The 57091-nt window shown below is 73.5% G+C and carries 53 protein-coding genes and 1 tRNA gene (1 of these 54 running past the window's edge); 25 read left to right on the top strand and 29 right to left on the bottom strand.

Annotated features, from left to right (window positions below):
* Both BIU97_RS04875 and BIU97_RS04870 read right to left on the bottom strand, forming a co-directional pair.
* On the bottom strand, positions 1 to 163 hold the 5' portion of the coding sequence (locus BIU97_RS04875) for an Ltp family lipoprotein (protein ID WP_071256122.1). It extends 449 nt beyond the left edge of the window; the window shows 163 of its 612 coding nt (coding positions 1-163); the start codon lies at positions 161 to 163; its stop codon lies beyond the left edge, outside the window.
* A 486-nt stretch (positions 164 to 649) separates the two neighbouring features.
* Positions 650 to 1360, bottom strand: a complete 711-nt coding sequence (locus BIU97_RS04870) for a YceI family protein (RefSeq protein WP_071256111.1) — start codon at positions 1358 to 1360, stop codon at positions 650 to 652.
* Positions 1361 to 1423: 63 nt separating this feature from the next.
* Here BIU97_RS04870 and BIU97_RS04865 point away from each other — a divergent pair, with 63 nt between their 5' ends.
* On the top strand, positions 1424 to 2755 hold the full coding sequence (locus BIU97_RS04865; RefSeq protein WP_071256109.1) for a glycosyltransferase 87 family protein: 1332 nt from the start codon (positions 1424 to 1426) through the stop codon (positions 2753 to 2755).
* A 56-nt stretch (positions 2756 to 2811) separates the two neighbouring features.
* Positions 2812 to 3120 carry a thiamine-binding protein gene (locus BIU97_RS04860; protein ID WP_071297167.1) on the top strand — a complete coding sequence of 103 codons (309 nt, stop codon included), beginning with the start codon at positions 2812 to 2814 and terminating at the stop codon, positions 3118 to 3120.
* A 31-nt stretch (positions 3121 to 3151) separates the two neighbouring features.
* On the opposite strand, the gene BIU97_RS04855 is transcribed toward BIU97_RS04860, so the two are convergent.
* On the bottom strand, positions 3152 to 3349 hold the full coding sequence (locus BIU97_RS04855) for a hypothetical protein (protein WP_071256073.1): 198 nt from the start codon (positions 3347 to 3349) through the stop codon (positions 3152 to 3154).
* A 128-nt stretch (positions 3350 to 3477) separates the two neighbouring features.
* On the opposite strand from BIU97_RS04855, the gene BIU97_RS04850 reads away from it, so the two are divergent.
* Together BIU97_RS04850 and BIU97_RS04845 are read left to right on the top strand one after the other, a co-directional pair.
* On the top strand, positions 3478 to 3663 hold the full coding sequence (locus tag BIU97_RS04850) for a hypothetical protein (RefSeq protein WP_071256072.1): 186 nt from the start codon (positions 3478 to 3480) through the stop codon (positions 3661 to 3663).
* A gap of 219 nt (positions 3664 to 3882) precedes the next feature.
* The gene (locus tag BIU97_RS04845) at positions 3883 to 5142 is read left to right on the top strand and encodes an MFS transporter (RefSeq protein WP_071256066.1); all 1260 of its coding nucleotides are present in this window, start codon (positions 3883 to 3885) and stop codon (positions 5140 to 5142) included.
* Positions 5143 to 5554: 412 nt separating this feature from the next.
* Here the strand turns inward: BIU97_RS04845 and BIU97_RS04840 are convergent, their stop codons facing one another.
* From BIU97_RS04840 to BIU97_RS04815, 6 genes are all read right to left on the bottom strand, one after another.
* The gene (locus BIU97_RS04840) at positions 5555 to 6226 is read right to left on the bottom strand and encodes a response regulator transcription factor (RefSeq protein WP_058726372.1); all 672 of its coding nucleotides are present in this window, start codon (positions 6224 to 6226) and stop codon (positions 5555 to 5557) included.
* A gap of 82 nt (positions 6227 to 6308) precedes the next feature.
* Positions 6309 to 7631, bottom strand: a complete 1323-nt coding sequence (locus BIU97_RS04835; RefSeq protein WP_083404633.1) for a hypothetical protein — start codon at positions 7629 to 7631, stop codon at positions 6309 to 6311.
* A complete protein-coding gene (locus BIU97_RS04830; protein WP_071256065.1) occupies positions 7628 to 8782 on the bottom strand; it encodes a sensor histidine kinase in 1155 nt (384 codons plus the stop codon). The genes BIU97_RS04835 and BIU97_RS04830 overlap by 4 nt, the downstream gene beginning before the upstream one ends.
* A gap of 179 nt (positions 8783 to 8961) precedes the next feature.
* Positions 8962 to 10164, bottom strand: coding sequence for a homoserine O-acetyltransferase MetX (metX, locus tag BIU97_RS04825; protein ID WP_071256045.1), 1203 nt, complete (start codon positions 10162 to 10164; stop codon positions 8962 to 8964).
* 269 nt (positions 10165 to 10433) lie between these two features.
* A complete protein-coding gene (locus BIU97_RS04820; protein ID WP_071256039.1) occupies positions 10434 to 11765 on the bottom strand; it encodes a bifunctional o-acetylhomoserine/o-acetylserine sulfhydrylase in 1332 nt (443 codons plus the stop codon).
* Positions 11766 to 12022: 257 nt separating this feature from the next.
* The gene (locus BIU97_RS04815) at positions 12023 to 13111 is read right to left on the bottom strand and encodes an acyltransferase family protein (protein WP_071256037.1); all 1089 of its coding nucleotides are present in this window, start codon (positions 13109 to 13111) and stop codon (positions 12023 to 12025) included.
* 139 nt (positions 13112 to 13250) lie between these two features.
* On the opposite strand from BIU97_RS04815, the gene BIU97_RS04810 reads away from it, so the two are divergent.
* The 5 genes from BIU97_RS04810 to BIU97_RS04790 all read left to right on the top strand — a co-directional run bounded on the left by BIU97_RS04810 (position 13251) and on the right by BIU97_RS04790 (position 16769).
* Positions 13251 to 14027 carry an SDR family oxidoreductase gene (locus tag BIU97_RS04810; protein ID WP_071256034.1) on the top strand — a complete coding sequence of 259 codons (777 nt, stop codon included), beginning with the start codon at positions 13251 to 13253 and terminating at the stop codon, positions 14025 to 14027.
* A gap of 190 nt (positions 14028 to 14217) precedes the next feature.
* Positions 14218 to 14751 carry a phosphoribosyltransferase gene (locus BIU97_RS04805; protein ID WP_175472127.1) on the top strand — a complete coding sequence of 178 codons (534 nt, stop codon included), beginning with the start codon at positions 14218 to 14220 and terminating at the stop codon, positions 14749 to 14751.
* Positions 14748 to 15467 carry a Type 1 glutamine amidotransferase-like domain-containing protein gene (locus BIU97_RS04800; protein WP_071256032.1) on the top strand — a complete coding sequence of 240 codons (720 nt, stop codon included), beginning with the start codon at positions 14748 to 14750 and terminating at the stop codon, positions 15465 to 15467. Before BIU97_RS04805 ends, BIU97_RS04800 begins: the two co-directional genes overlap by 4 nt.
* Positions 15468 to 15472: 5 nt before the next feature.
* Positions 15473 to 16156: a uracil-DNA glycosylase gene (locus BIU97_RS04795; RefSeq protein ID WP_071297166.1), complete on the top strand. Its 684-nt coding sequence runs from the start codon at positions 15473 to 15475 to the stop codon at positions 16154 to 16156.
* Between the two features lie 10 nt (positions 16157 to 16166).
* Positions 16167 to 16769 (top strand): GNAT family N-acetyltransferase, encoded by a 603-nt coding sequence (locus BIU97_RS04790; protein WP_071256026.1) that lies wholly within the window; start codon positions 16167 to 16169, stop codon positions 16767 to 16769.
* A 391-nt stretch (positions 16770 to 17160) separates the two neighbouring features.
* On the opposite strand, the gene BIU97_RS04785 is transcribed toward BIU97_RS04790, so the two are convergent.
* Positions 17161 to 17859: a FadR/GntR family transcriptional regulator gene (locus tag BIU97_RS04785; RefSeq protein WP_071256494.1), complete on the bottom strand. Its 699-nt coding sequence runs from the start codon at positions 17857 to 17859 to the stop codon at positions 17161 to 17163.
* A 218-nt stretch (positions 17860 to 18077) separates the two neighbouring features.
* On the opposite strand from BIU97_RS04785, the gene BIU97_RS04780 reads away from it, so the two are divergent.
* Positions 18078 to 19601 (top strand): GntP family permease, encoded by a 1524-nt coding sequence (locus BIU97_RS04780; RefSeq protein WP_083404631.1) that lies wholly within the window; start codon positions 18078 to 18080, stop codon positions 19599 to 19601.
* Positions 19598 to 20137, top strand: coding sequence for a gluconokinase (locus BIU97_RS04775; RefSeq protein ID WP_071297165.1), 540 nt, complete (start codon positions 19598 to 19600; stop codon positions 20135 to 20137). The genes BIU97_RS04780 and BIU97_RS04775 overlap by 4 nt, the downstream gene beginning before the upstream one ends.
* On the opposite strand, the gene BIU97_RS04770 is transcribed toward BIU97_RS04775, so the two are convergent.
* From BIU97_RS04770 to BIU97_RS04760, 3 genes are read right to left on the bottom strand one after another with little or no spacing between them, the layout of a single operon-like run.
* A complete protein-coding gene (locus BIU97_RS04770; RefSeq protein WP_071256018.1) occupies positions 20130 to 21041 on the bottom strand; it encodes a L,D-transpeptidase in 912 nt (303 codons plus the stop codon). The genes BIU97_RS04775 and BIU97_RS04770 overlap by 8 nt on opposite strands.
* 16 nt (positions 21042 to 21057) lie before the next feature.
* Positions 21058 to 22722 (bottom strand): ABC-F family ATP-binding cassette domain-containing protein, encoded by a 1665-nt coding sequence (locus BIU97_RS04765; protein ID WP_071256005.1) that lies wholly within the window; start codon positions 22720 to 22722, stop codon positions 21058 to 21060.
* 35 nt (positions 22723 to 22757) lie between these two features.
* On the bottom strand, positions 22758 to 23060 hold the full coding sequence (locus BIU97_RS04760; protein ID WP_071256003.1) for a hypothetical protein: 303 nt from the start codon (positions 23058 to 23060) through the stop codon (positions 22758 to 22760).
* 63 nt (positions 23061 to 23123) lie between these two features.
* Here BIU97_RS04760 and BIU97_RS04755 point away from each other — a divergent pair, with 63 nt between their 5' ends.
* Together BIU97_RS04755 and BIU97_RS04750 are read left to right on the top strand one after the other, a co-directional pair.
* Complete coding sequence (locus BIU97_RS04755) at positions 23124 to 24023, top strand: NmrA family NAD(P)-binding protein (protein ID WP_071256492.1); 900 nt, start codon at positions 23124 to 23126, stop codon at positions 24021 to 24023.
* Positions 24024 to 24089: 66 nt separating this feature from the next.
* Entirely contained in the window at positions 24090 to 25535 is a 1446-nt protein-coding gene (locus tag BIU97_RS04750; RefSeq protein WP_071256001.1) for an amidase, read from the top strand.
* A gap of 849 nt (positions 25536 to 26384) precedes the next feature.
* Here the strand turns inward: BIU97_RS04750 and BIU97_RS04745 are convergent.
* The 6 genes from BIU97_RS04745 to BIU97_RS04720 are packed head-to-tail and all read right to left on the bottom strand — an operon-like array spanning position 26385 to position 32422.
* Positions 26385 to 27167: an ABC transporter ATP-binding protein gene (locus BIU97_RS04745; protein ID WP_175472128.1), complete on the bottom strand. Its 783-nt coding sequence runs from the start codon at positions 27165 to 27167 to the stop codon at positions 26385 to 26387.
* Positions 27164 to 27985 carry an ABC transporter ATP-binding protein gene (locus BIU97_RS04740; protein WP_071255997.1) on the bottom strand — a complete coding sequence of 274 codons (822 nt, stop codon included), beginning with the start codon at positions 27983 to 27985 and terminating at the stop codon, positions 27164 to 27166. The genes BIU97_RS04745 and BIU97_RS04740 overlap by 4 nt, the downstream gene beginning before the upstream one ends.
* The gene (locus BIU97_RS04735; protein WP_071255995.1) at positions 27982 to 28896 is read right to left on the bottom strand and encodes an ABC transporter permease; all 915 of its coding nucleotides are present in this window, start codon (positions 28894 to 28896) and stop codon (positions 27982 to 27984) included. Before BIU97_RS04735 ends, BIU97_RS04740 begins: the two co-directional genes overlap by 4 nt.
* Complete coding sequence (locus tag BIU97_RS04730) at positions 28893 to 29846, bottom strand: ABC transporter permease (protein ID WP_071255993.1); 954 nt, start codon at positions 29844 to 29846, stop codon at positions 28893 to 28895. The genes BIU97_RS04735 and BIU97_RS04730 overlap by 4 nt, the downstream gene beginning before the upstream one ends.
* Before the next feature lie 34 nt (positions 29847 to 29880).
* Positions 29881 to 31413, bottom strand: coding sequence for an ABC transporter substrate-binding protein (locus BIU97_RS04725; RefSeq protein ID WP_071255989.1), 1533 nt, complete (start codon positions 31411 to 31413; stop codon positions 29881 to 29883).
* A gap of 58 nt (positions 31414 to 31471) precedes the next feature.
* Complete coding sequence (locus tag BIU97_RS04720) at positions 31472 to 32422, bottom strand: alpha/beta fold hydrolase (RefSeq protein WP_071297164.1); 951 nt, start codon at positions 32420 to 32422, stop codon at positions 31472 to 31474.
* A 65-nt stretch (positions 32423 to 32487) separates the two neighbouring features.
* Here BIU97_RS04720 and BIU97_RS04715 point away from each other — a divergent pair, with 65 nt between their 5' ends.
* Positions 32488 to 33384 (top strand): siderophore-interacting protein, encoded by an 897-nt coding sequence (locus tag BIU97_RS04715; RefSeq protein WP_139195897.1) that lies wholly within the window; start codon positions 32488 to 32490, stop codon positions 33382 to 33384.
* Entirely contained in the window at positions 33381 to 34187 is an 807-nt protein-coding gene (locus tag BIU97_RS04710; RefSeq protein WP_071255981.1) for an ABC transporter ATP-binding protein, read from the top strand. Before BIU97_RS04715 ends, BIU97_RS04710 begins: the two co-directional genes overlap by 4 nt.
* A gap of 350 nt (positions 34188 to 34537) precedes the next feature.
* Here the strand turns inward: BIU97_RS04710 and BIU97_RS04705 are convergent, their stop codons facing one another.
* The 5 genes from BIU97_RS04705 to BIU97_RS17960 all read right to left on the bottom strand — a co-directional run bounded on the left by BIU97_RS04705 (position 34538) and on the right by BIU97_RS17960 (position 40054).
* Positions 34538 to 34912, bottom strand: a complete 375-nt coding sequence (locus tag BIU97_RS04705; RefSeq protein ID WP_071255979.1) for a Fe-S oxidoreductase — start codon at positions 34910 to 34912, stop codon at positions 34538 to 34540.
* Positions 34909 to 36312, bottom strand: coding sequence for a dihydrolipoyl dehydrogenase family protein (locus BIU97_RS04700; RefSeq protein ID WP_071255975.1), 1404 nt, complete (start codon positions 36310 to 36312; stop codon positions 34909 to 34911). Before BIU97_RS04700 ends, BIU97_RS04705 begins: the two co-directional genes overlap by 4 nt.
* A 43-nt stretch (positions 36313 to 36355) precedes the next feature.
* Entirely contained in the window at positions 36356 to 37177 is an 822-nt protein-coding gene (locus tag BIU97_RS04695) for an arginase family protein (protein ID WP_071255973.1), read from the bottom strand.
* Positions 37178 to 37221: 44 nt separating this feature from the next.
* Positions 37222 to 37947, bottom strand: coding sequence for a PspA/IM30 family protein (locus tag BIU97_RS04690; protein ID WP_071255971.1), 726 nt, complete (start codon positions 37945 to 37947; stop codon positions 37222 to 37224).
* Positions 37948 to 38035: 88 nt separating this feature from the next.
* Positions 38036 to 40054 carry a TPM domain-containing protein gene (locus BIU97_RS17960; protein WP_071255969.1) on the bottom strand — a complete coding sequence of 673 codons (2019 nt, stop codon included), beginning with the start codon at positions 40052 to 40054 and terminating at the stop codon, positions 38036 to 38038.
* 208 nt (positions 40055 to 40262) lie between these two features.
* Here BIU97_RS17960 and BIU97_RS04680 point away from each other — a divergent pair, with 208 nt between their 5' ends.
* On the top strand, positions 40263 to 40466 hold the full coding sequence (locus tag BIU97_RS04680; RefSeq protein WP_071255966.1) for a hypothetical protein: 204 nt from the start codon (positions 40263 to 40265) through the stop codon (positions 40464 to 40466).
* Positions 40467 to 40504: 38 nt separating this feature from the next.
* Complete coding sequence (locus tag BIU97_RS04675) at positions 40505 to 41071, top strand: 4'-phosphopantetheinyl transferase family protein (protein WP_071255963.1); 567 nt, start codon at positions 40505 to 40507, stop codon at positions 41069 to 41071.
* Here the strand turns inward: BIU97_RS04675 and map are convergent.
* On the bottom strand, positions 41055 to 41822 hold the full coding sequence (gene map, locus BIU97_RS04670) for a type I methionyl aminopeptidase (protein WP_071256474.1): 768 nt from the start codon (positions 41820 to 41822) through the stop codon (positions 41055 to 41057). The genes BIU97_RS04675 and map overlap by 17 nt on opposite strands.
* A gap of 32 nt (positions 41823 to 41854) precedes the next feature.
* On the opposite strand from map, the gene BIU97_RS04665 reads away from it, so the two are divergent.
* Complete coding sequence (locus BIU97_RS04665; RefSeq protein WP_071255959.1) at positions 41855 to 42127, top strand: helix-turn-helix domain-containing protein; 273 nt, start codon at positions 41855 to 41857, stop codon at positions 42125 to 42127.
* On the opposite strand, the gene BIU97_RS04660 is transcribed toward BIU97_RS04665, so the two are convergent.
* From BIU97_RS04660 to BIU97_RS04645, 4 genes are all read right to left on the bottom strand, one after another.
* Entirely contained in the window at positions 42124 to 43446 is a 1323-nt protein-coding gene (locus BIU97_RS04660) for a M1 family metallopeptidase (protein ID WP_254782899.1), read from the bottom strand. The two genes, BIU97_RS04665 and BIU97_RS04660, sit on opposite strands and share 4 nt — an antisense overlap.
* Before the next feature lie 17 nt (positions 43447 to 43463).
* Positions 43464 to 47345 (bottom strand): Pls/PosA family non-ribosomal peptide synthetase, encoded by a 3882-nt coding sequence (locus BIU97_RS04655; RefSeq protein ID WP_071255954.1) that lies wholly within the window; start codon positions 47343 to 47345, stop codon positions 43464 to 43466.
* 151 nt (positions 47346 to 47496) lie between these two features.
* Positions 47497 to 47568: transfer RNA gene (locus BIU97_RS04650), tRNA-Arg, on the bottom strand.
* Positions 47569 to 47795: 227 nt separating this feature from the next.
* Entirely contained in the window at positions 47796 to 48365 is a 570-nt protein-coding gene (locus BIU97_RS04645; protein WP_071255953.1) for a hypothetical protein, read from the bottom strand.
* Positions 48366 to 48424: 59 nt separating this feature from the next.
* On the opposite strand from BIU97_RS04645, the gene argS reads away from it, so the two are divergent.
* The 7 genes from argS to BIU97_RS04610 form a co-directional block, all read left to right on the top strand.
* Positions 48425 to 50095 carry an arginine--tRNA ligase gene (argS, locus tag BIU97_RS04640; RefSeq protein WP_071255948.1) on the top strand — a complete coding sequence of 557 codons (1671 nt, stop codon included), beginning with the start codon at positions 48425 to 48427 and terminating at the stop codon, positions 50093 to 50095.
* 159 nt (positions 50096 to 50254) lie between these two features.
* On the top strand, positions 50255 to 51010 hold the full coding sequence (locus BIU97_RS04635) for an LmeA family phospholipid-binding protein (protein WP_071297163.1): 756 nt from the start codon (positions 50255 to 50257) through the stop codon (positions 51008 to 51010).
* Positions 51011 to 51068: 58 nt separating this feature from the next.
* Complete coding sequence (locus BIU97_RS04630; protein WP_071297162.1) at positions 51069 to 52559, top strand: diaminopimelate decarboxylase family protein; 1491 nt, start codon at positions 51069 to 51071, stop codon at positions 52557 to 52559.
* Between the two features lie 43 nt (positions 52560 to 52602).
* Positions 52603 to 53910 (top strand): homoserine dehydrogenase, encoded by a 1308-nt coding sequence (locus tag BIU97_RS04625; RefSeq protein WP_071297161.1) that lies wholly within the window; start codon positions 52603 to 52605, stop codon positions 53908 to 53910.
* A gap of 69 nt (positions 53911 to 53979) precedes the next feature.
* Entirely contained in the window at positions 53980 to 55059 is a 1080-nt protein-coding gene (thrC, locus tag BIU97_RS04620; RefSeq protein WP_071255939.1) for a threonine synthase, read from the top strand.
* A 125-nt stretch (positions 55060 to 55184) separates the two neighbouring features.
* Positions 55185 to 56093, top strand: coding sequence for a homoserine kinase (gene thrB / locus BIU97_RS04615; protein ID WP_254782897.1), 909 nt, complete (start codon positions 55185 to 55187; stop codon positions 56091 to 56093).
* Between the two features lie 183 nt (positions 56094 to 56276).
* Positions 56277 to 57091: Rho termination factor N-terminal domain-containing protein (locus tag BIU97_RS04610; RefSeq protein WP_175472408.1), on the top strand; the 815-nt coding region annotated here is incomplete at its 3' end.

Here is a 57091-nt window from a genome sequence, read left to right as displayed (position 1 = left end):
CCGCGGCCGCGTAGATCGAAGCGGTCGCGATGCCGACGATGAGCGCGAGACCGCCGATGATCGTCCCGGCGATGGCGAGGCCGCGCGTGCGGTTCTTCTGCACGAGTCCGACGATGCCGAGAACGACCGCGACGAGGCCGAGGAAGATCGACACGAAGTTCACGAACGGGATGGCACATCCGACGATCGCGACGATGCCGACGATCAGGGCGGTGAGACCCAGGCGCGTAGGGCGCTTGCTGGAAGTCGGTCATCGGGTTCCCCTGTTCAGACTGCGGACCGGCTGAGCATGTGAGCAGCGTTCACATCGTCGCGACCCGCAACCGGGGGCATTCCGGCTGTCGCCCCTGCTTCGACGTCGTCATGACGCCACTCCGACCGGCGGCTCGCCTCCCGACTGCCGGCTGACCAAGTGACCAGGGGCGTCTCGCACTGCTCGGGTCGGGCGGGGACGCGGACCGCCTCCGGCAGGGGCCACCGGCGAACCGGGCGTCCGCGGATCCGGGGGAGCGGGACCGCTGACCGGCGCCGGAGACGGGTCACGTGCCGTCGACGCGACCACCCGGCGGACGGCAGGCCCGGTGCCAGCTGGCGCCGGGCCTCCCGTCCGCCGGTGCGCACGGCACGGACGTGCGGTGCGTCGCGGACGTCAGTTCGCGGGGGTGGCGTGCACCAGGAACTCGACCGCGCCCGAGTCGTCGACCGTGACGAAGCCGAGGCTCGGGGCCTGCACGTCGAAGTCGGAGAAGGTGACCGGGATCGATCCGGAGATGTCGACGCCGTCGCCGTTCAGACCGATCTGGAGCTCCGCGGTGACGTCCTTCGTGACGCCGTGCATCGTCAGCTCGCCGGAAGCGCGGACCGTCTTGGTGTCCGAACCGCTCGGCACCGCGTCGGCGACGGGCTCGGTGAGCGTGAAGGTCGCCTCCGGGAAGGCGGAGGTGTCCAGGGCCGAGTCGCGGAAGTACGAGTCGCGCTGGTCGGAGTCCGTGGCGATGTCGGCGACCTGCACCGTGATCGTCGCCTTCGTGATGGACGTGCCGTCGACGGTGGCGCTGCCCGAGACGCTGTCGGTGCGGCCGGTGACCGTCACGTCCGAGCCGTTGAGGACCTCGTGGACGCGGTAGCCGGCCTCGGAGTCGCCGCCGACGGTCCACGCCCCGGACAGGTCCGCTGTGTCGAGGGTGGAGGCCTGACGGCTGGCCGCGACGGACGGGGCGGCCGAGGCCTTCGCGTTCTCGCTGTTCGTGTACACCTTCGTGCCGACGACCACGCCGACGACGGCGAGGACGACGACGGCGGCGACGACGGAGATCCAGATGACGGCCTTGCGGCGCTTGCGCGGGGTGTCGGTGGTCACGGGCAGAACGGTGACACGTCATGGTTGGGGGAACCTGTGGATCCCGGCCGCTACGCTCGTCCGGTGCAGAGGACGCGGTGGATCGAGCTCGGGGGCTTCGTGGCCGCGTTCGCCCTCGTGCACGCCGTGCTGTGGTGGCTCACCTGGACGTCGGCGAACCTGCCCCTCGGGGACGTCACCATCACCTACCGACGGTGGATCGAGACCGGCCACTCGGCCCACTTCTGGGTCGGGATCGACGGCGAGTGGGTCTACCCGATCCTGGCGATCGTGCCGATGGCCGCCGCCGCGCTCGGTGGCACCCCCTCGATCGCCACGGGCTGGATGCTGCTCATGGTGCTGCTCGACGCGGTGGCGTGCGCGTTCCTGTGGCGCTTCCGGGTGGGCGTGCCGATGCGCTCCCGGCCGGTCGGTCGCGCGGCGCCCGGTGTCCGCGTCGTCTGGTGGTGGCTCGTCTTCCTGCTCGCGCTCGGGCCGATCGCGCTCGGCCGCATCGACACGGTCGCGACCGTGCTCGCGCTGATCGGCGTCGCGTTCGTCGTCACACGGCCGGCCGTCGCCTCCGCGCTCTTCACCGCCGGGGCCTGGACGAAGGTCTGGCCCGCCGCCCTGGTCGTCGTCCTGCTCCTGCTGCGCCGCGGACACCGCGGGCCGGTGCTCAGCGGCGCCCTCGTGGTCACCGGGCTCATCGTGCTCGTGGACGTGCTGTGGGGTGGCGCGCCGTACCTGCTGTCCTTCGTGACCGAGCAGACCGGCCGCGGGTTGCAGATCGAGGCTCCGCTCGCGACCCCCTTCCTGTGGGCGGCCGCCGCCGGGGAGCCCGGCGCCGCCGTGTTCTACGACCAGGACATCCTGACCTTCGGCGTCTCCGGAGCCGGTACCCACCTGGCCGCGGCGGTGTCGACACCGCTGATGGCCGTCGTCGTCCTCGCCGGCGTCGCGCTCGCGCTCTGGGCAGCGCACCGCGGCGCGCGACGGGTCGAGCTCGCGCCGGTGCTCGCGCTGCTGTTCGTCGCCGCGCTCATCGCGACGAACAAGGTCGGTTCGCCGCAGTACATCGGCTGGTTCGCCGTGCCGGTCGTCTGGGGGCTGGTGGCCGGATCGCCGAGCGCGCGGCGGTTCGTGCCGGTGGCGATCGCCGCGCTGCCGACCGCCGTGCTGACGCAGCTCGTCTACCCGGGCTTCTACGACCAGGTGCTCACGCTGCAGCCCTGGATCCTCGTGGTGCTCACGGTGCGGAACGCCCTCGAGGTCGCGGCGCTCGTCTGGGCCGTGGTCGTGCTCGTGCGGATGGGACTGCGCGGCCCCGACGTGGCTATGGTGCCGGGGCGCCGCGTCGGAGCGCGTGGGTCGGGCGCGGTCGACGCGCGGGGGGACGGCTCGCTCGCGGGATGACGGCGCCCACGCGGCGACGGCGCGCGTGCCGACGGTCGGCGGGGCAGGATGGGCGCATGATCGTCGCCTTCTCCGTCGCTCCCTCCGGTGGGCCCGCTGCACAGTCGGACGGCTCCGTGCACGACGCCGTCGCTGCCGCCGTCCGCATCGTCCGCGAGAGTGGCCTGCCGAACCGGACCTCGTCGATGTTCACCGAGCTCGAGGGGGAGTGGGACGCGGTCATGGACGTCGTCAAGCGTGCCACCGAGGCCGTCGGGCAGTACGGCACACGGGTGTCCCTCGTGCTGAAGGCCGACATCCGGCCGGGTCACACCGGCGAGATCGACGGCAAGCTCGACCGGCTCGAGGCAGCACTCGGCGAGTAGCCCCGCACGCGCGGCGTCCGGTGGTCGTCGGTCAGCGCCGGCCGCGGCGACGTTCCGGGATCGCGCGGCGGCGGCCCTGCCGCCCGGCCACCAGGAGCACCACGAGCGTCACGACGACCACGACGGCGACGACGCCGACCACGAGCATGCCGATCGGGTCCGTCCGGTCCTCGCAGTTCGCCGGCGCGCCTGTCGTGCACGAAGCGAGCACGGTCATGGTCGTGTGCATGCCGTCATCCAACCGCAGGCCGGACCGCGACACGCCGACGGAGGCCCGCCGGATGTCAGGGGTCGGGTGTCTCATGGGCGCATCGGGTCACGACGGGTGGCCCGCCCCGAGACGACGAGGAGCGCGTGATGATGCACGACGGCTGGTGCCCCGACTGCGACCTTCGGACGGTCGTCATCGACACGGACGAGACCGGCGAGAACGCCTGGGCGACGTGCGCCGAGTGCGGCACCGGGTGGGTGCACCGCGACGAGCTACCCGAGCTGCGGTCCGCGTCGAGCGCCCCCGCCGAGCAGGACCGTCGCGCGGCCTGACCGCGTCGGTGGTGATGATCGGCCACCGGACTTCCGATCGGTGGTTGGAGCGGTCTACACTGCTCGGACCGGTCGGTCCCTGACCGGGCCACCCCGTTCGCTGCTGAACCCGGACCGGATCCACGTCCCGCACGTGACCGCGCAGCCCGATCGGCGGCGCGGAGCACCCGGACAGCGGACCCCGGACCGTCCAGCTCCGCCCGCTCGAGAACAGGCTCCATGACCACCCTCACGCCGGCGCGCCGCACCCTCGCCCTCGTCTCGCTCGCCCTCGGTGGCTTCGCCATCGGTTCGACCGAGTTCGTCGCCATGGGCCTGCTGCCGAACATCGCGCAGGCGCTCCTGCCCCAGCAGTACGGTGCGGACCCCGACGCCGGCATCGCGCAGGCCGGCTGGCTCGTCAGCGCCTACGCGCTCGGGGTCGTCGTCGGTGCCCCGACCATCGCCGCGGTGTCCGCTCGGTTCCCGCGCAAGGGCCTGATCCTCGTGCTCCTCGTCGGCTTCGTGCTGGCGACGGTTGCCAGCGCCCTGCTGCCGTCGTTCGGCCTGGTGCTCGTCGCCCGCTTCGTCGCCGGGCTGCCGCACGGGGCCTACTTCGGCATCGCGTCCATCGTCGCGGGCGACATGATGGGGCCGGGCAAGCGCGGCAAGGGCATCGCGATGGTGCTGCTCGGCCTCAGCGTCGCGAACGTCGTCGGCGTCCCGGCCATCACGTGGGTCGGGCAGGTCGCCGGGTGGCGCGTCGCCTACGCGGTGGTCGCGGCCCTGTTCGCGCTCACCTTCCTCGCGGTGGCGGCGTTCGTGCCGACGAGCCCCCGCGACGAGCACGCGACGATCGGCCGCGAGCTCAGCGCCTTCCGCGTGCCCCAGGTGTGGATCGTGATGGGCCTCGGAGCGGTCGGCTTCGGCGGGTTCTTCGCCGTCTACTCGTACATCTCGCCGCTGGTGCAGAACGTCACCGGCATGCCGGAGTCCTTCGTGCCGGTCGTCCTCGTGCTCGTCGGCCTCGGCATGGTCGTCGGAGGGGTCCTCGGCGGCCACCTCGCCGACCACAGCGTCAAGCGCACGATCTACGTCGGCATGTTCGCCCTCATCGGCGCGCTGCTCTTCACAGTCCTGACCGCGCAGTGGGTCTGGGGTGTCCTCGCCGGGGCCTTCCTGCTCGGTGCGACCTCGTCGGCGATCCCGCCCGCGGTGCAGTCCCGCCTGATGGACGTCGCCGGGGACGCCCGCACGATCGCCGCGGCACTCAACCACTCGGCGTTCAACATCGGCAACTCGATCGGCGCCGCCCTCGGTGGAGCGGTCATCGCCGCCGGCTTCGGCTTCCTCGCGCCGGGCTGGCTCGGCATCGGCCTCGCGCTGCTCGGTGTCGTCGTCACGATGATCAGCTACGCCGTCGAGCGGCGGACCACCCGTCGCGCCTCGCTGCGGAAGGCGTCGACCGGCCCGATCACGGCGCCGGTCCCGACCGTCTGAGGCGCCTCGCCGGGTGCGGTCGGCTGCGTCGAGTGAGCAGAAGACGTCGGGTGTGGGGGCGGGACCCGACGTCTTGTGCTCACTCGGCGCGGGGACGGTGCGTCTGACGGGCGGGAGGCACGGGGCGGGGCCGACCCCTGCCTCCCGTCCGTCGTGTGGCGCCGCAGGTCGCGCATGGTGAGCAGAAGAGGTCGGGTTCGAACGCCGGACCTGACCTTTCCTGCTCACGAAGCGTGCATGCGTCGCGTCTGACGGGCGGGAGGCTCGTGGCGGGGCCGCCTCGTGCCTCCCGTGGGTCGTGTGGTGCGGCAGGCTGCGCATGGTGAGCAGAAAAGGTCGAATCCGGATGCCGGACCCGACCTCTTCTGCTCACGAAGCGAACGCCGCGCCGAGCGCGCCGCGCCTCGCGCCCCTACAGCCCCAGCGGGCTGCCGTCCTGCACGATGATGCCGTCGGTGATGGCGCGCTTCCGCAGCGCGACCTTCGTGCCGACGTCGAAGCCGGCGACACGGTACTTCTCGCGGATGCGCTTGAGGTAGCTCTTGGCGGTCTCCTCCGAGATGCCGAGCTGGTACGCGACGCTCTTCACCGGTTCGCCGCCGCCGTAGAGGGCCATGACGCGACGCTCCTGTGCGCTGAGCTTCGGTACGCCGCCGACGTCGCCGCTGTTGATCGCCAGGTCGAGCTCGGCGGAGACGTACTGCTCGCCGCGCTGGGCCGAGCGGATCGCCTCGACGATCATGTCGGCGTCCTCGCTCTTCACCAGGTAGCCGAGTGCGCCGGAGGCCAGGGCCTCGCGCACGACGTTCGGCTCGGAGTAGGTGCTCATCACGACGGTCTTCACGCCGGCGGTCTTGAGCGTCGAGATCTTCAGCGACACCGGGATGGAGTCCTTGAGGTCCAGGTCGAGCAGCACCACGTCCACCGGGAACGCCGGGCTGGTGAGCAGCTCCGGCCAGGTGGTGACCGCGGCGACCAGGGTGATGTCGTCGGCTGCGCTGCGGATCCACTCGGTGAGGGCCCCGAGGAGCATCCTGTGGTCGTCGACGAGTGCGAGTCGGATGGGTTCCTCTGGAGTCGCCATGCTGGCGTCCTTTCTCGGGGGCTGTACGAGTCGATCCTAGGAGGAGCGCGTACCGGGCACGGGCAGGTCGGACGGGTGTCCGCTACATGGACGGATGTCGGCTGACGACGCAGTGCACGACGATGTGCAGCACGCTCTCGCGGACCGTCGCGGTGTACGGGCCGATGCGTTCCAGGGCGCTCCAGGCGGTCGGGCCGAGGCGACGGCGCTGCACGCCGCGCGAGTCGATCACGACGGGCACGTCCATCGTCTCGTCGCTGACCGGGTGGCCGTCGGAGCCGACGGGGCCGAGCGTGACCGAGACGACGGGCATGCCGGGCTGCGCGGTCCGGCCGTCGCCCACCATCTGCCAGATCGCCTGCAGCAGACCGTCGCGCTGCGCGGGGGACAGGTGCCCGGCGAGGGCTGCCGGGTCGGCGACGCTCACCGAGCGGCCGAGGTGGTCGGACTCGGTGATGGCGTGGTAGAGCCAGGTCTCGCGGCGGCCCTCGATGAGGTGCAGGCGGAGCTCGGTGGCGAGCGAGGCGGCGACGGAGCTCGAGGCGTCGGACAGCGGCAGCGGGTCGGTGCCGTTCGCGACGGCGTCGAGGAGCTTCTCGGCGGCCAGGTCGAGGCGGGCGAGCTCGTCCGAGGCGAGCATGCCGACGGCGAACTGCGGCGCCTGCACGTTGCTCTGCACGAGCACGCGGTCGAGTTCGCGCTGCACGAACTGGCGGAAGCGGTGCACCACGTGCAGGGAGATCGCCGGCGGCGCGACCACGAGCGCCAGGAGCGTCACGATCCCGGGCAGGGTCTCGGGCGTGATGGGCGTCGACAGCGCCGCCATGACGACGAACGCGACGCCGAGGACGGCGATGGCCGCAGCGACCTCGCGGGCGGGCCGCAGTGTCGTGATGGGCAGCAGCGCGAACCCCGCGGCGACCGAGGCCGAAGCGGTGGCCGCGATGTCGTGTTCGGCCCACACGGCGGCGAAGTCGAGGGTCACCACACCGGCCAGGACCACGCAGATGAGCGCGAAGGCCGGTCCGGTGAGCCGTTCGCCGTAGGTCAGGACGCTGAGCCCCACCCCGACGGCCGCCAGGACGTAGAGCCCCCACGCGGCGGTCGTCAGCCACGGGTTGGCCGCGTCCGGCCAGCGCGCCAGGAAGAACGCGATGCCGGCGACCGCCTCGATGGCGGTGAGGATCGCGGCGCCGAGGCCGAGGTAGCCAGCACCGAGCGAGGCGCCGGGCTTCGCAGCCTGGCGGAGCGACCGTGCGCCGGTGGACGTCGACGGGAGGCCACGGGCCTGCCGGCGCTCGCTCGAACGGGTGCGTTCGCGGGCCTCACGGCGGGTGCGCGGCGCGGACGACGTGATCTCGCCGGGCAGGCCGCGGCCGATGGTGTCCTCGGGGACCCGGGTCATCGCGGTGCCTCCAGGACGACGGTGGTGCCGGAACCCGGCGCCGAGAAGAGCTTGGCGTCCCCGCCGACCTCGCGCAAGCGGCTCACGACGCTCTCCTTGAAGCCGAGGCGTTCCGCGCTGACGTGGGTGAGGTCGAACCCGACGCCGGAGTCGGTCACCATGGCGCGCACCATCTCGTTGTCGTGCACGATCGTGACGTGCGCCTCGCCGACGCCGGCGTGCCGACGGACGTTCTCGAGGCACTCGCCGAGGGCCAGCAGGAAGGCGTCGAGGACGTTCGACGGCAGGAGCACCTGGCCGGTGCCGTGCCAGCTCACCTCGAGGCCCATCCGGCCGAAGCGCTGCTTGACCGACTCGAGGGTCTGCCCGAGGGGCGACTCTTCCTCGCGTGTGAGCGAGTAGTCGCCGGACTGCGACGGCTGCGGGGTCGCGCCGAGTCGCAGGTGGCGCAGGAGCCGGGCGTCCTCGGCGGCCTGCTCGCGCATGGCCTGCTCCGAGACGCCGACGCCGGAGTGCGCGAGGAGGGTCAGGGTCGCCAGCACGGTGTCGTGCAGCAGGCGGGCACCCTGGCGACGCTGCGCCTCGGTCTCGCTCGCCTGTCGCTCGGCGCGGTGAGCGTTGCCGATGCTGTAGATGCGGCGGGCCACCCGGGGGATGCTCCGGGCGATCCAGACGGCGACCACCGCGATGAGGATCCAGACCAGGACGGCGACGCCGACCGGCGTCGACAGCGGGTCGCCCGTCGCCCAGACCATGAGGGCGACGACACCGGCCCCGGCGGCGACGGTGATGCCGAGCCCGACGGGCTTGCCGCGCTGCGCCATGAGCGGTGCGGCCATCCCGCCGGCGAGCGGCACGAGGGCGCTGGCGATGATCGGTCGGGTGTCCGCGTCGACGCCGGTGAACAGCACCGTCATCGCGGCGAGCCCCGCGAGCAGTGCGGCGGCGGTCCACCACTCGCTGCCGCTGCGACCGAAGACGACGAGGGCGGCGACCATCGCGGCGATGCACAGGAGCGCGACGACGAACGGCAGCGGGGGGACCGCGAGTGCCGAGGCGACGCCGACGATGCTCACGAGCGCGCAGACGATGCCCACGACACGGGTCGTCGACCGTAGCAAACGGTCGCGTTCCTGTGCGATGAGTTCCATCGGTGTCCTGGTTGGTGACGTTCTGGTGTGGCAGGGAAAGCGAGCGTCGGTCAGCCGAGCTCTCCGCCATCATTCCACGGGAGGCACCCGTTGGGGGGTGTTCGGCGCGCCCGGTCGTGTCGGATGGCTGCCGGATCGTTACGGCGCGTCACTTGACCGCCCCACGCGAGCCCCGGACGTCAGCTGTCGAACAGCCGACGCAGGTGGTCCCCGACCTGCTCGTGCTCGATGAGGAACCCGTCGTGCCCGTACTCGCTCTCGATGACCGCGGCGTCGTCCCCGTCGAGCGTGTCGGGCACCCCGGCGGCGATCCGGTGCTGGTCCTCGAGGGGGAACAGCCGGTCGCTCGAGACCCCGAGCACGAGCGTCCGAGCGGTGATCCGCCCGAGCGCCGCCGACACGCCACCGCGGCCGGCCCCGACGTCGTGCGAGTCCATCGCCTGCGTCAGGGTCACGTAGCTCGACGCGTCGAAGCGGCGGGTGAACTTGTTGCCGTGGAAGTCGAGGTAGCTCTCCACCGAGAACCGGCCGTCGTCGCCGAGCGGGGAGACGTCGCTCTGCCAGGACCGCGCGAACCGGCCGTTCAGCTCGTCCGGTGCCCGGTAGGTCATGAGCGCCATCCGACGGGCCAGCGCCAGCCCGCGGTGCGGGCCTTCGCCGGCGTGCGCCTCGTAGTAGTCCCCGCCGGCGAAGCCCGGGTCCATCTGGATGGCCGCACGCTGCAGCGAGTTCGCCGCGATCTGGTCCGCGGTGGTCTGCGCCGTGGTGGCGAGGACCGCCAGCCGCTCGACGCGCTCCGGGTGGGTCGCCGCGAGCTCGAGGGCGTGCATGCCGCCCATCGACCCGCCGACGACCGCCGCGAACACGTCGATGCCGAGCCGGTCGGCGAGCTGCACCTGCACGGCGACCTGGTCGCGGATCGTGACGAAGGGGAAGCGCGAGCCCCACTCCGCCCCGGACGGCGACACCGAGGACGGCCCCGTCGTGCCCTGGCAGCCCCCGAGCATGTTCGGCACGAGCACGAACCACCGGTCGGTGTCGATCGCGCGCCCCGGCCCGACGACGTCGCCCCACCAGCCGGCGGTGCGGTGCCCGGGGCCGGCCTCGCCGGTGACGTGCGAGTCGCCCGTCATCGCGTGGAACAGGAGCACGGCGTTGTCGCGCGCAGCGTTGAGGGTGCCCCACGACTCGTAGGCCACGCGGACGGACGGCAACCGTCCGCCACGAACCCACTGCTCGCCGAGCGGTTCGAACGCCCGCTCGCCGGGGTGGTCGCCCGGCCGCCAGGCCCCGGTCACGGGCGGCCCGCCGAGGGTGCCGAGTTCGGAGCCGGGCACCAGGGTGGACGGCACGGAGTCCTCGGGGGTCGTCTGCCAGTCCATGGTGCGTCCAGTCTGCCGGGAGGCACGGCTCGCCGCCGCCGTGTTACGTCGCGCCCGTCCTGTGGTCGGGTCCGCGGCCGCGCTCGCGTTGTGCTGCTCGGGTGTCTGTGGGTCGGTGTGTGGGTGGGTGCGACATCGTCGACGTCGTACGACATCCAGGAAGTCGCACCGCCCCGTCGGCAACCGTCGCACGGGCGGGTAGACGACAAGGTCGACGTCGTGCGACGTCGACCTTGTCGTTCCGAGTCGATGCCCGGGGGGGGCGAGCGCTACGCCCGCTGCCCCTGCTGCGCGACCGCGCGTGCCGCGGCGAGCCCCGCCTCGAGGTCCGCCTTCAGGTCCTCGACGTTCTCGATGCCGACCGACAGGCGCACCAGGCCCGGCGTCACACCCGTCGTCAGCTGCTGCTCGGGCGTGAGCTGCGAGTGCGTGGTCGACGCCGGGTGGATGACGAGCGAGCGCACGTCACCGATGTTCGCCAGGTGCGAGAACAGGCGCAGGTTGTCCACGAACGCCTTTCCGGCGGGCACGCCGCCCTTCAGCTCGAACGACAGCACCGCACCGACGCCCTTCGGCGCGTAGCGGTTCGCGGCGGCGTACCAGGGCGACGTCGGCAGCCCGGCGTAGGCGACCGTGGCGACGTCGGGGTGCTGGTCGAGCCACTCGGCGACCTCCTGCGCGTTCGACACGTGCCGCTCGATGCGGAGGGACAGCGTCTCGATGCCCTGCAGCAGCGCGAACGCGGTGTCCGCCGAGTTCGAGGCGCCGAGGTCGCGGAGCAGCTGCACGCGGGCCTTCACGATGTAGGCGAGCTCGTTGCCGACCGCCTCGGCGAAGACCGCGCCGTGGTACGACGGGTCGGGCGTGTTGAACTCCGGGAACCGGTCCGCGTGCTGCGACCAGGGGAACCGGCCGCTGTCGACGATGATCCCGCCGATGACGGTGCCGTGGCCGCCCAGGAACTTCGTCGCGGAGTGCACGACGACGTCGGCCCCGTGCTCGAACGGGCGGATGAGGTACGGCGTCGCGATCGTGTTGTCGACGATGAGCGGCACGCCGGACTCGTGGGCGACGTCGCTGACGCCCGTGATGTCGAGCACGTTGATGCGCGGGTTGCCGATGGTCTCGGCGAAGAACAGCTTCGTGTTCGGGCGGACGGCGCGCCGCCACTCCTCGAGGTCGTCCTGGTCCTCGACGAAGGTCGTCTCGATGCCGAGCTTCGCGAGCGTGTACTTGAACAGGTTGTACGTGCCGCCGTAGATCGACGACGACGACACGATGTGGTCACCGGCGCCCGCGATGTTGAGCACCGCGTACGTCTCGGCCGCCTGGCCGCTCGACACGAGCAGGGCGCCGGACCCGCCCTCGAGCGCGGCGATGCGCTGCTCGACGACGTCGTTCGTCGGGTTCATGATCCGGGAGTAGATGTTGCCCGGCTTCGCCAACGCGAACAGGTCGCGGGCCTCGTCCGAGTTCGCGAACACGTACGACGTCGTCTTGTAGATCGGCGTCGCCCGGGCCCCCGTGGTCGGGTCGGGCTGCGCACCCGCGTGCACCTGCGTGGTCTCGAACCGCCACTGCTCGGCGTCGTGCTCGGTCATCTCGGTGCTCCTGTCCGGTGCGGGTGGTGGGGTTCGGGTCGCGGTGCGTCCGGCCGGGAGGCACGGTGCGGCGCTGCGACGGAGGCCACGGTACGCAGGTGGTCGCGCCGGTACCAGCGCGACCGCCTCGCGACGTAACGCGCGCACCGGGGGTGACCCGTGCCTCCAGGCCGGGCCAGGACGGTGCCTGCGGCTGACGGCGGCGACCACGGGGACCGGTCCGGGAGCGCGGCGGGACGGCTGCTCGCGCGGGGACGTCACGCGTCGCGGCGGAACAACCAGTCGACCCGGGGCTCGAGCAGCCAGCGCATGCCGCGCCGCACGAACGGCTGCGCGAGGAACAGGGTCACCGCGCAGGCGATGACGACCATCAGGAGCACGTAGGGCCAGGCCGAGTGCTCCCCGGCGAGCACGCCGGACTCGCGGATCGGGTAGAGCACGAACGTGTGCAGCAGGTACACGTACATCGTGGCGGCGCCGAAACGCGTGATCCACACCGTCCGCCTGGGGATGAGCAGCAGGAACGACGCGGTGAGCAGCGTCGCGAGCAGCATCAGGCCGAAGCGCACGCCGCCCGCCCACCAGGCGTCCTCGCCGAGACCCGAGTACGAGTCGTCGTAGAAGAACCAGTGGTGCAGGTCGAACTGCTTGAACTGCGGGATCCAGATCGCACACGACACCGCCCACGCCGCGAAGACCGCCGCGGCGGCGATCCGCACCCGCACGACGGTGCGGCGCGGTGCCTCGTACCAGCGGTCGAACACGCCCCACTGCTTGACCTGCCAGCCGAGCAGGAAGAACGGCAGCAGGCTGATCGCGCGGGACAGCGACAGCGTGGAGTCGACGTTGTCGAAGTAGCCGACACCGATGCTGAACACGACCGCCCAGAACAGCGGCCACCGCAGCTGCGCCAGGTACGGCAGGATCAGCTTGAAGATCCCCAGGGCCAACAGGAACCACAGGGTCCAGGTCGGCTTCGTCGGGTTGAAGTCCTTCCCGCCCTCGACGATGCCCTGCACCACGGTCCAGATCGTCTGCATGATGATGTACGGCACGACGATGTCGGTGATCGTCCGGCGCATCCGCTTGGCGGTCGGGGTGTCCGCCGACGAGAAGTACCCGCTGATCACGCCGAACGCGGGCATGTGGAACGCGTAGATGAACGTGTACAGCGCCAGGGCGTGTTCGCTCGCCGGCGTCTGCCGCTGGATCGCGTGGCCGATGACCACGAGCGTGACCGCGACGAACCGCGCGGTGTCCCACATCGGGATACGGCGCGGTGCCCGGCCGGGTTCGAGCTTCGTCGCCGGGGCCGAGGGAGCGGGGGGAGCGGCGTCCGTCGTCATCCCGGGTCACGTTACCGGACCGTGACCTTCCCGGTCCGGGTGCGGACGCGGGTCGTGTCGCTCGGGTGGGCCGGGTCGGTGTGGTGCCCGTGGTGCTGCTCGGTACGGTGGACGTCCACCCACCCAGGAGGCAGATCACATGGCAGCACGACGCGCAGTCGTCACCGGAGCGAGCTCGGGCATCGGGGCGGCCACCGTCCGGCTGTTCCGGTCGCGGGGGTGGGACGTCCTCGCGGTCGCCCGCCGCGCCGAGAAGCTCGAGGCGCTCGCCGCGTCCACCGGTGCCGACGTCCTGGTCGCCGACATCACGAGCGCGTCCGACGTCGAGGCGCTCGCCGCCCGCGTCGGGGAGCTCGGGGGAGCGGACGTGCTCGTCAACAACGCCGGCGGTGCGTTCGGGTCCGCGTCGGTCGAGGAGTCCGACGTCGAGGACTGGCGCGCCATGTTCGAGGTCAACGTGATCGGCACGAAGCGCGTCGTCGCAGCGCTGCTGCCGCACCTGCGGGAGCGGGCGCGCGCCGGCGGGGGTGCGGACATCGTCACCGTGACGAGCACCGCGGGCTTCGTGGCGTACGAGAACGGCGGCGGCTACAACGCGGCGAAGTTCGCCGAGCACGCCCTCGTCGGCGCGCTCCGGCTCGAGCTGAACGGCGAACCGATCCGCGTGGTCGAGGTCGCCCCCGGCCTGGTGAAGACCGACGAGTTCGCGCTCACCCGCTTCCGCGGCGACGCCGAGAAGGCCGCTGCGGTCTACGACGACGTGCCGGGTCCGCTCGTGGCCGAGGACGTCGCCGAGGCGATCGTGCACGCGGTGGAACTGCCGGCGCACGTCAACCTCGACCTGGTCACGATCCGGCCGGTCGCCCAGTCCGCGCAGCACAAGCTCGCCCGGGGCACGCTGGCGCCGAAGGGCTGACGCACCCGGTCCGGGCCGCTGATCGCTGCTCGGCCACTGGCCGCTGACCGCTGCTCGGCCACTGGCCGCTGACCGCTGCTCGGCCACTGGCCGCTGATCGCTGCTCGGCCACTGGCCGCCCTGCCGCGCGCAGCGCCCGGGGTCCGGTCGCGGGTCGCGGGCGCGGGGTCGGTGCCGGTACCGTTGTCGGATGCCGATCAGCAGCGAGCCCGGGCCCACGGCACCGGCTCAGTCGACCGTGACCGTGACGAGCGGGCCCGAGGTGCTCGGATGGCTGGAGTTCGGCGACGCCGCCCGCCTGCTGGCGAAGGACGTGCTGTCCTCCGGCTTCGAGCCCGAGGTCGTCGTGGCGGTCGCCCGCGGCGGCCTCATCATCGCCGGCGCCGTGGCCTACGCGCTCGGCACCAAGGAGTGCGGCTCGATCAACGTCGAGTTCTACACCGACGTCGAGCAGCGGCTGGACGAACCGGTCGTGCTCGCGCCGGCGCTCGACGCGCCGAGCCTCGCCGGCAAGCGCGTCCTGGTCGTCGACGACGTCTCCGACTCCGGCCGGACCCTGCGCCTGGTCGTCGACATCATCCGCGACGCTGGGGCCGACGTCCGCAGCGCCTGCCTGTACTCGAAGCCCGGCACCGTGCTCGAACCCGACCACGTGTGGCGTCGGGTCGACGGCTGGATCACGTTCCCCTGGAGCGCCCTCGCACCGGTGACGGCCGAGTCGTGAGCATCCACCTCGTCGGCGGCGGTCCCTTCGCCGCCTCGGACGCCGCCGCCCCGTTCCTCGCCGAGGCCACCGCGCGCTCGGCCGCCGTGGGGCGCACCGTCCCGCGCATCGCACTGCTCTCGGTCTGCCGCGCGGACGGCACCAGCCCGTCGTCCACCGCGGACATCGCCGAGGTCCTGGGCGGCGCACGCGCCGCCGAGGTCGTCACCACCGAGGTCGCGTCCGGTCAGGCCTTCGACACCACGGTCCTGAGCGACGTCGACGCCCTCGTGGTCGCCGGCGGGCTCACGCCCGACTACCTGGCCGCCGTCGCGCCGCTCGTCGACCAGGTCCGCCTGCTCGTCGCCGACGGCCTGCCGTACCTCGGCTACTCGGCGGGCGCGATGATCGCGGCCGACCGAGCCCTGGTCGGCGGCTGGCGCATCGGCGGCGTCGAGGTCTGCCCCGAGGGCGCCTCGGAGGGCCTCGACGAGGTCGAGCTCCGCGAAGGACTCGGACTCGTCGACCTGACGATCGACGTGCACGCGGTCCAGGCGGGCACGCTCGCCCGGCTCGTCGCCAGCGCGGAGGCCGAGTTCGTCACCGCCGGCCTGGCCATCGACGAGGACACCGCCCTGGTCGTCGGCGAGGGCGCCCTCGAGGTCCGCGGCACCGGCAGCGTCTGGCGAGTCGTCGCCGGCGACGAGTCGGTGGCCGTCGCGACCATGGGCGCGTAGCCGCCGTGGAGCCGCGGCCCCTCGCCGAGCTCGTCGACCCCGGCTGGGCCACCGCGCTCGGCCCCGTCGAGGACGACGTCCACCGCATGGGCGACTGGCTCCGCGACGAGCACGCGGCCGGCCGGCAGACCCTGCCCGCCGGCGGCGACGTCCTCCGTGCCTTCACCGCCCCGTTCGACGCCGTCAAGGTCCTGGTCGTCGGCCAGGACCCGTACCCGACGCCCGGGCACCCGATCGGCCTGTCCTTCGCCGTCGACCCCGCGGTGCGGCCCGTGCCGCGCAGCCTGGCGAACGTCTACCGCGAGCTCGAGTCCGACCTCGGCGTGACCCCGCCGCCGCACGGGGACCTGCGGGCCTGGGCCGACCAGGGCGTCCTGCTGCTCAACCGTGTGCTCACCGTCCGGGCGGGCGAGGCCGGCAGTCACCGCGGCAAGGGCTGGGAGGCCGTCACCGACCAGGCCGTGCGTGCCCTGGTCGGCCGGGGCAAGCCGCTCGTCGCCGTCCTCTGGGGCGCCCAGGCGGCATCCGTCCGCCCGCTGCTCGGCGACACCCCGGTGGTGGCGTCGGCCCACCCGAGCCCGCTCAGCGCCTCGCGGGGGTTCTTCGGCAGCCGACCGTTCTCGCAGGTGAACACGCTGCTCGAGGAACAGGGCGCGACGCCCGTCGACTGGTCCCTGCCCGCTCAGTAGGCTCGACGTCGTGCTCGAGGAGGAATACCAGCGACGGCGTGTCCTGCCGCGACACCTGCGTGCTCCGGCACCGACCGAGACCGCCTTCACCTACCGCATCCGTGCGGCCGAGCCCGGCGACCTGCCCCACGTGCGCGAGATCCACGCGCACTACGTCCGCAACTCGTCGGTGACCTTCGACCCGTCGGTGCTGACCTTCGCCGGCTGGAAGCAGCGCTACGACGAGATCCGCCGCCGGGCGCTGCCGTTCCTGGTGGCGGAGAACCCCGCCGGTCAGATCCTCGGCTACGCCCTGGTCGACCCGTGGAACCCCCGCGACCGCTCGAACCGCGTCGTCGAGGACTCGATCTACCTCGGGGCGGCCTCCGGCGGCAAGGGCCTCGGCCGGGCGCTCATGGAGGCCCTGCTCGACGAGTGCCGCTCGGCGGGGGTGCGCGAGGTGGTGGCGGTCATCGCGGACCGGCAGGCCGAGGCGTCGATCCGGTTGCACGAGCGGCTCGGCTTCGAGGAGGTCGGCCGGATGGGCAAGGTCGGCTACAAGTACGACCGCTGGCTCGGCACCGTGACGATGCGCCTGCGCCTGCGCGGCCCCCGGCTCTTCGCGCGGCGGTAGGGGGCGGGCGGCGCGGGATTGTTCCGCGCGGAGGGGGTCGTTCCGCGCGGAGGAGGTCGTTCCGCGCGTAGGAGGGTGTTCCGCGCGGAACAGCCCCGCGCGTACGAGGTCGTTTCGCGCGTAGGAGGGTCTTCCGCGCGTAACAGCCCCGCGCGTAGGAGGTCGTTTCGCGCGTAGGAGGGTCTTCCGCGCGTAGGAAGCCCGTCGTTCCGCCCTCCGACGCGCGATCTCGCTTCCCATGCCACGCGCGATGGGACGAACCGTGCGCGCACCGGCGCCCGCCAGCCCCGGCAGCTGACAGCGACGGCGCCCGATAGTCCCGATACCCCCGACCACCCCGGCCCCTCAACCCCGGCCGGCCGCAGCCCCGGCTCCCTCAGCCCCGGCTCCCTCAGCCCCGCGGGGCCTCCGCCGTGAACTCGTCGTGGGTGACCTGCACGAGTGCAGTCATCGCGGCCGACGCAGCGGCCCCGTCGCCCGCGACGACCGCACGCCCGACGGCCTCGTGCCGGATCGCCGCCGAGCGCGTCCACCGGGTGATGGTGTCCCGCGACTCCGAGGTGCGGGTGCGCAGCAGGGCCTCGACGGTGCCGGCGAAGTGGGCGAACACGGCGTTGCCGGAGCCGGTGAGCAGTGCCCGGTGGAAGCGGACGTCGGCCTCGAGGTAGGCGCGGCTGTCCTCCGCGGCGCAGGCGGCGAGCATGTCCTGCGCCGCGTCGAGGACGTCCGTGCCGCCGGGGCCGGTGGCGGTGAGCGACGCCGCGACGGGCTCCACGCCGAGTCGGAGTTCGAGGAGCTCCCGCTGTTGCACGAAGTACGCCGGCGATGCGCCGCGCCAGCGGATGACGGTCGGCGCGAGCAGTTCCCACGACGTGGTCCCGAGCACCTGCGTCCCGACGCGTTGCCGTGGTTCGACGAGGCCGAGCGACTGCAGGACCCGGAGCGCCTCACGGACGACGGACCGCGACACGCCGAACTCGTCCGCGACGTGCTCGGGCCGCAGAACGGTGCCGGGCGCGAGGTCGCCGTCGACGATGCGCTGCCCGATGGTGTCGAGCACGTGGGCGTGGAGACCGCGGGCGGGGGGCATGGGACCTCCGGACGGGATGGGCTGGACGGACGCGACCAGCACGGTGCGGAACGCGATCCTCATCGAAACGGCATACTGCGACGCACAGCGGGAGGCGCGCGGCAGATCGCCGTGTAGTCTGATTAATCAGATTATTGCGGGCGGGCGTGTACCACGCCACCCGCCCTCGACACCAAGGCGACGGAGCCGCGCGGCAGCGGCTCCAGGAAGGGGCACCGATGCCTCACGCTCCAGTCCACCTCGGAACCGTGCTCGCGGCCGAGACCGGCGGCACGGAGACGGTCGACCCGTCCGGCCCGATCCCGCAGCTGATCATCGCGGCGCTGCTCGGCATCGTCGTGATCATCGCGCTCATCACCTGGCTGAAGGTGCACCCGTTCATCGCGCTCGTCATCGGCGCGCTCGGTGTCGGCATCGGGGCAGGGCTCGCGCCGGACAAGGCGGTGACGAGCTTCGGCAACGGCTTCGGTGCGACGATGACGAGCGTCGGCATCCTGGTCGGCCTCGGGTCGATGTTCGGCAAGATGCTCGTCGACTCCGGCGCAGCCGACCGTGTCGTCGACACCCTGGTCCGCAGGTCGTCGAAGGCGATGCTGCCGTGGACGATGGCACTCATCGGCGCGCTCATCGGCCTGCCGATGTTCTTCGAGGTCGGCCTCGTGCTCCTCATCCCGATCATCGTCCTCGTCGCGAAGCGCAGCGGCGTGCCGATCATGAAGATCGCCGTGCCCGCGCTGGTCGGCCTGTCGACGATGCACGCCTTCGTGCCGCCGCACCCCGGCCCGCTCGTCGCGATCTCGACGGTCGGCGCGGACCTCGGCACGACCCTGGCCTTCGGCATCGTGCTGGCGATCCCGGTCATCGTGCTTGCCGGCCCGGTCTTCGCCCGCTTCGCGGCGCGCTGGGTCGACATCCCGGTCCCCGACATGTTCGGGTCGCGCGGGTCGGCCACCGGTGGCGACGACCCGGCACACGCCGGACGGGAGGCACGGCGCGGCCCCGCAACGCAGGACACCGCGTCCCTGCCCAACGGCAAGAGCGACTTCACGCGCGTCATCAGCGAGCCGCGCAGCCCGTCGTTCGCGGTCGCCCTCGTCGGCATCCTGCTGCCCGTGGTGCTCATGCTGGCCCAGGCGGTCCGCGAGGCGACGATGCCCGACGCCGCCGGCTCGTGGGTGAGCCTGCTCGACTTCCTCGGGTCGCCGATGATCGCGATCGGGATCGCCGCGGTCTACGCCATGGTGTTCTTCGCGATCGGCGGCGGGATGGACCGGTCCGCGGTGTCGAAGTCGCTCGAGAGCGCGCTGCCCCCGGTGGCCGGCGTCCTGCTCATCGTCGGCGCCGGCGGCGGGTTCAAGCAGGTGCTCATCGACACGGGCATCGGCGGCGTGATCGCCGACGCCGTCAAGGAGTCCGGCATCTCGGTGCTGCTCGTCGCGTGGCTCGTCTCCGCCCTGGTGCGGGTCGCCACGGGGTCGGCGACGGTCGCGACCGTGACCGCCGCGGGCATCATGGCGCCGATCGCCGCAGACCTGTCCTCGCCGATGACGTCGCTGCTCGTGCTCGCGATCGGCGCCGGGTCGGTGTTCCTGTCGCACGTGAACGACGCCGGGTTCTGGCTCGTCAAGGGCTACCTCAACACGACGGTGGGGCAGACCTTCAAGACGTGGACGGTGCTCGAGTGCCTCATCTCGGTGCTCGGCCTGCTCGGTGTGCTGCTCGCCGGGGTGTTCATCCGATGAGCGGACCGACAGCGGAGACCGATGCGCTCGATGCCCGTGTCCTGGTGGTGATGGGGGTGTCCGGCTCGGGCAAGTCCACCGTCGCCGCGATGGTCGCGGAACGCCTCGGGTGGGACTTCGCCGAGGGCGATGCCATGCACCCGCAGGCGAACGTCGACAAGATGCACGCCGGCACCCCGCTGACCGACGAGGACCGCTGGCCCTGGCTCGACGTCGTCGCCGGGTGGATCCGCGGGCACCTGGACGCCGGAACGCACGGGGTGGTGACCTGCTCGGCACTGAAGCGCGCCTACCGCGACGTGCTGCGGGCGCCCGGGGTGGTGTTCGTCCACGTCGCGGGCGACGGCGCGCTCATCGAGGAGCGGATGTCGCAGCGGTCCGGGCACTTCATGCCGACGTCGCTGCTCCGGTCCCAGCTCGACACGCTCGAGCCGCCGGAGGCCGACGAAGCGCACCTGACGATCGCCGCCGACCGCACCCCGGAGCAGGAGAGCGTGGAGGTCCTGGAGCGCCTGGGTCTGCGGCCCGTCAGCTGAACCGGATCGGGGTGCCGACGGGCAGCGCCGCGAGCGTGCGGGTCATCTCCGCCGAGACCCGGACGCACCCGTGCGAGCTGCCCGTCGGGTCGGGGTAGTAGTGCAGCGCGGTGAGTGCTGCGTTGCCGCCGTAGGACGGGATGCGCGACGAGTGCGCGCCGGTCAGGATGATCGGGTTGCCCTGCGTGTACGCGACCCGGGTGTCGACGTAGGCCGCCTGGACGTAGGTGGCGGTGTCGATCGGGGTGGGGTCCTCCGGGGTCCCGAGCCGAGCGGCCTCGCTGGCCCTGACGGAGCCGTCCCGCGTGACGACGGACACCTCGCTCGTCGCGACGTCCACCCGGATCATGCGGTCGGTGGGGCGGACGGTGAAGTCCGCAGCCCGTGCCCACGCGAAGGTTGCGCTCGGGGCCTCGGCGGTGCCGCCGTCCCCGGGGGTGCGGTTCCGCGCCGGCGTCGACACGAGGAGCATGCCGCCGTCGACCCCCGGTGACCGTCCCCAGACGGCCGTCGCGGCGGGCAGGTCGATCGTGGAGACGCGGTGGGACAGCGTCGCCACCGGACGGGCCCGCGACGACGGGCTCGCGTACAGGGCGACGAGGTCGTGCCGCGGGGTGGCGATCCGGAAGGTGTCCTCGGGGGTGACGGTCGACCCGTCGAGCAGGCGCGGGACGACGGCGTCGTGGAAGGCCAGCGGCAGGGCGGCGAGCTCGGCCGGCGTCGGCGCCGCGGGGACGGCGGCGGGCGGCTCGGCCGTGGGGGTCGGCGTCGGCCGCGCGGTCGCCGCCGCCCGGGTCGGGGCGTCCGCGGGGGCGTCGGAGCGTGCCGTCACGACGACGACGGCACCGGCGGCGACGAGCAGCGCGCCGACGACGGTCGCGGCGATCCCGGTCCTGCGGCGCATCCGTCCCCCTCGGTGGTCAGCGTTCGGTGACCCGCCCGGCCTCCACCCGCCACTGGCGGTCCAGCCGCACGGTCTCGAGCATACGGCGGTCGTGGGTGACGAGCAGGAGCGTGCCGTCGTACGACTCGAGTGCCTGCTCGAGCTGCTCGATGGCGGCGAGGTCGAGGTGGTTCGTCGGCTCGTCGAGCACGAGCACGTTGACGCCGCGTGCCTGGAGCAGCGCGAGGCCCGCGCGGGTGCGCTCACCGGGCGAGAGCGCGGACGCGGGACGACCGACGTGGTCCGCCTTCAGCCCGAACTTCGCGAGCAGGGTCCGCACGTCCGCCGTGGTGTACTCGGGCACGATCGCCTCGAACGCCGCGGCCAGGGGCTGGTCGCCGGTGAAGGCCGCCCGGGCCTGGTCGATCTCGCCGATCGCGACGCTCGACCCGGTCGAGGCGGTGCCGGTCGTGGGGGACTGCGCGCCGAGCAGCGCGCGGAGCAGCGTCGACTTGCCGGCGCCGTTCGGCCCGGTGATGCCGATGCGGTCGCCGCCGTCGACCTGCAGCGACACCGGACCGAGCGTGAAGTCGCCCTGGGTGAAGGTGGCGTCGGACAGCGTCGCGACGACCGCCGACGACCGGGGTGCGCTGCCGATGGTGAACTCGAGCTGCCACTCCTTGCGCGGCTCCTCGACCTCGTCGAGGCGGGCGATGCGCGACTCCATCTGCCGGACCTTCTGCGCCTGCTTCTCGCTCGACTCCGAGGCGGCCCGGCGGCGGATCTTGTCGTTGTCCGGGTTCTTCTTCATCGCGTTCCGGACGCCCTGGCTCGACCACTCCCGCTGCGTCCGGGCACGCGAGACGAGGTCGGCCTTCGTCGACGCGAACTCGTCGTAGGCGTCGCGCTTGTGCTGCCGGGCGATCTCGCGCTCCTCGAAGAACGAGTCGTACCCGCCGCCGAACAGCCGGTGCGAGGACTGTGCCAGGTCGAGCTCGAGCACCGACGTCACCGAGCGCGCCAGGAACTCGCGGTCGTGGCTGACGAGCACCACCCCGCCGCGCAGGCCCTTCACGAACGCCTCGAGCCGGTCGAGGCCGTCCAGGTCGAGGTCGTTCGTCGGCTCGTCGAGCAGGACCACGTCGAACCGCGACAGCAGCAGCGCGGCGAGCCCGACCCGTGCGGCCTGGCCGCCGGACAGCGCGGTCATGAGCGACTCCGGACCGACGCCGTCCTCGTCGGAGCCGACGGCGAGCCCGAGGTCGGCGAGCACCGCCGGGATCCGGTCGTCCAGGTCGGCGGCACCGGCGGCGAGCCAACGGTCGAGCGCGGCGGAGTACCGGTCGGCGGCCGCGTCACCGGCGTCGGGATCGGCGAGCGCCGCCGCGGCCGTGTCCATCGCCTCGGTCGCCTCCGCCGAACCGGTGCGCCGGGCGATGTAGCCCGCGACGGTCTCGCCCGCGACGCGTTCGTGCTCCTGCGGCAGCCACCCGACGAAGGCGTCGGCCGGGGCGGTGGACACCGTGCCGGCGAGGGGCTGGTCGACGCCGGCGAGCAGCCGCAGCAGCGTGGACTTGCCGGCGCCGTTCACCCCGACGACGCCGATGACGTCACCGGGGGCCACCGTGAGGTCGAGGGAGTCGAACAGCGTGCGTGCGGCGTACCCGCCGGACAGGCCCTTGGCGACGAGCGTGGCGGTCATCCCGCAATCGTCCCACGCTGCGGGAGCGCCGACCGTCAGCGGTGGGGGACGACCAACCGTCCGGGCAGGAAGGGCAGCGACCCGACCCGGTACTCGAGCTCGTCCGCGTCGCCGACCCGCGCCGCGGCGGCCCCGGACCGCCACAGCCGGTTGAACAGGAAGACCCCGACGACGGTGTCCCCGTCGTCGGCGACCGCCCACGTCCCCGTGCCCCACTGCGCCGGGTGCCCGACGCCGTCGATCGTGACGGTGGGCCGTGCGCCCCAGGTCAGCAGCGGCCGCACCAGCCGCAGGCCGACCCGGCGCTTCGTCGTGCCGGAGGCAGCAGGCGTGTCCATGCCGACAGGGTACGGCCGCCGGACCTGTGCCCCGGTGACCCCGCCGTCCGTAGCGTGGTCGCCATGACCACCACCGTCCTCGTCGCAGGCGCCACCGGAGACCTCGGCCGCCGCATCGTCCGCGAGCTCCTGCAGCACGACACCCGTGTCCGCGTCCTCACCCGACCGGGCAGCGACAGCGCCCGCCAGCACTTCGGCGACGAGGAGCACGTCGACGTCGTCACCGCCGCCTACACCGATCACCCCGCGCTCGTGGCCGCCGCGTCCGGCGTCGACGTCGTCGTCTCCGCGGTCAGCGGGACCCGTGCGGTGATCGTCGACGCGCAGCGCGCCCTGCTCGACGCCGCGGTCGAGGCGGGCGTGCCCCGCTTCGTGCCGTCCGACTACAGCGCCGACTACCGGTCGATCACCCCCGGGACGAACCGCAACTTCGAGCTCCGGCGCGAGTTCGCCGCGGCCGTCGACGCCGCGCCGATCCGTGCGACGTCGATCCTGAACGGGGCGTTCGCCGACATGCTCACCGGCCAGGCGCCGCTCGTGCTCTTCGACCGGCGCCGCGTCCTGTACTGGTCGTCGCCGGACCAGGTCCTCGACTTCACCACGAAGGACGACGTCGCACGGGTGACGGCGCTCGCCGCCCTCGACCCGGACGCACCCCGGTACGTCGAGGTCGCGGGGGACCGCGTCACCTCGCGGACCATCGCCGCCACGATGTCCCGCCTGACCGGCACCACCTTCCGGCTGCAGTGGGCCGGCACCGCCGGCACCCTGTCCGCGATGGCCCGGGTCGGTCGGCGCCTGTCGAAGGACGACGACGCGCCGTTCCCGGCCTGGCAGGGCATGCAGTACTTCGTGAGCATGTTCAGCGGCGAGGCCGAGCTGCACCACGTCGACGACGACCGCTGGGGTCCGCACGCCTGGACGACGGTGCACGACGTGCTGGCGGCCCACGTGGGCCGCTGACCTGACGGGAGGCCCGGCGTGCGCCCGCCGGTCGGCGTGCGTCGGGGACGCCTAGGCTCGGGAACCGTGTTCGAACTCCACCACCTCTCCGCGCAGGAACTCTGGGACTGGATCCGCCGGGGGGAGGCGACCGCCCGCGAGGTGACCGAGCACTACCTGACCCGCGTGGAACGCCTCGATCCCGGACTCGGCGCCTTCGTGACGGTCACGGCGGACGCGGCACGGCTGCGTGCCGACCGTCTCGGCCACCTGGTGCCGACGTCGCGACCGTTGTGGGGCCTCCCGTCCGCCGACAAGGACCTGTACGACCGCGCCGGGGTCCCCACGCGCAGCGGCACCACGAGCCTGCCGGAGCGCCCCGCCGGGGCCGACCACCCGCTCGTCGCTGCGCTCGACGCGGCCGGCACGGTGAGCCTCGGCAAGACGGCGTCGCCGGAGTTCGGCCTGTCGTCGTCGTCGGAGACACGGCTCGGGGTGACCCGGAACCCGTACGACACCGCGCGGGCGCCCGGTGGCTCGTCGAGCGGTGCCGCGGTGGCCGTCGCCGCCGGGCTGCTGCCGGCGGCGGTCGGTTCCGACGGCGGGGGTTCCGTGCGGATCCCGGCCGCGGCGACCGGACTCGTCGGCCTCAAGCCGAGCCGCGGACGCGTGCCGTCGATGCCCGGGCGGTCCGGCGTCGGCGGGCTCTCGGTGGCGGGGCCGCTCACCCGGAACGTCGCCGACGCGGGCATGCTGCTCGACGCCCTCGTGGCACCGACCGGGCTGACCGAGCCGTCGCCGTACGCGCTCGTCACCCCGGACGTCGGCGAGGGGCCGTTCACCGCGGCGGCCGTCCGCGGCGAGGGGCGCTTCGTCGTCGGGCTGCTCGAGGGCTCACCGTGGGACGACACCGTCGACGTCGTCGTCGACCCCGCGGCGCGTGCCGTCGTCGAGACCGCCGTGCGGGTGCTCGGCGAACTGGGGCACGGCGTCGAGGACGTGCGGATGCCCCGGGTGCCCTACGCCGACGCCTTCCGCACGGCGTGGGAGAGCTCCGCGGCGCGGCTGCCGACGGTCCCCGGCATCGACCTGTCCGCACTCACCCCGCTCGTGGCGTGGCTCGTGGAGCGCGGGCAGCGGCTCACCGGCACGCAGGTGCTCGACGCGATGACCGCGCTCGACACGTTCTCGGCGACCCTCGTCGGCGCGTTCGACCGGTACGACGCGGTGCTCACACCGACGCTCGCGCTCACCCCGCGGCCCCTCGGCTGGTACGGCGACGACCCGGAGGAGGACTTCCGCCGCCAGTGCGCCTACTCGCCGTGGACCTCGATGGCGAACGTGTCGGGGCTCCCCGCGATCACGCTGCCCGTCGGCGTCACCGCCGAGGACCACCCCGACGGCGGCGGCCTGCCGATGGGCGTGCAGCTGATCGGCCGACCGGGCGGCGAGCGCGTCCTGCTCGCCATCGGCGCCCAGCTCGAGCGGCGGCTGCGGTGGCAGCGCCGGCACCCGGGGGCCTGGACGGCCTGAGGCGGGGGCCGGTGCGGGCGGTGCGGTGCGGGGCGGTGCGGGCGCCGGTGGGTGCTGGTGGGAGCCGGTGGGTGCTGGTGGGAGCCGGTGGGTGCCGGTGCGCGCTGGTGCTGGGGCGCTCTGCGACCGAACACGCGTCGTTCGACCGGTGTTCTGACGCACCATGCGCTCGCATCGTCTGCGTGCGCATGTTCCGACGGAGCACCTGTCGATCGTCGCGTGACTTGTCGCAGGATGCGCGTGCATCGACCCGTCGGGGCGCTCCGCCGCCACCGCCGAGCGGGCCGAGGTCGCGCGGCTCCGGGGACCCTGGCGCGACCGGCTGACGCACGGCGGAGGACCGGTGCCGCTCGCCGAGTTCGATGTGTGCGCACCTTCCGACCGAACACCCCACGTTCGACCGGTGTCCCGTCGCACCATGCGCTCGCATTGCCTGCGTGTGCATGTCCCGACGGAGCACGCGTCGATCGTCGCGTGGTCTATCGCAGGATGCGCGTGCATCGAGCCCCGAGCCCCGAGCCCCGAGCCCCGAGCCGCGAGCCGCCCGAGCCCGCGCCGTGTGGGCTCGCGCGACAATGTCGCTGTCGTACGACGTCGATGTTGTCGTGCGCGCCGCCCCGACCCGCCCGGCCCCGCGCCGTGTGGGCCCGCGCGACAATGTCGCTGTCGTACGACGTCGATGTTGTCGTGCGCGCCACCTCGACCCGCCCGAGCCCGCGCCGTGTGGGCCCGCGCGACAGGGTCGATGTCGCACGACGTCGACGTTGTCGCACGTCCCGGCGCTCCGGCGCCCGGCGCCCGCCGCCCCGGCCGACCGAGCCGCCGCCCCCGCGTCCGGCGCCCGCGCCCCTACGGCAACGTCGGCGCCGCCGCGACCAACGCCTGGGTCACCGGGTGCTGCGGTGCGTCGAGCAGCGACACCGGCCCCTGCTCGACGATGCGCCCCGCCGACATGACCGCGACGGTGTCGCACAGGCGCTGCACGACCCCGATGTCGTGCGAGACGAGCACGAGCGTCAGTCCGAGGTCGTCGGCGAGGGAGCGGAACAGCTCGATCACGCGGGCGCGGACGACCACGTCGAGGGCGCTCATCGGCTCGTCGCCGAACAGGATGCGGGGGGAGTGCACGACGGCCCGGGCGATCGCGATGCGCTGCCGTTGGCCGCCGGAGAACTCGTGCGGGTACCGGTCTGCGGCGTCGGCGGGCAGGTCCACCCGCTCCAGCACCTCGCGCACGAGCGACGCGTGCGAGCCGTCGACCCGGAGCGCCCGGAGGGGTTCGGCGACGATCGCACCGACGCGCATCCGCGGGTCGAGCGAGGCGTACGGGTCCTGGAAGACGATGCCGGTCTCGCGGCGGAACCAGCGCATCGCGGCAGCGGAGCCGGACGCGTCCACCTGACGGCCGGAGGCGGTGACGGTGCCGGTGGAAGGGGCCTCCAGTCCGGCGAGCAGGCGGACCAGGGTCGACTTGCCCGACCCGGACTCGCCGACGATGCCGAGGCGGGCGCCGGGGGCGACCGTCAGGTCGACACCGTCGACCGCGGTGCGGACCGGGCCGGGCTCGAAGGGTCCGCGGCGGGGGAGCCGGTAGGTGCGGTGCAGGCCGGTGGCGTGCAGGACGTCGGTCACGCGGTGCCTCCAGGGCGGCGGGCGGTGGCGCGGGCGGCGTCGACGAGTGCGACGGTGGCGGGGTGCCGCGGTGCCGCGAGCAGGTCGGCGACGCGACCCTGCTCGACCACCCGGCCGGCGTCGAGCACCACCGCGGTGTCGGCGATGCGGGCGAGCACGGCGAGGTCGTGGGTGACGAAGACCATGCCCGCCGACAGGCCCTCGAACAGGTCGAGGATGCGTGCCTCGGTGGTGACGTCGAGCGCCGTGGTCGGCTCGTCGGCGACGAGGTACGACGGCTCGCCGGCCATCGCCATCGCGATGCAGACGCGCTGCCGCTGCCCACCGGAGAGCTGGTGCGGGTACTGCCGCAGCAGCGACGCCGGGTCGGGCAGCCCCACCGACGCGGCGAGGTCGACCGCGGCCGCGCGGGCTCCCCGGCGGTCCAGGCCGCGGTGCAGCCGGAGCGGTTCGGCGATCTGCGCGCCGACGCGACGGAGCGGGTCGAGGGCGGTGCCGGGCTCCTGGAACACCATCCCGATGCCAGCGCCGCGGTGCCGGGCACGTTCGCGGTCGGACAGGCCGACGAGTTCGGTGCCGTCGAGGCGGATGCTGCCGGTGACGGTCGCGCCCGCGGGTTCCAGGCCCATCAGGGCGAGCGAGGTCATCGACTTGCCGGACCCGGACGCGCCGATCACGCCGACGCGCCGGCCGGGAGGCACGGTGAACGTCACCTCGTCCAGGACCGTCCGTCCCGTGATGCGGACCGACAGCCCGGTCACCTCGAGGCCGCCGGTCGCGGCGGCGGGGTGCCCGGCCCGGGCGGTGTGGTCGGTCATGCGGTCACCCCGGGAGTGGTCGTCGCGGCGTCGTCGGCTCGCCCCGTGCCCGGCCCCGCACCCGGACCGGGCGCCACGGACCGGCGGTCGCCCGTGGTCAGGCGCGGGTCGGTCGCGTCGCGCACCGCGTCGCCGAGCAGGGAGAGCGCGGCGACGACGAGGGCGATCGCGGCGCCGGGCCAGGTGGCGCTCCACGGGTGCACGCCGATGTAGGTCTGCAGGTCGGACAGCAGGCTGCCCCACGACGCGGTGTCCGAGCCGGCGCCGTAGCCCAGGTAGGACAGGCCGGCCTCGGCGAGGACGGCGGTCGCCATCGCGAGCGACAGCTGCACGGTGAACAGCGGCGCCGCGTTCGGCACGAGGTGGCGGAACAGCACCCCGGCGCCCCCGACGCCCGAGGCGCGGGCAGCGGTGACGTAGTCGCTCCGGGCGATGCGGCGGATCTCGCCGCGGGCGACCCGGGCGATCGTCACGCCGAAGGACAGCCCGACGCTGACGACCACCACCCCGAGCGAGCCGCCGAACACCGCCGTCAGGAGCATCGCGGTGAGCAGAGTGGGGAACGCCACCAGGATGTCGAGCAGGACCGCCGTGCCCTCGCGGACCCAGCGGGCGGTGAGCGAGCCGACCGCGGTGAGCAGGACCCCGACGATGCTCGCGATGACCCCGGACCCGACGGCGACGAGCACCGTCGTGCGGGTGCCGGCGAGCAGGTAGCTCGCGATGTCGCGGCCGGCGGCGTCGGTGCCGAACCAGTGCGCGCCGCTCGGGCGTTCCCACTGGTGGAACGGGTCCGTGCGGAACGGGTCCTGGGGCGTCCAGACGAGCGACACGACGGCGAGCACGACGAGCAGCCCGAGCACGACGACGGCGAAGAGTCCGGTGGGGCGGGAGACCAGGCGGCGGATCACTCGTGTGCCTCTCGCTGGCGGGGGTCGAGGGCCCGGTGCACGACGTCGACGGCGAACCCGACGAGCAGGACGAGCCCGGTCAGGACGAGGAGCTCGGACTGCACCTTCGTGACGTCGCGGCGGCCGACGTCGGTCACGAGCATGCGTCCGACACCGGGGAGCGAGAAGACCTGCTCGACCACGACGGCGCCGACCAGCAGCCCGGCGATCTGCACGCCGAGCACCGCGAGCACGGTCAGCGCGACCGACGGCAGCCCGTGCCGGAGCAGCGCCCCGGTCCGGGTGAGGCCGATCGCGGCCGCGGTGCGCAGGTGGTCGGCGTCGAGCACGGACAGCGTCGCGGAGCGGGTGAAGCGGAGGATGACGGCACCCTCGACGGCGCCGATCGTCAGCGCGGGCAGCACGAGCGCGGCGAACGCCCGTCCGGGTTCCGACCAGCCGTCGAGCGGGAAGCCCTGCGCGGGCAGCCAGTGGAGCGTCACGGCGAACAGGGCCACGAGGAGCATGCCGGCCCACACGATCGGCACCGCGGCGACGGCCTGGGCGGCGAAGGCGATCACTGCGCCGCCGGGGCGCCGACGGAGCACCGCGGCGAGGACGCCGAGCGGGACCCCGATGACGAGGGCCGCCAGCAACGACATCCCGGCGAGCGGCAGCGTCACCGCGAGCTTCTGTGCGATCTCCGGCCCGACCCGACCGTTCGTGACGAGCGAGGTGCCGAGGTCGCCGCGGAACACCCCGCCGATCCAGTCGAGGTACTGCACGACCACGGGGCGGTCCAGCCCGAGTTCCTGGCGGAGCCGTTCGACCTGGGCCGGGGTGGACTCGGTGCCGGCGACGACCTGGGCGACGTCGCCGGGCAGCACGCGCAGCACGGCGAAGACGATGACGCTCGCCACGAGCAGGCCGACGACGAGCAGCAGCACCCGCCCGATGAGGAACCGGGTCACGACGCCCGTGCCCCGGGGACGGAACGGATCACCGTCACTTGACCGCGAGCCGCGACAGGTCGAGTCGCGAGTTGCCGCCGTCCACCGGGAAGCCGGTCACGCCGGAGCGCACGGCGGTGATCTCGGTCGCCGTGTACAGCCACTCGCCGGCGGCGTCCTCGCTCACGATGCGCGCGGCCTTCCGGAGCGCGTCGACCTTGTCGGACTCGGTCGTGGCGGCGATCGACTCGGCGTAGAGCGCCTGCACCTCGGGGTTGTCGTACCCGAAGTAGTACTCCGGGTTCGCCCAGTTGCCGAAGTCGCGGGCCTCGACGTGGTCGACCATCGACAGGTCGAAGTCGCGTGGGCCCTTCTTCGGCGCCTGGAACACGGTCGACAGCCAGGTGGCGAAGTCGACGCGGTCCACGGTCAGGGTGATGCCGACCTCGGCGAGCTGCGACTTGAGCACGTCGCCGATCACGGCCGGGTAGACGTTGGCGTACGTCAGCGTCAGGTCGAGGTCCCGGGCGCCGGCGGCCGCCAGCAGCTTCTTCGCGTTCGCGGGGTCGTACGCGTCGACGTCGGTCAGGTCCTCGTAGCCCGGGTCGAGCTCCGGGATCGGCCCGCCCTGCTCGACACCGGTGCCGCCGACGGCCTTGATGAGGGCCTTCGGGTCGATGGCCTGCCGGATCGCCTGGCGCACGCGCTTGTCGGTGAACGGCGCCTTCTGGTCGTTGAAGGCGAGCGTGTACTTGTCGGTGGTCTTGCCGGAGTGCAGCGCGATGTCGGCGTTGCCCTCGAGCTGGCTCTTCAGGGTGCCGTCGACGGGGTTGAGCACGTCGATGTCGCCCTCGGCCATCGCGTTCACCGCGGTGGAGGGGTCGGTGATGTAGCGGAAGACGATCTTCGCGACCTTCGCCTTCGTGCCCCAGTAGTCGTCGTTGCGCTCGAAGGTGAGCGAGTCGCCCTGCTTCCAGCTCGCGACCTCGAAGGGGCCGGTGCCGTTCGCGCTGTCCGAGCGGTCGTTCTCCGCGGCCTCCTCGAGCACCAGGCCGGCCCGACCGGTCAGGTTGAAGAGCAGGTCGGAGTCGGGCTGGCGCAGGCGGAGCACGACGGTGTCGTCGGCGGGGGAGGAGATCGACCGCACCTTCGCGAGCGCGGCCGAGTCGATGTAGGAGTCGTTCGCCTTGACCTGCTCGAGCGACCACACGACGTCGGCGGCGGTGACCGGCTCGCCGTCCTGGAACGTCGTGCCCTTCCGCAACGTGAACGTGTAGGTGAGACCGTCGTCGGAGACCTCGTGCGAGGACGCGAGCACGTCGCGGATGTCGCCCTCGGCGGTCCGTCCGACGAGCCCCTGGTACACGTTGTCGATGAGCACCTGGTCGAGCGCGGCTCCGGACTGCGTCCGGATGTCGAGGCTCGTCGGTTCGAGCACCAGGCCCACGCGGACGGTGGCGTCGGGGCCACCCGTCGGGCCGGACGAACCGGAGCAGCCGGTCAGCGCGAGGGCGGACACGACGGCGACCGCGGTGGCGGCGAGGGCCGCGCGGCCGGTGCGGCTGGTGCGGCGGAGGAGCGGACTCATGGGTTGTGGGTTCCTTCCGGGCGCGGGGACGGTGGTCGGACCTCGCGCTCGCACGAGGTTACCGGCGGTCGGTACCGTCCGGCGACGGTTCCTCGATCGGGTGCAACAATCCGTGCCGCTCGCCCCATGCCCGGATCGCCGCGGCCAGTTCGAGGGGTGCCTGGTTCTGCACGGCGTGCCGCGCGGTGACCGTGACGACCTCGGCGTCCGGCAGGCGCTCGACGAACCCGGCGTGCAGCTTCGGGGACACGTAGCCGCGGTCGCCCCGGACGAGCAGGAGCGGCACGCGGAGCGCCTCGAGGTCCGGCCACGCGTCGGCGAAGCGCCCGACCGACGACGTCCGTCCGGCCGGCAGGTGGGGGAAGTGGTGACGGCGCACGAGCCGCCCGTCGGCACCGAGCCGCGTGGTGTGCCGGGCCTCGCGGAGGAGCACCGAGCGGTCGTCGCCGACCCGCGCCTCGACCGCGCGGTCGACGACCTGCTCGAGCGACTCGAACGCCGGCTCGGTCTCGAGGGCGCGGGCGATCCGGTCCACGGCGCGCTGCGCGAAGTCCGGCGACATGTCGACGAGCACGAGCCCGGTCACCCGCTCCGGTGCCGCCGCCGCGAGTCGCGCGGCGAGGATCGCACCGAGCGAGTGCCCGACGACGACGCCCGGTCCGACACCGAGGGCATCGAGCGCGGCGAGCACGCCCGGCGCCGTGACGGCGGCCCCGTAGTCGGCGTCGTCCCGCCAGCTCGACCGACCGTGGCCCGGCAGGTCGAGGGCGACCGCCGGCTCGCCCAGGGCGAGCGCCGTCTGGTCGAAGCTGTGTGCGTCGATGCCGAGCCCGTGCAGGTAGGTGACCCGGGCCTCCCTCCCGTCCGTCGTGTCCCACCGGATCGCGGACGTCTCCTGTCCGTCGTCGGTGCGGACCAGCTGCCGGGAGGCGCGGAGCGGCTCCGGCACGCCGCTCGCCGCCGCGAGCGTGGCGAGGTCGGCGAATTCGTCGTCGGGGGCATCGGACACGGGGACGATCCTCGCACCGTCGGCACCTCTGGAGACGTTAGGTAAGGCATGCCATACTCGGAGACGTGGCAACCCGGTACCGCGTCTTCCCCGTCCGCGTGGCGGCCGTCACCTCGCTCACCCCGCACTTCGTCCGGGTGACGCTGACGGGCGACGCGCTCGCCGACTTCTCGTCGGTGGGCCTGGACCAGCGGATCAAGATCGTGCTGCCGCTGCCCGACGGCGGCTTCTCCGAACTGCCGGAGGACGACGACTGGTACGCCGCCTGGCGGGCACTGCCCGACGAGGCGCGGAACCCGCTGCGCACCTACACGGTGCGCTCGTTCCGGCCCGACGCCCACGAGCTCGACATCGACTTCGTCGCGCACGGCGACGCCGGCCCCGCCTCGCGCTGGGTGTCGTCCTGCCGTGTCGGCGACGAGATCCGCATCGTCGGGCCGCGCGTGCCCGAGTCGCCTGCCGACCTGCCGACCGGTGCCGCGGAGTTCGCACCAGGCCACGCGAACCGGATCCTGCTCGCCGGTGACGAGACCGCCGCTCCCGCCATCTGCGCCATCCTCGAGGCCCTCGACGTCTCCACCGTCGGTCACGTCTTCATCGAGGTCCCCACCGACGCCGACCGGCTGCCCGTCACCGCGCCCGCCGGGGTCGAGGTCCGCTGGATCGCCCGCAACGGCGCGACGCACGGCGTGCGGATGACCGACCAGGTGCACGCCTGGGCGTCGTCGGTCGCCCCGGCCGCCGCGTGCGCGCCCTCCGCCGAGCTGACCGACGTCGACGTCGACGAGCAGGTCCTGTGGGACGTGCCGCCACCCGCCGAGGAGCGCCCGGTCTACGCGTGGATCGCGGGCGAGGCCGGCTGCGTCAAGGAACTCCGTCGCCACCTGGTGCGCGGCGTCGGCATCGACCGCAAGCAGGTCGCGTTCATGGGCTACTGGCGGCACGGCAAGGCCGAGCATTGACCGCTCCGGGCGGTGCGCCCTCGACCGCCCTCGGTGCGCGCGGCCTGACCCTGGCGTACGACGACCGGGTCGTGGTCGACGCCCTCGACGTCGACGTGCCGGACGGTGAGCTGACCGTCATCGTCGGTCCGAACGCCTGCGGCAAGTCGACGCTGCTGCGGTCCTTCGCCCGCACCCTCAAGCCGACCGCCGGCACGGTGTACCTCGACGGCGTCCCGATCACGTCGCTGCGGCCGAAGGCCGTCGCCCGCCGGATCGGCATGCTGCCCCAGACACCGATCGCCCCGGACGGCATCACCGTGCGCGACCTCGTGTCGCGCGGCCGCTTCCCGCACCAGGACCTGCTGCACCCGTCGTCCGGCTCCGACCGCCGTGCCGTGCTCGCCGCGCTCGAGCAGACGGAGACCGTGGAGCTGGCGGACCGGAGCGTCGACGAGCTGTCCGGCGGCCAGCGCCAGCGGGTGTGGATCGCGATGGTGCTCGCCCAGGAGACCGACATCGTCCTGCTCGACGAGCCGACGACGTTCCTCGACATCGCGCACCAGTACGACGTGCTCGAACTCGCCTCGGCACTGCACGCGGCCGGCCGCACGGTCGTCGCGGTGCTGCACGACCTGAACCAGGCGGCGCGCTACGCCACCCACGTCATCGCCATGCGCCAGGGGTCGATCGTCGCCTCCGGGGCGCCAGCCTCGGTGCTCACCGCCGACCTCGTCGAGGACGTCTTCGGCCTGCCGTGCGTCGTCGTCCCCGACCCGGAGACCGGCACGCCGCTCATCGTCCCGCGCCGCCGCGCGGCCTGACGCGCGGGGCGCGTGCGCGTCGGGCGGGCGGGCCGTCGGGCGGGCGGGCGGGCCGTCGGGCGGGCGGGCCGTCGGGCTGGTCCCCGAGGTCGCACGACGTGCCGCTCGCACGCTCCGGAAGCGGCACGACGTGCGACCTCGGCGCACCGTGCGCGGCGTGTCGTGCGACCCCGGCGTCGGGCCTCTCGCCTGCAGGGACGGCCGCTGCCGACCGCCGTCGCCACGGTGAGATCGCACTACGGGCCGTTTGCACTGGGCGGAAGCGGCACGAAGTGCGACCTCGGCGGTCGGCGTGTGGCGTGTCGTGCGACCTCGGTGGGCCCTGCAGCGCTGCCGCCGCAGGGCCGGAGTCAGCGGTAGCCGCCGTCCTCCAGGCCCGCCTCGACCTCGAACCGGTTGCGGAGCGGGTCGCGCCCGGCCACGGCGTAGAGCACCGGCATGAGCACGCCGTAGCGCCGCCACTGGTCGACGTGCACGCGCTCGTGCCGGAGCACCCGGTCGCCGTCGTTGTCGCGGGTCAGGTAGACCGAGCCGACACAGGTGCCGCCGCGCCGGAAGACCCAGCGCGGCAACCCCGTGCAGACGACGAGGCCGTCGACGACGCGGATCCGGCCGGTGGACAGCGGGACGCCGATCGCCAGGCCGAGCGCCGTCGCGGCGAGCCAGCCGGCGCGCGACACGGGGGAGTCGAGCACCGACCGCCGGACGACGCCGTGGCCGGTCACACCGGGCGGCCGTAGGTCTCGAGCAGGCGGAGCCAGATCTCGTTCATGGTCGGGTAGGCCGGCACGGCGTGCCAGAGCCGGGCGACCGGGACCTCGCCGACGACGGCGACGGTCGCCGCGTGGAGCATCTCGGCGACGTCCTGTCCGACGAAGGTGACCCCGACGACGACCCCGCGGTCCTCGTCGACGACCATCTTGGCGCGTCCGGTGTAGCCGTCGGCCTGCAGCGCGGAGCCCGCGACGCTGCCGAGGTCGTACTCGACGGCGCGGACGTTCAGGCCCTGCTCGCGGGCGGCCCGCTCGGTGAGGCCGACGCTGGCGACCTCCGGGTCGGTGAAGGTGACCTGGGGGACCGCGGCGTGGTCGGCGGTCGCGACGTGCGCGCCCCACGGCTCGGTCTGCAGCGTGGTGCCCTGGAAGCGGGCGGCGATGGCCTCGCCGGCGGCACGGGCCTGGTACTTGCCCTGGTGCGTCAGGAGCGCGCGGTGGTTGGCGTCGCCGACGGCGTAGAGCCAGTCGGTGCCGTGCACGAGCATGGTGTCGTCGACCTCGAGCCAGTCGCCCGCGGTGAGTCCGACCGACTCGAGCCCGAGTTCGGCGGTGTGCGGCGAGCGGCCGGTGGCGGCGAGGACCTCGCTGGTGATGACCGTCGTGCCGTCGTCGAGCGTGGTCGTCACGAGACCGTGCTCGTCGCGGTCGACGCGGACGGGGCTGACGCCGGTGCGGACGTCGACGCCGAGCGCACGCAGGGCGTCGCCGACGAGCTCGCCGGCGAACGGCTCCATGCCGCCGAGCAGGCCGCCGCGTGCCACGAGCGTGACCTTCGCGCCGAGCGAGGCCCAGGCGGTGGCGAGCTCGGAACCGGCGACGCCGCCGCCGATGACGAGCAGGCTCTCCGGGACCTGCTGTGCGCTCGTGCCCTCACGTGTGCCCCACGGCTTCGCGTCGGCGAGGCCGGGCACGTCCGGCAGCGCGTGCAGGGAACCGGTGACGACGGCGACGGCCGCGCGGGCGGTGTGCGTCTCGCCGGCGACCTCGATGGTCTTCGGGCCGGTGATGCGGGCGTGGCCGCGGATCAGGGCGATGCCGGCCGACTCGAGCCAGGAGACCTGTGAGTCGTCCTTCCAGTCCGAGGTGAACGAGTTGCGGCGGGCGAGCACGTGCGCCGCGTCGAGCGTGCCGGTGACCGCCTGTGCGGCACCGTCGAGGCGCTTCGCGGCGGCGAGGGCGTGTCCGCTCCGGAGCAGGGCCTTCGACGGCATGCACGCCCAGTAGGAGCATTCCCCACCGACGAGTTCCGCCTCGACGACGGCGACCGACAGGCCGCGCTTGTGGGCGTAGTCCGCCACGTTCTCGCCGACTGCGCCGGCGCCGATCACGATGAGGTCGTAGTCCGTCATGCCGCCGAGCGTACGCGGGGCGGCATGGGACGGCCCCGGGTGGTCAGCCGATCCGCGCCGCGCTCGTCAGGGCGCCCACGACGCGCAGGATGACGCCGAGGTCGTCGACCGCGCGGTCCGGGTCGACCGGCGCGAAGCCGGTCAGTGCGGCACCGGCGAGACGGCGTCCGCGGGTGGCGGCCTGGATGCGTTCGACGAGGCCCGCACCGTCGAGACCGAAGGGGACGGGTTCGAGCAGTCCGTCGACCTCGGACGGGTCCAGGACGTCGAGGTCCACGTGCACGAACACCGACGACGCGCCGGTGGCGTCGACCGCCGCGCCGAGGGCGTCGGGCGTCGCCGCGTCGACGTCGAGGTGGGCGATGCCGGCCCGGTCGAGGGCGGAGCGCTCGGCGTCCTCGAGGCCGCGGACGCCGGCGAGCACGACGGAGCCGGCCGACGGGCGGGGCAGGCGGGGGAACAGGTCGTCCGGTCGGTCGACGAGGAGCCGCAGGACCGCGGTCTCGGCGGCGACCGGCTGGGCGCGGTTCAGCGGGCGGTAGCCGCTCGACCCGGCGACGCGGACGAACGCGGTGTCGACGTCGAGCGCGACGGTGGCGCCGAGCACGCTCGCGCCGTCGCCCCCGACCACGAGGACGGGCTCGGAGGCGACGCTCGTCTCCTCGGCGACGCGCTCGGCGACGCCGAGGACGGCGGTGTAGCGGGCGACGGCGGTCTCGAGCCGGTCGCCGGCACCCGCCGGGACCTCGACCACCGTCGTCGACGCCCGGGGCAGGTCGGCGGCGATCGCCGATGCCCCGTCGCCCAGCCGCATCGCGCGGGACGACGCCGAACCCTGCCACTGACCGACCACGAGGAAGTGCATCGTCTCAGTCTGTCAGGTGGGGTCCGGCGCCGTCAGGGCGATCGTCAGATGGTCGGCGAGCCGCCCGACTTCAGCGCGGCGAGGCGCGCCTCGACCTCGGCGTCCTTGCCGACGTCCTCGAGGCTCTCGAACTGGGCGTCGAGGCTCGACGACTGCAGCTCCTGCTGGCCGAGGACCTTGGCCTCCTCGCGGCGGACCTTCTCCTCGAAGCGGCCGAGGTCGCTCGTCGGGTCGAGCACGTCGATGTTGCCGAGTGCGTCGTTGACCTTCGACTGCGCCTCGGCGGTCTTGGCACGGGCGACGAGGTTGTCGCGCTTGGCACGGAGCTGCTCGAGCTTCTGCTCCATCCCGGCGAGGCCGGTCTTGAGCTTCTCGACGGCCTCGTTCTGCGAGGCGAGGTTCGGCTCGGCGTCGGAGACCTCCTGCTCGGCGGCGATCTGCTTGCCGATCGCGATCTTGGCGAGGTTGTCGAACTTGTCCGCCTCGGCGGTCTTGCCCTCGGCGCGGTAGCGGTCGGCGGCGCTGGACGCGTTGGCGGCCTTCTGCCCCCACTCGACCGCGGCGCGCTTGTCCTCCTCGTGGTCCTGCTCGAGCAGGCGCACGTTGCCGATGGTCTGCGCGATGGCGGTCTTCGCGTCGGCGATGTTGTTCGTGTAGTCGCGCACGAGCTGGTCCAGCATCTTCTGCGGGTCCTCGGCGTCGTCGATGAGCTGGTTGATGTTCGCCCGCACGAGGGTGGAGATGCGTCCGAAGATCGTCTGCTTGGCCATGTCGTGGTCCTTTCGAGAGAGGTGTGACTGGTGATGGGGCAGGTCGTGGTCTGTGGTGGGGAGGTCGTCGTGGTCGGACTGGGTCGCGTCAGAAGCGTCCGCCGCCGGAGAAGCCGCCGCCCCCGCCGCCCCCGCCGCCCCCGCCGAAGCCTCCGCCGCCGCTGAAGCCTCCGCCGCCGCCGAAGCCGCCGCCCCCGAAGGAGCCGCCGCCGTAGCTGCCGCCGCGGCCGCCGAGGAGTCCGCCGAGCACGATGCCGGTGACGAGGCCGCCGAGCTGCGGGCCGCCGCCGCGACCGCCGAAGCCGCCGCCACCGCCGCCGCCGCCCCAGCCGCCCAGGTCGTCGTTCGCGGCGTCCATCGCCGCGGCGGCGTACTGCTCGGCCGCCCGGGCGGCCTGCAGGGCCTGCCCCGGGTCGGTGGTGGCGAGCTGGACGGCGTCGTCGAGCGCCCGCTCGGCCTCGGAGAGCCGGGTCCTGGCGACCGGTCCGACACCGCCGCGGTGCAGGGAGACGAACTCCCGCGCCTGGCTGATGCGGTTCCGCGCGTCCCGCAGGGCGTCGTCGAGCGCCCGCGCCGCGCGCTGCTGCTGCTCCTGTGCGCCGCGGGCCGCGGCGATCGCACGGTCGATCTCGGTGTTCGCGCGGGTCAGGGCGTCGACCGCGGTGAGCGGGTCGCGTGGGTCGAGGTCCTGCCGCAGCACGGTCTCGGCGGTCGTCACGGCTGCGGCGAGGTCCGGGCCGGCGGGGGACAGGGTGCGCGCTGCCGCGATGTCGCCCTCGATGTCGGCGCGCATCGCGCCGGCGCGTGCGGTCGCCTCGGCGAAGGTGCGCTCGGCGCCGACGGCGCCGTTCGTCAGCTGCTCCACCTGGGCCAGGGCGTGCTGGGCGTCGCGCACGGCGACCACGGCCTCGCCCTTGGCGCCGGAACGGAGTGCCTGGTCCGCCGCGGCGGACCGCTCGGACGCGTAGGCGAGGACCTGCCGGGCCTGGTCGACGTTGTCCGCCACGGTCGCGAGCGTGCGCCCGGTGTAGTCCGAGCGGAGCCGGTCGAGGGCGGCCGCTGCGGTGTCGACCGATGCCGGCGCGGCGGCGACCGCGCGGGTCAGCGCGGCGGCGGCGTCCTCGACGCCGTCCTCGAGGGCGCGGAGCCGGTCGAACGCCTCGGTCTGCTCGTCGATCGCGGCGTGCGCCTGTTCGCAGATCACGATGATCTGGTTCGCCCACTCGGCACGCTGCTGCGGGCTGTCCGGGACCTCGTCGTCGAGTTGCTGCTGGTACGTGAAGGCGGTGCGGACGGACCGCTGCGCGGCTGCGACGGCGTCGGCGAAGGGCTTCGCGGCGTCCGCGCCGAACTGCGCGGTCGCGAACCCGACCTCTTGTTCGGCGGTGCGGAGCTCGTCGTCGATCGTGACGAGCGCGCCGCCCGCGGTCCGCTCGAGGTCGGCCAGCGACGCCTGCTGCGCGCGGGTGGCGGCTGCGGTGCGCCGCTTGTTGCGCGTCCGCACGACGAGCACGACGACGACGAGCCCGACGACGACGACGAGCAGCAGGATCCACAGCCAGGTCAGGTCCGCGGGCGCCTGGGAGTCGGTCAGGCCGCTCGCGAAGGCGGTCGCGGCGCCGGCCCAGTCGTCCTGCTTCAGCGCGGGGAGCAGGTCGTCCTGCACGGCGGTCTGCACGTCGGAGCTGCTGATCGCGGTCTCGTTCGTCTGCTGGACGTCGTAGTCGCGGTCCTGCACGGCGACGGCGAGCAGGATGCTGTCGGACTCGATCTGGTTCCGCTCGAGCACGGCCGTGCCCCACGCCGTGTGGTCGGAGGGGTTCGTGAAGGTCGGGACGAAGACGACGAAGAGCTGCGTGCTGGTGTCGGCGTACAGGTCGGAGACCGCGCGCTCGACCGAGGTCTGCTGTGCGGGGGTGAGCGCGTCGGCCTCGTCGAGGACGTAGGCGCTGCCGATCTCGACGGGTGCGGTGGCGTGCGCGGTCGCGGCGGGCGCCAGGACGACCAGGGTCGCGAGCAGCGCCGCGGTGAGTCGTCCGAGGAGGCGCGCTGTCCCCCTCCGTGTGCTCGTCCCGCCCGTGGTCGATCCGTGTGGGACCGCTCGCATCCGTCCTCCGTCCGTCACCGGTCGACGCCGTCGACGTCGCCAGGAACCGCGCCACCGCAGCGCTTTCGCCCGGAGTCTATCCAGGCCGATCCGAGCGCGGACAGACTCCCGGGCAACCCTGTGGACGAGCGTGATCGTGAGCGTCTTGTCCCCCGGTCCGGGGTATGCTGGGGGATCTGTTCGACGACGAACGGGAAGGGGAACAGCAATGGAGCGCACCACGAGTACCGAGGTCGTCCCGCTCGAGGACGGCTACCACCGCGTGTCGACGCCGGCCACCGGCGTCATCGGCTTCGTGCGCGAGCACGACGGCCGCTACGAGGTCCTGCGCGGACGCGTCCGCCAGGCGACGCGGTCCGAAGGGCTCTACAGCACCATGAACGTCGCGCTCATCGCGCTGACGCACGCCTGAGCGCACGGATGGCCGCTCGGCGGTCGGAGGCTGCCCGCATGGCTGAGCCGCGCCTCCGTGACGTCACGGTGACGCTCCGAGCGCCGGGTCGGGACCGCGACGCCGACCGGGAGGCCCTGGTCGCCGCCGTCGCGTCCGCTGCGGCCGTCGACGTGGACGCGGTGCGCGCGGGGCGCGTCTGTCCGCACTGCGCGGGGACCGACCACGGACGGCCCGTGGCGACGGTGCACGGCACCGACGTCGGGGTGAGCCTGTCGCGCACGACCGGTGTGGTCGCGATCGCCGTCGGCCCCGGACCGCTCGGTGTCGACGTCGAGCGCGCGTCGCGGGTGGCCGCCGCGCCGCTCGACGCCTTCACGGTGCGCGAGCTGGCCGCTGCACGTGGCGACACGACGCAGCTCGCCGCGCTGTGGGCCGTCAAGGAGGCCGTGCTGAAGCGCGACGGTCGGGGGCTGCGCGTCGACCCGCGGAACGTCGAGGTCGACCTCCGCCGCGCCACCGCCGTCCTCGAGGGGACCGAGCACCCGGTGACGGTGTTGTTCCCCGCCGCCGACACGGTGCTCGCGGTGGCGGCGGGCGGGGTCCGCGTCACCGTGGCAGCGTGAGCACCTCGGCGCCGTCCTGGGTGATCGCGATGGTGTGCTCCGTGTGGGCCGTCCGGGCGCCGGTGGCGCTCCGCAGGGTCCAGCCGTCGGCGTCGGTGACGAGCCGGTCGGTGTCCGCCATCACCCAGGGTTCGAGGGCGAGCAGCAGACCCGGCCGCAGGGTGTAGCCGCGGCCGGGGCGACCGGTGTTCGACACGTGCGGGTCCTGGTGCATGGTCGAGCCGATGCCGTGGCCGCCGAACTCGACGTTCACCGGGAAGCCGGCGGACTCGAGGACGGTGCCGATGGCGTGCGACAGGTCGCCGGTGCGCGCGCCGGGTCCGGCCGCGGCGATGCCCGCCGCCAGGGCACGCTCGGTCGCGTCGATGAGTGCGAGGTCCTCGTCGCGCGGGGTGCCGACGACGAAGCTGACGGCGGCGTCGGCCGCGATGCCGTCGAGGGAGACCGCGAGGTCCAGTGTGAGCAGGTCCCCGTCGGCCAGGGCGCGGTCGTGGGGGAGCCCGTGCAGGACGGCGTCGTTGACGGCGGTGCAGATGTGGTGCCCGAAGGGGCCGCGTCCGAACGAGGGGGCGTAGTCGACGTAGCAGGAGTCGGCCCCGGCGTCCTCGATCATGGCCTTCGCCCACCGGTCGACGTCGAGCAGGTTCGTGCCGACCCGGGTGCGTTCGCGGAGGGTCTGCAGGATCGTGCCGACCAGGGCGCCGGTGGCGCGGGCCCGGTCGACCTCGGCCGGGGTGAGGATCTCGATCATCCGGATGATCATACCGGTATTACCATGACGCCATGGTCCGACTGCCCCTCACCCCCGACGAACTCGCCCGCGGTCGCCGACTCGGCGCACTGCTGCGTGCGGCCCGTGGTCCGCGGTCGATCGTCGACACCGCACTGCGGGCGGGCATCTCGCCCGAGACGCTCCGGAAGATCGAGACCGGCCGCATCGCGACGCCGGCGTTCTCGACCATCGCGTCCGTCGCCGGGGTCGTCGGCGTCTCGCTCGACGCCGTGTGGGCCGAGGTCAGCAGCACCCCGACCGACGTCGGGGAACTGGCGGGCTAGCGCGGTCCGACCGCGCCGGGCACTGCCGTCCTGTCGATCCACGGGGCGGTGACCGCGTGCACGGCGTCGGACGTGGTGCCGGCCGCGTGCGCGAACGCGTCGAGGACGTCCGGCACCGTCACCGAGCCGTGCCGGTGCCGTTCGGTGACGCGCCGCAGTCCGGCGAAGAAGGCGTCGTCGCCGAGCGTGCGGCGGACGGCGTGCAGGGCGAGGGCGCCGCGCTTGTAGACGCGGTCGTCGAACATGTCCGCCGCGCCCGGGTCGCCGACCACCAGGTCCTCCGGCTGGTCGAGGAGCCCCTGCCGGTACTGCTCGGCGAGGTCGTCCGCGGTGTCACCGCCGCGCTCCTCGGACCACAGCCACTCGGCGTAGCAGGCGAACCCCTCGTGCAGCCAGATGTCCCGCCACCGGGTGAGGGTCACCGAGTTCCCGAACCACTGGTGCGCGAGCTCGTGCGCGATGAGCCGGTCGGTGCCGTGCTCGCCGTCGACGTGGTTCCGGCCGAACACGGCGAGTCCGTGGGCCTCGAGCGGGATCTCGAGCTCGTCGTCGGTGACCACGACCCCGTACGCCGCGAACGGGTACGGGCCGAAGCGGTCGCCGAACAGCGCGAGCATCTCCGGCACCTGGCCGAAGTCGGTCCGCGCCGCGACCGCCAGGTCGGCCGGGTGGTGCAGGGTCACCGGGACGTCGCCGCCGCGGAGCCGGGTCGTGCGGTACCGACCGATCTGCACGGTCGCCAGGTACGTCGCCATCGGCTCGACCGTCGCGAACGTCCAGCGGGTCCCGGCGCGGTCCCGCTCCTTCGCGAGCAGGTCGCCGTTCGCCACGACGTCGTAGGCGTCCTCGGTGGCGATCTCGAAGCGGTACGTCGCCTTGTCGTCCGGCCGGTCGTTGCAGGGGAACCACGTCGGGGCACCGGTCGGCTGTGCGGCGACGATGACGCCGTCGGTCAGCTCCTCCCACCCGAGGTGCCCCCAGGCGCTCCGCACCGGTCGCGGGGTGCCCCGGTACCGCACGTGCACGGTGAACGCGGCACCCGCCGGGATGGGCCTGTGCGGGGTGACCGTGGTCTTGTGCGTCGCCGTGGCGACCTTCTTCGCGCGGTGCCCGTCGACGTCGACGCGCTCCACGTGCAGCCCGTGCAGGTCGAGGACGACCCGGTCGAGCGGCTCGACCGCCCGCGCCGTGATGGTCGCCGTGGCGTCGAGCCGGTTCGTCGCGACGCGGTAGTCGAGCCGGAGCTCGTAGTGCTCGGCGCTCCACCGACGGTCGCCGCTGTGCGGGGTGTACGGGTCGGTGGTCGCGGAGGTCGGCACGGTGCCAGTCAACCCCATCACGCCGGACGGTCCGCTGCCCAGGGCGCGATCGGGTTGCCGGACCAGCGGGACCCGCCCGGCACCTGCTCGCCCCGCATGACGAGCGAGGCCGGCCCGACCGTCGCCCCGGTGCCGATGCCCGCCGCCGGCAGGACGACGCTGTGCGGTCCGAGTGTCGCGCCGGCGTCGAGCCGGACGGCGTCGAGCTGCATCACCCGGTCGTGGAACAGGTGCGTCTGCACCACGGTGCCCCGCGCCACCGAGGCGCCGGCACCGATCGACACGAGGTCGGCCTCCGGCAACCAGTAGGTCTCGAGCCAGGTCCCTCGGCCGATCGTCGCACCGAGGCTCCGCAGCCAGACGGCCAGCGCGGGGGTGCCGGTTGCCTGCTCGGCGAACCACGGTCGGGCGACGGTCTCGACGAAGGTGTCCTGCACCTCGTTGCGCCACACGAACGACGACCACAGCGGGTGCTCCCTGGCGGTGATCCGGCCGACGAACGCCCACTTCGCGATCGTCGACACCACGGCGGCGACGGCACCGGCGGCGATGAGCACCGGCCCGGCGAGCAGCACCGTCCACCCGATCCCGACGGCCGACCACAGCGCCAGCAGTGCCCCGGCCACGCCGAGCGCGACGGCGGCGGAGACCATCGGGGCGATCAGGCGCAGCAGCTCCCAGCAGCCGCGGGCGACCTTGAGCCGCCTGGACGGGCGGAAGGTCCGCGCCTCGTCGAACTCCGTCGCCGCACGCCGCAGCCGCACCGGCGGGGTCCCGAGCCACGACGACCCGCGCTTGGCCTTCTTCGGTACCGCGGACAGCACCGCCACCAGGGCCTCGCGCGGCACCGAGCGCCCGGCGCCCGTCATCCCGCTGTTGCCGAGGAACGCCCGACGGCCGACCTTCGAGCGCCCGATCCGCACCCGACCGCCGCCGAGCTCGTACGTCGCCACCATCGTGTCGTCGGCCAGGAACGCCCCCGACGCGATCTGCGTCAGCGCCGGGATGAGCAGCACCGTCGAGATCTCGGTGTCCCGACCGACCCGCGCACCGAGCAGCCGCAGCCACACCGGGGTCACGAGCGAGGCGTACAGCGGGAACAGCAGGGTGCGCGCCGCGTCGAGCACCCGCTCGGTCGACCACACCTGCCAGCCGATCCGGGAGCGCACCGGGTGCCGCCCCTCGTGCAGGCCGAGGCCGAGCAGCCGCACCGCGACCACCACCAGCAGCGCGTACACCGCACCGGCGACGACGGTCGCCAGGGGGACCGTCAGCAGCGCGCGGAGCAGCGCGTCGCCCAGGGTCGGCGCCCGCCCGACCAGAGCGACCGCGACGAGCAGTCCGACCGCGACGCCGACCACCGGCAAGCCGGCCACGGCCAGGGACCCGGCCCCGTACGCGAGCAGCCAGCGCCGACGGGCGGCGGGGCGGGCCTCCCGGTCGTCACGGGCCGACCCGACACGCTCCGCCGGCGCCCCTGCCCAGCGTTCGCCCGCCGGGACCGGGCCGCCGACCGCGGAACCGGCGGTGACCTCGGCACCCGCACCCACGTGCGCCCCCGGCAGCAGCGTCGTCCGGCTGCGCACCACGGCGTCCTCGTCGACGCGCACGTGCCCCAGGTGGAACACGTCGCCGTCGAGCCAGTGCCCGGCCAGGTCCACCTCGGGCTCGATCGACGCCCGCCTGCCGATCGTGAGCATCCCCGTCACCGGCGGCAGCGTGTGCAGGTCGACGTCCCGGCCGATCCGCGCACCGAGCGCCCGGGCGTAGTAGCTGATCCACGGGGCGCCCGCCGTCGACGGACCGTCCACCGCCTCGGCGATGCGCTCGGCCAGCCACACCCGCAGGTGCACCGAACCGCCACGCGGGTACGACCCCGGCCGGACCCCGGCGAGCAGCAGCCGCGCCAGCACCACCGTCAGCGCCATCTTGCCGATCGGCGTCACGAACACCAGGAGCGCCAGTACCAGCACCGGCCAGGGCAGCACCGGCAGGAACGGCAGCGTCGTCGCGTGCAGCACCGCCGCCACCAGCGCCGTCCAGGTCAGCACCCGCAGCCCTCGGAGCACCTGCACCGGCAGTCCGAGCAACGTCATCAGCAGGCCCGTCGCCGGGGGGACCGGAGCCACGTCGCGCGACGAGGCCGACACCGGCCCGGACTCGTCGAGCGCCGCCGCCAACGCCCCGATCCGCGGGTGGTCGTACACGTCCGCGACCGTGGTCGTCGGGAACCGCTCCCGGATGGCCGACACGAGCTGCGCCGCCGTCAGCGACCCACCGCCGTGCGCGAAGAAGTCGTCGTCGACGCTCACCACCGGCACCCCGAGGATCGCCGACCACCGCTCGGCGATCCACGCCACCGTGTCCGGCAGCACCGCCGCGTCCGATGCTCCGGGCAACGGCCACGGCAGCGCCGCGCGGTCGACCTTGCCCGACGTCCGCGTCGGCAGCGACTCCACCACCGCGACCAGCGGCACCAGGGCGGCCGGCAGCTCCTCGCGCAACCGGGCGTTCGCTGCGGCCACGTCCACCGTCGCGCCGGCCACCGGGGCGACGTAGCCGACCAGCACCTGGTTGCCCGCGGGGGTCCGCTGCACCACCGCGGCTCCACCCGCCACGTCGTCCAGGGCCTGCAGCGCCGCGTCGACCTCGCCGAGCTCGATCCGCCGGCCACCGAGCTTCACCTGGTCGTCCGCACGCCCCTGGAACACCAGCCCCTCGGGCTCGTACCGCACCAGGTCCCCACTCCGGTACGCCCGCTCCCACCCGAGCTCGGGGAACGGTGCGTACTTCTCGGCGTCCTTCGCCGGGTCCAGGTACCGCCCCAGCCCGACACCACCGATCACCAGCTCCCCGACACCACCGGGCGCAACACGGGCCCCCGACGCATCGACGACGGCCAGGTCCCACCCGTCCAGCGGCAGCCCGATCCGCACCGGTGACCCGCCGTCCACCAGCGCGCCGCACGCGACGACGGTGGCCTCGGTCGGACCGTACGTGTTCCAGAGCTCCCGATCGCGCGAGGCGATGCGCGCCGCCAGCTCCGGCGGGCACGCCTCGCCACCGAAGATCACGAGCCGCACCTGCTCCAGCGCGTCGTCCGGCCACAACGCCGCCAGCGTGGGCACCGTCGACACCACCGTGATGGTGTGCGCGATGAGCCACGGCCCGAGGTCCACCCCCGTCCGCACCAACGACCGCGGCGCCGGCACCAGCGCCGCGCCGTGCCCCCACGCCAGCCACATCTCCTCGCACGACGCGTCGAACGCCACGCTCAGCCCCGCCAGCACCCGGTCACCCGGACCGATCGGCGCCGTCTGCAGGAACATCCGGGCCTCGGCGTCCACGAACGCCGCAGCACTGCGGTGGGTGACCGCCACGCCCTTCGGCACACCCGTCGACCCGGACGTGAAGATGATCCACGCGTCGTCGGTCTCGCGGGGGAGTCCGGCGCTCGCCGCAGGGTCCGTCACCGGCAGCTCGGCGCCGGCACGGTCCCGCAGGACGCCGCCCGCACCGATCACGCCGACGACACCGGCCTCGCCGAACACCAGGGTGGCGCGTTCCTCGGGGTCGTCGGCGTCGACCGGCACGTACGCCGCCCCGGCGGCGAGCACGGCGAGGATCGACAGGTACAGGTCGCGCCCACCGGAGGGGATCCGCACCCCGACCCGGTCACCCCGCCGGACGCCCCGCCGGGCCAGGTCGTCGGCCCGATCGTGCACGGTGCGGAGCAGGGCGGCGTAGTCGAGAGTGCCGTCGGGGTCCTCGAGCGCGGTGGCGTCGGGGTGCGCGGCGGCCGTCGCGGCGAGGACGTCGAGCAGGGTGCGGGGCGCGGGCGCATGGGCCGCGCGCGCGAGCTCCTGCTGCACGGTGCCGGCGGGGGCGTCGGGGGTCATCGTGCTCGTTTCCCGGTCGCGTGCGGGACGACCGGCCCAGGAGCGTAGTGACCCGAGGTGACGCGCAGGGAAACACGGGGTGTCACGACGATGCGTGGCTCGGTGGCACGACGAGCCGGCGGGATGCGCAGCCGCGAGAGGAAGAGAAGTGTGCCCCCAGGAGGATTCGAACCTCCGCCCCTGCCTCCGGAGGGCAGTGCTCTATCCCCTGAGCTATGGGGGCCGAGGGGTGTCACCAACCGTAGCAGGTCCCGGGAGCGCTTCCGGACAGCGCGTGTCGCGTGCGGCGCAGGACGGGGCAGGTGACGGACGGGAGGCCCGTGGCGGCCTGGCACTGCGCCTCCCGTCCGTCGCCTCCCGCTGCGCCCTGCCCGCAGTTCCCAGCCCGCTGCGCCCTGCCCGTTGCTCGCCGGCCGCTGCCGTCGGTGTCCGCAGCGTGGACGCCGCCCGTCAGCCCGCCGGCGTGGCGGAGGCGGACGCCTGCAGGGCGGAGCGGGCGGCGTCGATGACGGGCTGGGCGCCTCCCGGCTCGGTGAAGAGCGTCGACTGCGCGGTGATCCAGTACGGGTCGGCGAACGCGTCGGCCCGACCGACCCCGTCGGCGAACGAGAAGTAGCCCTCGACCCGGTAGGTCGGCACGGAACCGCCGCGCTCGAACAGGGCGTCCTTCAGGTTCGTGAGCGACTTTTCAGGCAGGTCGGCGACGGCCAGCGTGATCGTCGTGGCGTCGTCGCCCGTACTGCGGAACTGGCAGACGCGACCGCGCTGGGCGGCGATCGTCGCGGCCGGGGTCCGCGCGGCCGGTCGGTACGACTCGTCGAGCGCGAAGGTCTCGCCGTAGACGGACAGGGCGGCGGTCGGCAGGAGGGCGGCGCAGGACTGCGACACCGGCGTCCCGACCGGGGTCGCGCTGGCCGACGGAGCGCGGTCCCCGCCGCCCGAGCAGCCCGTCAGCACGAGCGCGGCGACGGAGGCGGCGACGGCGAGGGTGATCGCCCGGGCACGGCTACGGGTCGTCATCCCGACATGATGGTGCATCGTCCGGCGTGCACCTGGGTGTCCCGGTAGACTCGTCCGCCGTGACTCCTGCCGAACTCTCCGCCGCGTACCTGTCGATCCTGACCGGGATCGTCGAGCGACGAGGCGCGTCCGAGACCGTGACGATCGGGGAGTCCCACGTGGCGCTCGAGCGGCCGAAGAACCGGGCGCACGGCGACTGGGCGTCGAACGCCGCCATGCAGCTCGCGAAGCGGCTCGGTACGAACCCCCGCGACCTCGCGACCGAGATCGCGGGCGAGCTGACCGAGCTCGACGGCGTGGCCTCGGTGGACATCGCCGGCCCGGGCTTCATCAACATCACGCTCGACGCGGCGGCTGCGGGGGAGATCGCCCGCACGATCGTCGACGGCGGCGAGTCCTTCGGGCACGGCGACCTGTACGACGGCGTCCGCATCGACCTGGAGTTCGTGTCCGCGAACCCGACCGGCCCCATCCACATGGGCGGCGTGCGTTGGGCGGCCGTCGGCGACTCGCTGGCCCGCGTGTTCCAGGCGCAGGGCGGCCTGGTCACCCGGGAGTACTACTTCAACGACCACGGCGCGCAGATCGACCGCTTCGCCCGGTCGCTCGTCGCGAGCGCGCTCGGCGAGCCGACCCCGGAGGACGGCTACGGCGGCGCCTACATCGCCGAGATCGCCGCCCGTGTCATCGCGACGCTGCCCGCTGGCACCGACGTCAGCGACATGCCGCGCGACGAGGCGCAGGAGCTCTTCCGCCGCGAGGGCGTCGACTTCATGTTCGCCGACATCAAGTCGTCGCTGCACGACTTCGGCGTGGACTTCGACGTCTACTTCCACGAGAACGCCCTGCACGAGTCGAAGGCGGTCGACCGCGCGATCGAGCGGCTGCGGTCGCTCGGCATGATGTACGAGGCCGAGGGGGCGCTCTGGCTCCGCACGACCGACTTCGGCGACGACCGCGACCGCGTCGTCATCAAGTCCGACGGGGAGCCCGCGTACATCGCCGGCGACCTGGCGTACTACCTCGACAAGCGCGAGCGCGGGTTCGAGCGCAACCTCATCATGCTCGGCGCCGACCACCACGGCTACGTCGGCCGCATGATGGCGATGTGCGCCGCGTTCGGTGACGAGCCCGGCAAGAACCTCGAGATCCTCATCGGGCAGATGGTCAACCTGCTCAAGGACGGGCAGCCGTTCCGGATGTCGAAGCGCAACGGCACGATCGTGTCGATGGAGGACCTCGTCGACGCTGTCGGCGTGGACGCCGGCCGCTACGCCCTCGTACGGTTCGCGAGCGACACCTCGATCGACATCGACCTCGACCTGCTCACCAAGCGCACGAACGACAACCCTGTCTTCTACGTGCAGTACGCCCACGCCCGCACGCAGTCGGTCGCGCGCAACGCCGCTGCCGCCGGGGTCGACCGCTCCGCCTTCGACGCCTCGCTGCTGACGCACGAGTCCGAGGGCGCGCTGCTCGGGGCCCTCGCCGAGTACCCGCGCGTGGTGCGCCAGGCCGCCGAACTGCGCGAGCCGCACCGCATCGCCCGGTACATCGAGCAGCTCGCCGGGCTCTACCACCGCTGGTACGACTCCTGCCGCGTGACGCCCCTCGGCGACGAGCCGGTGACCGACCTGCACCGCACCCGCCTCTGGGTGAACGACGCCACCGGCCAGGTCGTGCGCAACGGCCTCGGGCTGCTCGGCGTGAGCGCCCCCTCGCGCATGTAGCGCGGCGCGCAGGAACCAGGTTCCGGCGCGGCGCGCAGGAACCAGGTTCCGGACACAGCACCGCAGCTTCCCGCGGTGCTGTGTCCGTCCCACGGTGTGCACGACCGCCACCCCGCGCCTCCCGGCGGGCTGCCGGGAGCGCCTGGCAGGGTGGGACGCATGTCCGCCGCCACCGAGACCCCCCGGAAACGCCGTCGCTGGCCCGTCGTCCTCGTCGTGGTGCTCGTCGTGCTCGCCGGGCTCGTCGTCGTCGCCGAGTTCGTGCTCCGCGGGGTCGTCGACCGCATCATCGCCGAGCAGGTCGAGCAGGCGCTGCCCGACGGCACGACCGGCCAGGTGGACGCCCACGCCGACGGCGTCGTCATCCCGCAGCTCCTCCGCGGCACGCTCGACCGGGTGGAGATCTCGTCGTCGAAGCTCACCGTCGACGGCGTCCCGCTCGCCGCCGAGGTCACCGCCGAGGACGTCCCGGTCGACGGGAAGGGCGACGTGCACGACGTCGACGGACACGTCACGCTCGCGGCGTCGAGCATCAAGGCCCTGGCGAAGTACAGCCCGCTGTTCGACCGGATGACCCTGGTGGACGGCGGCGTCGAGCTCTCCGGCTCGACGGCCGTGCTCGGCTACGACATCACCTACGCCGCCCGCGGCCAGGTCGTCGCGCAGGACGACGGCAAGGGCGTCACGATCACGCCGAAGACGGTGCGCATCACGAACTCGGCCCTCGGCCTGCAACTCGAGAAGATCCCCGGCGTCACGAACGTGCCCGTGCAGGTGTGCACGGCGACGTTCCTGCCGGAGGCGCTCCGCGTCCGCTCCTTCGACGTCTCGCAGCGGCAGGCCACGGTGCGCATCACCGCCGACGCCCTGCCCCTCACCGAGCAGGGGCTCCGCACCGTCGGCAGCTGCGGCTGACGACGCGGTTCCGTCACACGACGAGGAGGCGCGGCTCGGCTCGCTAGGATCGGGTCCCGTGAGCGAGAACCCCCTTGCCCCGCAGCGACTGCGGTTCCCGACGGACGCCTCCGAACTGGTGGACCGCATCTGGCCCGCGTCCGCCACGCGGACGGACGACGGCACGCTGGTCGTGGGCGGTGTCACCGCGACGGACCTCGTCGCGCAGTTCGGTACGCCGCTCTACGTGGTCGACGAGCGCGACGTGCAGTCCCGCGCCGTGCGGGTCCGCGACGCCTTCGCCGAGGCCTTCGGCCGGATCGGCACCCGGGCACACGTCTACTACGCCGGCAAGGCCTTCCTGACGACGCAGGTCGTGGCGTGGATGGCCGAGGCCGACCTCCGGGTCGACGTCTGCACCGGTGGCGAGCTCGCGGTCGCCCTGGCCGGCGGCATCGACGCGGCCCGGCTCGGGTTCCACGGCAACGACAAGTCGGACGCCGAGATCGCCCGAGCTGTCGAGGTCGGCGTCGGCACCATCGTGCTCGACAGCCACGAGGAGGTGCAGCGCGTCGCCCGCGCCGCCGCCGACGCCGGGGTCGTGCAGCGCGTCCGCATCCGGATCAACAGCGGGGTGCACGCCTCGACCCACGAGTACCTCGCCACGGCGCGCGAGGACCAGAAGTTCGGCATCCCGCTGTCCGAGGCCGTCGCCGCTGCCGAGGCCGTCCGCGCCGAGCCCTCGCTCGCGTTCGTCGGCCTGCACTCGCACATCGGGTCGCAGATCTTCGACGAGTCGGGCTTCCGCGAGGCCGCACGGCGCCTCGTGGACGTGCACGCCACGCTGGTCGCGTCCGGCCCGGTGCCGGAGCTCAACCTCGGCGGCGGCTGGGGCATCGACTACACCGAGGCCGACGCGGCCTTCGCGCCGGAGGACGTCGCCGAGGCACTCGCCACGATCGTCGCTGAAGCGTGCGCCGAACGCGACATCCCGGTGCCGGAGATCGCGGTCGAGCCCGGCCGCTACATCGTCGGCCCGGCCGGCATCACGCTGTACTCCGTCGGCACGATCAAGCCCGTGACGCTGGAGCTCGAGCCGCCCGTGTCCGACGGGACCGAGCAGGTGCTCGCGACCGAGGGCCACGCCCTCGCCGCCGACGCGCCGACCGATCACGCCGCGACCCGCACCTACGTCTCGGTCGACGGCGGGATGAGCGACAACGCCCGCCCCGCCCTGTACGGCGCCGACTACACGGCCCGGCTCGCCCGGGCGTCCGAGGCGCCGGCGGTGCTCACCCGGGTCGTCGGCAAGCACTGCGAGAGCGGCGACGTCGTGGTGCAGGACGAGTACCTGCCCGGCGACGTGCAGCGCGGCGACCTGCTCGCCGTCGCCGCCACCGGTGCGTACTGCTGGGCGCTCTCGAGCAACTACAACCACGTCGGACGCCCGCCGGTCGTCGCGGTCGCCGACGGCGCAGCCCGTATCCTCGTGCGGGGCGAGTCGATCGACGACCTCCTCGCCCGTGACACCGGGGTCGTGCCCGTGCCCCTCGACGGCAGCGGCCACTGACCCCCGACCCGACGGGCCGCGGCCCGATGACAGGAACCACCAGATGATCGAATACCGCAACGTCCGCGTCGCGCTGCTCGGAGCCGGCTCGGTCGGATCCCAGGTCGCGCGGCTCCTCCTCGAGCACGGTGACGAGCTCGCCTCACGCGCGGGTGCCGGGCTCGAGCTCGTCGGGATCGCCGTGCGGGACGTCGACGCCGCGCGCGACGTCGACCTGCCGAAGGACCTCTTCACCACCGACGCCGAGTCGCTCATCCTCGGCGCCGACATCGTCGTGGAGCTCATCGGCGGCATCGAGCCGGCGCGCACGCTCGTCCTGCAGGCGCTGCAGTCCGGGGCCGACGTCGTCACCGGCAACAAGGCGCTCCTCGCGACCCACGGTCCGGAGCTGTTCGCCGCGGCCGAGCAGGTCGGCGCGCAGCTGTACTACGAGGCGGCCGTCGCCGGGGCGATCCCGATCATCCGTCCGCTGCACGACTCGCTCGCGGGCGACCGCATCGAGCGGATCATGGGCATCGTCAACGGCACCACGAACTTCATCCTCGACCTGATGGACCGCGAGGGCGCCACGTTCGAGGACGCCCTGGCGACCGCGACCGAGCTCGGGTACGCCGAGGCCGACCCGACGGCCGACGTCGAGGGCTACGACGCCGCGCAGAAGGCCGCGATCCTGGCGTCGCTGGCGTTCCACACCTCGGTGCCGCTCGCCGCCGTGCACCGCGAGGGCATCACCCACGTGACCATCGACCAGGTCCGCGCCGCCCGCAAGGCCGGCTACGTCGTGAAGATCCTCGCGACCGCGGAGCGCCTGACCGACGCGGACGGCCGCGAGGGCGTCAGCGCCCGCGTCTACCCCGCGCTCGTCCCCGTGTCGCACCCGCTCGCGAGCGTGCACGGCGCGAAGAACGCCGTCTTCGTCGAGGCCGAGGCCGCCGGCGACCTCATGTTCTACGGCGCCGGTGCCGGCGGCGTCGAGACGGCCTCGGCCGTGCTCGGCGACCTCGTGTCCGCCGCCCGTCGGCACGTCATCGGCGGCCCCGGCGTCGCCGAGTCGACGCAGTCGGCGCTGCCGGTCTTCCCGATCGGCACGGTGCGCACCCGCTACCAGATCGCCCTGCAGGTCGCCGACGCCCCCGGCGTGCTGTCGACCGTCGCCGGGGTGCTCGCGAAGCACGGCGTGAGCGTCGAGACCGTCGAGCAGACGACCGAGGGCGCCGCGGAGCAGACCGCCGCGCTCGTCATCGGGACCCACCTGGCCCGGGAGTCGGACCTGGCGGACACCGTCGCGGCCCTCCGCGGCGAGGACGTCGTCCTGGACGTGACCAGTGTCCTGCGCTTCGTCGGCGCCTGACGCACCACGGGCCTCCCGACCGACCCGCACCACCACCAGACCGACCCACCGGACAGAGAGAGAAGCCTGATGGCCCACCAGTGGCAGGGTGTCCTGCGCGAGTACGCCGACCGACTCGACGTGACGGCGGCGACGCCGATCGTCACCCTCGGCGAGGGCGGCACGCCCCTCATCCCGGCCCGTCGACTGTCCGAGCGCACCGGCGCCCAGGTCTACGTCAAGTTCGAGGGCATGAACCCGACCGGGTCCTTCAAGGACCGCGGCATGACGATGGCGATCTCGAAGGCCGTCGAGCACGGCGCGAAGGCCGTCATCTGTGCTTCGACGGGCAACACGAGCGCCTCGGCCGCCGCGTACGCGACCCACGCCGGCATCACCGCAGCGGTGCTCGTCCCCGAGGGCAAGATCGCCATGGGCAAGCTCAGCCAGGCCGTCGCCCACGACGCCCAGCTGCTGCAGGTGCAGGGCAACTTCGACGACTGCCTCGACATCGCCCGCGACCTGGCGGCGAACTACCCGGTGCACCTCGTCAACTCGGTCAACAACGACCGCATCGAGGGGCAGAAGACCGCCGCGTTCGAGGTCGTCGACGTCCTCGGCGACGCGCCGGACTTCCACTTCCTGCCCGTCGGCAACGCGGGCAACTACACCGCGTACTCGCGCGGCTACCGCGAGGACGTCGCCGCCGGTCGCAGCACGAAGCTGCCCCGCATGTTCGGCTTCCAGGCTGCCGGCTCCGCCCCGATCGTCCGCGGTGAGGTCGTCAAGAACCCGGACACCATCGCGTCGGCGATCCGCATCGGCAACCCGGCGTCGTGGAAGTACGCGCTCGAGGCCCGCGACGAGACCGACGGCTACTTCGGTGCGATCTCCGACGAGGCGATCCTCGCGGCGCACCACATCCTGTCCGCCGAGGTCGGCGTCTTCGTCGAGCCGGCATCGGCCATCGGTGTCGCCGGGCTGCTCGAGCGCGCCGACGCGGGCGCCGTGCCGAAGGGCGCCACGGTCGTCATCACGGTGACCGGCCACGGCCTGAAGGACCCGCAGTGGGCACTCCGCACGCAGGACGGCGGCGAGGTCACCCCGACGAGCGTGCCGGTCGACACGAAGTCGATCGCCGACGTGCTCGGACTGGTCAGCGAGCAGTGAGCGCCGACCGCTCGTCCGGACCGGGGGAGGGCGTCGCCGCCCACAGTGCTGCACCGGCCGGACGGGTGGTCAGTGCCGGTCCCGCCGCCGGTCCCCTGCCTGCCGGGCGCGCGGTCCGCGTGCGCGTGCCGGCGACGTCGGCGAACCTCGGCCCGGGGTTCGACTCGCTCGGGCTCGCGTTGTCGCTGTACGACGAGGTCACGGTCAGCGTGCGCCGCGAGCCCGGATCGACCGTCACGGTCGAGGGGGTCGGCGCCGGCGAGGTCCCGACGGACGACACGAACCTCGTCGTCCGCGCCGTGCGCCGCGGCCTCGAGCACGCGGGCGTGCCGCAGCCCGGCCTCGAGCTGCACGCGACGAACGCGATCCCGCACGGCCGCGGCCTCGGGTCGTCGGCCGCGGCGATCGTCGCCGGGCTGATGGCGGCCCGCGGACTCCTCGAGGGCGTCGTCGACCTCGACGCGTCGACGCTGCTCGCCCTCGCCACCGAGATGGAGGGGCACCCCGACAACGTTGCGCCCGCGCTCTTCGGCGGTCTCACGATCGCGTGGATGACCGCCGACGGGCCGGCGTACAAGCGGCTCCTCGTGCACCGCGGTGTCGCGCCGGTGGTGTTCGTACCGACGTCGACCCTGTCGACGAAGCTCGCACGGTCCCTGCAGCCGGAGCACGTCCCGCACGCCGACGCCGCGTTCAACGTCTCGCGCTCGGCCCTGCTCGTCGCGGCGCTCATCCAGAGCCCGGAGCTGCTGCTCGCCGCCACCGAGGACCGACTGCACCAGTCGTACCGGGCGAGCGCGATGCCGGAGACGGACGTGCTCATCGGGGTGCTGCGGCAGCACGGTCTCGCCGCCGTGGTCTCCGGTGCCGGCCCGAGTCTGCTCGTGCTCGGCAGCGACCCGGCGCAGCGCCTGACGGCCGCCGACCTGGTCGACCGACACGCGCAGAGCGACTGGCGGGCGCTCATGCTGGCCGTCGATCTGGGTGGTGCTACAGTGGGGGCGCACTCGGCGCTCGAAGCCGAACCCGCGTAACCGCACGGATCGCCCCGTCCCCCTGGACAGCTCCTGCGACGTCGCAGGGTCCGGTGCGCGGGGGCACATCTCTTTCTGATCACCGAATCCCGGTCCGTCGTCTGAACGGCGGTCGACGCACACCCGTGCGTCCGGGACGGTGGAAACTCTCCGCGTTCTGCGGTTCGAAAGGAAACACCGACCGTGACCGACAACAACTCCGCCCAGGTGGAGATCCCCGCCGACCTGCGCGCCCTCCGGCTCCCGGAGCTCCAGCGCATCGCCTCCTCGCTCGGCATCACCGGGCTCTCGAAGCTCCGCAAGGGCGACCTCATCGCCTCGATCGAGGACAAGCGCCCCGTCGCCGACGAGACCCCGGCCGCCCCGGCGACCACGCAGCCGACGCTGCCCGAGCCGACCGCCGACGCGACGCCCGCCGCGTCCACCCCGGCCACCGACGCGCCCGTCGCCGACGCCACCGACGCTCCCGCCGCCGACGCCTCGGCCGCGCCGTCGCGTGCCCGTCGCTCGCGCCGTGCCTCGTCGGGCGGCACCGTGAACGCCGCGCCGACCTCGGCCGCCGAGCACACGAACCACGCGCACACCGGTACCGAGGACCTGCTCGCGGGCCTCGACCAGGTGCGCGCCGAGAAGGACGCACAGGAAGCAGCGCAAGCCGGTGGCCAGCGCCGCGGGCGCGGTCAGCGCGGTGCCGACCAGCAGGCCCAGGCCGCTGCCCAACCGGAGCAGCAGGGCCAGCAGTCGCCGACGTCGGCTGACCAGGCGGAGCAGTCCGGCGCCGAGACCGGCGACCAGCAGGACCAGAACGGCGAGCAGCAGGACCAGAACGGCGAGCAGGGCGAGGGCGGCCAGCGCCGCGGTCGTCGCAGCCGCGGACGCGGTCGCGGCCGTGGGCAGAACGCCGAGAACGGCGAGCAGCAGAACACCGACCAGGGCGCCGGTCAGCAGAACGGTGGCCAGCAGAACGGCGGCCAGCAGAAGCAGGACGACCGCGCCGA

Origin of the sequence: Curtobacterium sp. MCBA15_009 (assembly GCF_001864895.1) — a bacterium.
Lineage (GTDB): Bacteria > Actinomycetota > Actinomycetes > Actinomycetales > Microbacteriaceae > Curtobacterium.
This window is presented reverse-complemented; position numbering and strand designations above follow the sequence as displayed.

Coding starts and splice junctions, on each gene's coding strand:
- BIU97_RS04860 (WP_071297167.1), top strand. CDS start 2,812: ATGATCGTCGCCTTCTCCGTCGCTCCCTCCGGTGGGCCCGCTGCACAG.
- BIU97_RS04855 (WP_071256073.1), bottom strand. CDS start 3,349: ATGCACACGACCATGACCGTGCTCGCTTCGTGCACGACAGGCGCGCCG.
- BIU97_RS04850 (WP_071256072.1), top strand. CDS start 3,478: ATGATGCACGACGGCTGGTGCCCCGACTGCGACCTTCGGACGGTCGTC.
- BIU97_RS04845 (WP_071256066.1), top strand. CDS start 3,883: ATGACCACCCTCACGCCGGCGCGCCGCACCCTCGCCCTCGTCTCGCTC.
- BIU97_RS04840 (WP_058726372.1), bottom strand. CDS start 6,226: ATGGCGACTCCAGAGGAACCCATCCGACTCGCACTCGTCGACGACCAC.
- BIU97_RS04835 (WP_083404633.1), bottom strand. CDS start 7,631: ATGACCCGGGTCCCCGAGGACACCATCGGCCGCGGCCTGCCCGGCGAG.
- BIU97_RS04830 (WP_071256065.1), bottom strand. CDS start 8,782: ATGGAACTCATCGCACAGGAACGCGACCGTTTGCTACGGTCGACGACC.
- metX (WP_071256045.1), bottom strand. CDS start 10,164: ATGGACTGGCAGACGACCCCCGAGGACTCCGTGCCGTCCACCCTGGTG.
- BIU97_RS04820 (WP_071256039.1), bottom strand. CDS start 11,765: ATGACCGAGCACGACGCCGAGCAGTGGCGGTTCGAGACCACGCAGGTG.
- BIU97_RS04815 (WP_071256037.1), bottom strand. CDS start 13,111: ATGACGACGGACGCCGCTCCCCCCGCTCCCTCGGCCCCGGCGACGAAG.
- BIU97_RS04810 (WP_071256034.1), top strand. CDS start 13,251: ATGGCAGCACGACGCGCAGTCGTCACCGGAGCGAGCTCGGGCATCGGG.
- BIU97_RS04805 (WP_175472127.1), top strand. CDS start 14,218: ATGCCGATCAGCAGCGAGCCCGGGCCCACGGCACCGGCTCAGTCGACC.
- BIU97_RS04785 (WP_071256494.1), bottom strand. CDS start 17,859: ATGCCCCCCGCCCGCGGTCTCCACGCCCACGTGCTCGACACCATCGGG.
- BIU97_RS04780 (WP_083404631.1), top strand. CDS start 18,078: ATGCCTCACGCTCCAGTCCACCTCGGAACCGTGCTCGCGGCCGAGACC.
- BIU97_RS04775 (WP_071297165.1), top strand. CDS start 19,598: ATGAGCGGACCGACAGCGGAGACCGATGCGCTCGATGCCCGTGTCCTG.
- BIU97_RS04770 (WP_071256018.1), bottom strand. CDS start 21,041: ATGCGCCGCAGGACCGGGATCGCCGCGACCGTCGTCGGCGCGCTGCTC.
- BIU97_RS04765 (WP_071256005.1), bottom strand. CDS start 22,722: ATGACCGCCACGCTCGTCGCCAAGGGCCTGTCCGGCGGGTACGCCGCA.
- BIU97_RS04760 (WP_071256003.1), bottom strand. CDS start 23,060: ATGGACACGCCTGCTGCCTCCGGCACGACGAAGCGCCGGGTCGGCCTG.
- BIU97_RS04755 (WP_071256492.1), top strand. CDS start 23,124: ATGACCACCACCGTCCTCGTCGCAGGCGCCACCGGAGACCTCGGCCGC.
- BIU97_RS04740 (WP_071255997.1), bottom strand. CDS start 27,985: ATGACCGACCACACCGCCCGGGCCGGGCACCCCGCCGCCGCGACCGGC.
- BIU97_RS04725 (WP_071255989.1), bottom strand. CDS start 31,413: ATGAGTCCGCTCCTCCGCCGCACCAGCCGCACCGGCCGCGCGGCCCTC.
- BIU97_RS04700 (WP_071255975.1), bottom strand. CDS start 36,312: ATGACGGACTACGACCTCATCGTGATCGGCGCCGGCGCAGTCGGCGAG.
- BIU97_RS04695 (WP_071255973.1), bottom strand. CDS start 37,177: ATGCACTTCCTCGTGGTCGGTCAGTGGCAGGGTTCGGCGTCGTCCCGC.
- BIU97_RS04690 (WP_071255971.1), bottom strand. CDS start 37,947: ATGGCCAAGCAGACGATCTTCGGACGCATCTCCACCCTCGTGCGGGCG.
- BIU97_RS17960 (WP_071255969.1), bottom strand. CDS start 40,054: ATGCGAGCGGTCCCACACGGATCGACCACGGGCGGGACGAGCACACGG.
- BIU97_RS04680 (WP_071255966.1), top strand. CDS start 40,263: ATGGAGCGCACCACGAGTACCGAGGTCGTCCCGCTCGAGGACGGCTAC.
- BIU97_RS04675 (WP_071255963.1), top strand. CDS start 40,505: ATGGCTGAGCCGCGCCTCCGTGACGTCACGGTGACGCTCCGAGCGCCG.
- map (WP_071256474.1), bottom strand. CDS start 41,822: ATGATCGAGATCCTCACCCCGGCCGAGGTCGACCGGGCCCGCGCCACC.
- BIU97_RS04665 (WP_071255959.1), top strand. CDS start 41,855: ATGGTCCGACTGCCCCTCACCCCCGACGAACTCGCCCGCGGTCGCCGA.
- BIU97_RS04655 (WP_071255954.1), bottom strand. CDS start 47,345: ATGACCCCCGACGCCCCCGCCGGCACCGTGCAGCAGGAGCTCGCGCGC.
- BIU97_RS04645 (WP_071255953.1), bottom strand. CDS start 48,365: ATGACGACCCGTAGCCGTGCCCGGGCGATCACCCTCGCCGTCGCCGCC.
- BIU97_RS04635 (WP_071297163.1), top strand. CDS start 50,255: ATGTCCGCCGCCACCGAGACCCCCCGGAAACGCCGTCGCTGGCCCGTC.
- BIU97_RS04625 (WP_071297161.1), top strand. CDS start 52,603: ATGATCGAATACCGCAACGTCCGCGTCGCGCTGCTCGGAGCCGGCTCG.
- thrC (WP_071255939.1), top strand. CDS start 53,980: ATGGCCCACCAGTGGCAGGGTGTCCTGCGCGAGTACGCCGACCGACTC.